This is a genomic window from Vulcanisaeta distributa JCM 11217 (genome assembly GCF_001316005.1).
Classification (GTDB): domain Archaea; phylum Thermoproteota; class Thermoprotei; order Thermoproteales; family Thermocladiaceae; genus Vulcanisaeta; species Vulcanisaeta distributa_B.
Genome location: NZ_BBBJ01000008.1, coordinates 1 through 53,402 on the forward strand (window position 1 = coordinate 1; position 53,402 = coordinate 53,402).

The 53,402-nt window shown below is 45.4% G+C and carries 67 protein-coding genes, 3 tRNA genes and 14 pseudogenes (1 of these 84 running past the window's edge); 40 read left to right on the forward strand and 44 right to left on the reverse strand.

Annotated elements, in window-relative coordinates; all coding sequences use genetic code 11:
• The first annotated feature begins 15 nt into the window (after window positions 1-15).
• The 3 genes from JCM11217_RS08945 to JCM11217_RS08955 are packed head-to-tail and all read left to right on the forward strand — an operon-like array spanning window position 16 to window position 1,059.
• Complete coding sequence (locus JCM11217_RS08945) at window positions 16-423, forward strand: ATP-binding protein (RefSeq protein WP_054842728.1); 408 nt, start codon at window positions 16-18, stop codon at window positions 421-423.
• The gene (locus JCM11217_RS08950) at window positions 420-803 is read left to right on the forward strand and encodes a hypothetical protein (protein ID WP_243678968.1); all 384 of its coding nucleotides are present in this window, start codon (window positions 420-422) and stop codon (window positions 801-803) included. The genes JCM11217_RS08945 and JCM11217_RS08950 overlap by 4 nt, the downstream gene beginning before the upstream one ends.
• Window positions 804-828: 25 nt before the next feature.
• Window positions 829-1,059: a hypothetical protein gene (locus tag JCM11217_RS08955; RefSeq protein ID WP_054842730.1), complete on the forward strand. Its 231-nt coding sequence runs from the start codon at window positions 829-831 to the stop codon at window positions 1,057-1,059.
• On the opposite strand, the gene JCM11217_RS15630 is transcribed toward JCM11217_RS08955, so the two are convergent.
• Together JCM11217_RS15630 and JCM11217_RS08960 are read right to left on the reverse strand one after the other, a co-directional pair.
• Entirely contained in the window at window positions 1,056-1,226 is a 171-nt protein-coding gene (locus tag JCM11217_RS15630) for a hypothetical protein (protein ID WP_243678970.1), read from the reverse strand. The two genes, JCM11217_RS08955 and JCM11217_RS15630, sit on opposite strands and share 4 nt — an antisense overlap.
• 8 nt (window positions 1,227-1,234) lie before the next feature.
• Complete coding sequence (locus JCM11217_RS08960) at window positions 1,235-2,239, reverse strand: glycosyltransferase (RefSeq protein WP_243678972.1); 1,005 nt, start codon at window positions 2,237-2,239, stop codon at window positions 1,235-1,237.
• A 137-nt stretch (window positions 2,240-2,376) separates the two neighbouring features.
• On the opposite strand from JCM11217_RS08960, the gene JCM11217_RS15635 reads away from it, so the two are divergent.
• From JCM11217_RS15635 to JCM11217_RS15645, 3 genes are read left to right on the forward strand one after another with little or no spacing between them, the layout of a single operon-like run.
• Window positions 2,377-2,580 (forward strand): hypothetical protein, encoded by a 204-nt coding sequence (locus tag JCM11217_RS15635; RefSeq protein ID WP_243678974.1) that lies wholly within the window; start codon window positions 2,377-2,379, stop codon window positions 2,578-2,580.
• A 40-nt stretch (window positions 2,581-2,620) separates the two neighbouring features.
• Window positions 2,621-3,235 carry a hypothetical protein gene (locus tag JCM11217_RS15640; RefSeq protein WP_243678975.1) on the forward strand — a complete coding sequence of 205 codons (615 nt, stop codon included), beginning with the start codon at window positions 2,621-2,623 and terminating at the stop codon, window positions 3,233-3,235.
• Window positions 3,235-3,450 carry a hypothetical protein gene (locus JCM11217_RS15645; RefSeq protein WP_243678976.1) on the forward strand — a complete coding sequence of 72 codons (216 nt, stop codon included), beginning with the start codon at window positions 3,235-3,237 and terminating at the stop codon, window positions 3,448-3,450. Before JCM11217_RS15640 ends, JCM11217_RS15645 begins: the two co-directional genes overlap by 1 nt.
• A 10-nt stretch (window positions 3,451-3,460) precedes the next feature.
• Here the strand turns inward: JCM11217_RS15645 and JCM11217_RS08970 are convergent, their stop codons facing one another.
• Window positions 3,461-3,934, reverse strand: coding sequence for a GNAT family N-acetyltransferase (locus JCM11217_RS08970; protein ID WP_054842731.1), 474 nt, complete (start codon window positions 3,932-3,934; stop codon window positions 3,461-3,463).
• Window positions 3,935-4,017: 83 nt separating this feature from the next.
• On the opposite strand from JCM11217_RS08970, the gene rrp41 reads away from it, so the two are divergent.
• From rrp41 to JCM11217_RS08995, 6 genes and pseudogenes are all read left to right on the forward strand, one after another.
• On the forward strand, window positions 4,018-4,740 hold the full coding sequence (gene rrp41 / locus JCM11217_RS08975) for an exosome complex exonuclease Rrp41 (protein ID WP_054842732.1): 723 nt from the start codon (window positions 4,018-4,020) through the stop codon (window positions 4,738-4,740).
• Window positions 4,741-4,950: 210 nt separating this feature from the next.
• Window positions 4,951-5,264: pseudogene (locus JCM11217_RS15650) on the forward strand (exonuclease); the annotation flags it as partial.
• Window positions 5,265-5,306: 42 nt separating this feature from the next.
• Window positions 5,307-5,720, forward strand: a complete 414-nt coding sequence (locus JCM11217_RS15655) for a hypothetical protein (protein WP_243679102.1) — start codon at window positions 5,307-5,309, stop codon at window positions 5,718-5,720.
• Between the two features lie 44 nt (window positions 5,721-5,764).
• Complete coding sequence (locus JCM11217_RS08985) at window positions 5,765-6,283, forward strand: restriction endonuclease (protein ID WP_243678977.1); 519 nt, start codon at window positions 5,765-5,767, stop codon at window positions 6,281-6,283.
• A gap of 170 nt (window positions 6,284-6,453) precedes the next feature.
• Window positions 6,454-7,920 (forward strand): carboxypeptidase M32, encoded by a 1,467-nt coding sequence (locus tag JCM11217_RS08990; protein ID WP_054842733.1) that lies wholly within the window; start codon window positions 6,454-6,456, stop codon window positions 7,918-7,920.
• Between the two features lie 47 nt (window positions 7,921-7,967).
• Window positions 7,968-9,075 (forward strand): annotated as a pseudogene (locus JCM11217_RS08995) (S-methyl-5-thioribose-1-phosphate isomerase).
• Here the strand turns inward: JCM11217_RS08995 and JCM11217_RS09000 are convergent.
• From JCM11217_RS09000 to JCM11217_RS09025, 6 genes and pseudogenes are all read right to left on the reverse strand, one after another.
• Window positions 9,061-10,446 (reverse strand): annotated as a pseudogene (locus JCM11217_RS09000) (NAD(P)/FAD-dependent oxidoreductase). The pseudogenes JCM11217_RS08995 and JCM11217_RS09000 overlap by 15 nt on opposite strands.
• Before the next feature lie 55 nt (window positions 10,447-10,501).
• Window positions 10,502-11,195: pseudogene (locus JCM11217_RS09005) on the reverse strand (metal-dependent hydrolase).
• A gap of 42 nt (window positions 11,196-11,237) precedes the next feature.
• The gene (locus tag JCM11217_RS09010) at window positions 11,238-11,516 is read right to left on the reverse strand and encodes a hypothetical protein (RefSeq protein WP_054842734.1); all 279 of its coding nucleotides are present in this window, start codon (window positions 11,514-11,516) and stop codon (window positions 11,238-11,240) included.
• 118 nt (window positions 11,517-11,634) lie between these two features.
• On the reverse strand, window positions 11,635-11,982 hold the full coding sequence (locus JCM11217_RS09015; RefSeq protein ID WP_243678979.1) for a Holliday junction resolvase: 348 nt from the start codon (window positions 11,980-11,982) through the stop codon (window positions 11,635-11,637).
• A gap of 2 nt (window positions 11,983-11,984) precedes the next feature.
• Entirely contained in the window at window positions 11,985-12,704 is a 720-nt protein-coding gene (locus JCM11217_RS09020) for a hypothetical protein (RefSeq protein ID WP_243678980.1), read from the reverse strand.
• Window positions 12,704-13,286, reverse strand: a pseudogene (locus JCM11217_RS09025) (TATA-box-binding protein). Before JCM11217_RS09025 ends, JCM11217_RS09020 begins: the two are co-directional and overlap by 1 nt.
• A gap of 123 nt (window positions 13,287-13,409) precedes the next feature.
• On the opposite strand from JCM11217_RS09025, the gene JCM11217_RS09030 reads away from it, so the two are divergent.
• Window positions 13,410-13,763, forward strand: a complete 354-nt coding sequence (locus tag JCM11217_RS09030) for a 30S ribosomal protein S25e (RefSeq protein ID WP_054842735.1) — start codon at window positions 13,410-13,412, stop codon at window positions 13,761-13,763.
• Here the strand turns inward: JCM11217_RS09030 and JCM11217_RS15660 are convergent, their stop codons facing one another.
• Together JCM11217_RS15660 and JCM11217_RS15665 are read right to left on the reverse strand one after the other, a co-directional pair.
• Complete coding sequence (locus tag JCM11217_RS15660) at window positions 13,764-14,306, reverse strand: hypothetical protein (protein WP_243678982.1); 543 nt, start codon at window positions 14,304-14,306, stop codon at window positions 13,764-13,766. It abuts the gene before it with no gap.
• Window positions 14,225-14,671, reverse strand: a complete 447-nt coding sequence (locus JCM11217_RS15665; protein ID WP_243678984.1) for a hypothetical protein — start codon at window positions 14,669-14,671, stop codon at window positions 14,225-14,227. Before JCM11217_RS15665 ends, JCM11217_RS15660 begins: the two co-directional genes overlap by 82 nt.
• Window positions 14,672-14,724: 53 nt before the next feature.
• Between JCM11217_RS15665 and JCM11217_RS09040 the strand changes: the two genes are divergently transcribed.
• Window positions 14,725-15,546: an ArsR family transcriptional regulator gene (locus JCM11217_RS09040; protein ID WP_054842736.1), complete on the forward strand. Its 822-nt coding sequence runs from the start codon at window positions 14,725-14,727 to the stop codon at window positions 15,544-15,546.
• Between the two features lie 3 nt (window positions 15,547-15,549).
• Window positions 15,550-16,155: a methyltransferase gene (locus JCM11217_RS09045; RefSeq protein ID WP_054842737.1), complete on the forward strand. Its 606-nt coding sequence runs from the start codon at window positions 15,550-15,552 to the stop codon at window positions 16,153-16,155.
• A gap of 11 nt (window positions 16,156-16,166) precedes the next feature.
• Here the strand turns inward: JCM11217_RS09045 and JCM11217_RS09050 are convergent, their stop codons facing one another.
• The 7 genes from JCM11217_RS09050 to JCM11217_RS09070 all read right to left on the reverse strand — a co-directional run bounded on the left by JCM11217_RS09050 (window position 16,167) and on the right by JCM11217_RS09070 (window position 21,164).
• Window positions 16,167-17,222 carry a phosphate uptake regulator PhoU gene (locus JCM11217_RS09050; protein ID WP_054842738.1) on the reverse strand — a complete coding sequence of 352 codons (1,056 nt, stop codon included), beginning with the start codon at window positions 17,220-17,222 and terminating at the stop codon, window positions 16,167-16,169.
• Between the two features lie 105 nt (window positions 17,223-17,327).
• Window positions 17,328-17,762: an Hsp20/alpha crystallin family protein gene (locus JCM11217_RS09055; protein WP_054842739.1), complete on the reverse strand. Its 435-nt coding sequence runs from the start codon at window positions 17,760-17,762 to the stop codon at window positions 17,328-17,330.
• A 119-nt stretch (window positions 17,763-17,881) separates the two neighbouring features.
• Complete coding sequence (locus JCM11217_RS15670; RefSeq protein ID WP_243678986.1) at window positions 17,882-18,571, reverse strand: FAD-binding oxidoreductase; 690 nt, start codon at window positions 18,569-18,571, stop codon at window positions 17,882-17,884.
• The gene (locus tag JCM11217_RS15675; RefSeq protein WP_243679103.1) at window positions 18,496-19,056 is read right to left on the reverse strand and encodes an FAD-binding oxidoreductase; all 561 of its coding nucleotides are present in this window, start codon (window positions 19,054-19,056) and stop codon (window positions 18,496-18,498) included. The genes JCM11217_RS15670 and JCM11217_RS15675 overlap by 76 nt, the downstream gene beginning before the upstream one ends.
• Window positions 19,056-20,249, reverse strand: coding sequence for a hypothetical protein (locus tag JCM11217_RS09065; protein WP_243678987.1), 1,194 nt, complete (start codon window positions 20,247-20,249; stop codon window positions 19,056-19,058). Before JCM11217_RS09065 ends, JCM11217_RS15675 begins: the two co-directional genes overlap by 1 nt.
• Entirely contained in the window at window positions 20,222-20,881 is a 660-nt protein-coding gene (locus tag JCM11217_RS15680) for an FAD-binding protein (RefSeq protein WP_243678989.1), read from the reverse strand. Before JCM11217_RS15680 ends, JCM11217_RS09065 begins: the two co-directional genes overlap by 28 nt.
• A 40-nt stretch (window positions 20,882-20,921) precedes the next feature.
• Window positions 20,922-21,164, reverse strand: a complete 243-nt coding sequence (locus tag JCM11217_RS09070) for a hypothetical protein (protein WP_054842740.1) — start codon at window positions 21,162-21,164, stop codon at window positions 20,922-20,924.
• A gap of 93 nt (window positions 21,165-21,257) precedes the next feature.
• Between JCM11217_RS09070 and JCM11217_RS09075 the strand changes: the two genes are divergently transcribed.
• The 4 genes and pseudogenes from JCM11217_RS09075 (at window position 21,258) to JCM11217_RS09090 (ending at window position 23,439) form a co-directional block, all read left to right on the forward strand.
• Window positions 21,258-21,821: a cobalamin adenosyltransferase gene (locus JCM11217_RS09075; protein WP_054842741.1), complete on the forward strand. Its 564-nt coding sequence runs from the start codon at window positions 21,258-21,260 to the stop codon at window positions 21,819-21,821.
• Window positions 21,822-21,872: 51 nt separating this feature from the next.
• The gene (locus tag JCM11217_RS09080) at window positions 21,873-22,106 is read left to right on the forward strand and encodes a hypothetical protein (RefSeq protein ID WP_054842802.1); all 234 of its coding nucleotides are present in this window, start codon (window positions 21,873-21,875) and stop codon (window positions 22,104-22,106) included.
• Window positions 22,084-22,760, forward strand: a pseudogene (locus JCM11217_RS09085) (TIGR00296 family protein). Before JCM11217_RS09080 ends, JCM11217_RS09085 begins: the two are co-directional and overlap by 23 nt.
• Window positions 22,750-23,439, forward strand: coding sequence for a PHP domain-containing protein (locus JCM11217_RS09090; protein ID WP_054842803.1), 690 nt, complete (start codon window positions 22,750-22,752; stop codon window positions 23,437-23,439). Before JCM11217_RS09085 ends, JCM11217_RS09090 begins: the two are co-directional and overlap by 11 nt.
• Here JCM11217_RS09090 and JCM11217_RS15685 read toward each other — a convergent pair.
• The 8 genes and pseudogenes from JCM11217_RS15685 to JCM11217_RS15700 form a co-directional block, all read right to left on the reverse strand.
• The gene (locus JCM11217_RS15685) at window positions 23,423-23,869 is read right to left on the reverse strand and encodes a hypothetical protein (RefSeq protein WP_243678990.1); all 447 of its coding nucleotides are present in this window, start codon (window positions 23,867-23,869) and stop codon (window positions 23,423-23,425) included. The genes JCM11217_RS09090 and JCM11217_RS15685 overlap by 17 nt on opposite strands.
• On the reverse strand, window positions 23,800-24,231 hold the full coding sequence (locus tag JCM11217_RS15690) for a hypothetical protein (RefSeq protein ID WP_243678991.1): 432 nt from the start codon (window positions 24,229-24,231) through the stop codon (window positions 23,800-23,802). Before JCM11217_RS15690 ends, JCM11217_RS15685 begins: the two co-directional genes overlap by 70 nt.
• A gap of 31 nt (window positions 24,232-24,262) precedes the next feature.
• Window positions 24,263-24,945 (reverse strand): annotated as a pseudogene (locus tag JCM11217_RS09100) (HAD family phosphatase).
• A gap of 46 nt (window positions 24,946-24,991) precedes the next feature.
• Window positions 24,992-25,725 (reverse strand): annotated as a pseudogene (locus JCM11217_RS09105) (DUF1614 domain-containing protein).
• 38 nt (window positions 25,726-25,763) lie between these two features.
• Window positions 25,764-26,036, reverse strand: a complete 273-nt coding sequence (locus tag JCM11217_RS15695) for an NfeD family protein (protein WP_243678993.1) — start codon at window positions 26,034-26,036, stop codon at window positions 25,764-25,766.
• 41 nt (window positions 26,037-26,077) lie between these two features.
• Window positions 26,078-27,130 (reverse strand): ATP-dependent Clp protease proteolytic subunit, encoded by a 1,053-nt coding sequence (locus JCM11217_RS09110; RefSeq protein ID WP_243678994.1) that lies wholly within the window; start codon window positions 27,128-27,130, stop codon window positions 26,078-26,080.
• Between the two features lie 9 nt (window positions 27,131-27,139).
• On the reverse strand, window positions 27,140-27,982 hold the full coding sequence (locus JCM11217_RS09115; protein WP_054842804.1) for a slipin family protein: 843 nt from the start codon (window positions 27,980-27,982) through the stop codon (window positions 27,140-27,142).
• A gap of 73 nt (window positions 27,983-28,055) precedes the next feature.
• Window positions 28,056-28,214 (reverse strand): hypothetical protein, encoded by a 159-nt coding sequence (locus JCM11217_RS15700; protein WP_243678996.1) that lies wholly within the window; start codon window positions 28,212-28,214, stop codon window positions 28,056-28,058.
• 487 nt (window positions 28,215-28,701) lie between these two features.
• Here JCM11217_RS15700 and JCM11217_RS09125 point away from each other — a divergent pair, with 487 nt between their 5' ends.
• Complete coding sequence (locus tag JCM11217_RS09125; protein WP_054842805.1) at window positions 28,702-29,247, forward strand: phosphoribosyltransferase family protein; 546 nt, start codon at window positions 28,702-28,704, stop codon at window positions 29,245-29,247.
• Window positions 29,248-29,249: 2 nt separating this feature from the next.
• Here the strand turns inward: JCM11217_RS09125 and JCM11217_RS09130 are convergent.
• Window positions 29,250-30,886, reverse strand: a pseudogene (locus tag JCM11217_RS09130) (B12-binding domain-containing radical SAM protein).
• 116 nt (window positions 30,887-31,002) lie between these two features.
• Here JCM11217_RS09130 and JCM11217_RS09135 point away from each other — a divergent pair.
• The gene (locus tag JCM11217_RS09135) at window positions 31,003-31,722 is read left to right on the forward strand and encodes a hypothetical protein (RefSeq protein WP_054842742.1); all 720 of its coding nucleotides are present in this window, start codon (window positions 31,003-31,005) and stop codon (window positions 31,720-31,722) included.
• On the opposite strand, the gene JCM11217_RS09140 is transcribed toward JCM11217_RS09135, so the two are convergent.
• The 4 genes from JCM11217_RS09140 to JCM11217_RS15705 form a co-directional block, all read right to left on the reverse strand.
• On the reverse strand, window positions 31,717-32,427 hold the full coding sequence (locus tag JCM11217_RS09140; protein WP_054842743.1) for a phosphoglycolate phosphatase: 711 nt from the start codon (window positions 32,425-32,427) through the stop codon (window positions 31,717-31,719). The two genes, JCM11217_RS09135 and JCM11217_RS09140, sit on opposite strands and share 6 nt — an antisense overlap.
• Before the next feature lie 34 nt (window positions 32,428-32,461).
• Entirely contained in the window at window positions 32,462-32,986 is a 525-nt protein-coding gene (locus JCM11217_RS09145) for a hypothetical protein (RefSeq protein WP_243678997.1), read from the reverse strand.
• Window positions 32,987-33,285: 299 nt separating this feature from the next.
• On the reverse strand, window positions 33,286-33,918 hold the full coding sequence (locus JCM11217_RS09150; protein WP_243678999.1) for a methyltransferase domain-containing protein: 633 nt from the start codon (window positions 33,916-33,918) through the stop codon (window positions 33,286-33,288).
• Window positions 33,912-34,076 carry a hypothetical protein gene (locus JCM11217_RS15705; protein WP_243679001.1) on the reverse strand — a complete coding sequence of 55 codons (165 nt, stop codon included), beginning with the start codon at window positions 34,074-34,076 and terminating at the stop codon, window positions 33,912-33,914. The genes JCM11217_RS09150 and JCM11217_RS15705 overlap by 7 nt, the downstream gene beginning before the upstream one ends.
• Window positions 34,077-34,195: 119 nt before the next feature.
• On the opposite strand from JCM11217_RS15705, the pseudogene psmA reads away from it, so the two are divergent.
• The 4 genes and pseudogenes from psmA (at window position 34,196) to JCM11217_RS09165 (ending at window position 36,400) form a co-directional block, all read left to right on the forward strand.
• Window positions 34,196-34,938, forward strand: a pseudogene (gene psmA, locus JCM11217_RS09155) (archaeal proteasome endopeptidase complex subunit alpha).
• A gap of 32 nt (window positions 34,939-34,970) precedes the next feature.
• Window positions 34,971-35,579 (forward strand): YkgJ family cysteine cluster protein, encoded by a 609-nt coding sequence (locus JCM11217_RS09160; protein ID WP_054842744.1) that lies wholly within the window; start codon window positions 34,971-34,973, stop codon window positions 35,577-35,579.
• Between the two features lie 27 nt (window positions 35,580-35,606).
• The gene (locus tag JCM11217_RS15710; protein WP_243679003.1) at window positions 35,607-35,789 is read left to right on the forward strand and encodes a hypothetical protein; all 183 of its coding nucleotides are present in this window, start codon (window positions 35,607-35,609) and stop codon (window positions 35,787-35,789) included.
• Entirely contained in the window at window positions 35,783-36,400 is a 618-nt protein-coding gene (locus JCM11217_RS09165) for a tRNA (adenine-N1)-methyltransferase (RefSeq protein WP_243679005.1), read from the forward strand. The genes JCM11217_RS15710 and JCM11217_RS09165 overlap by 7 nt, the downstream gene beginning before the upstream one ends.
• On the opposite strand, the gene JCM11217_RS09170 is transcribed toward JCM11217_RS09165, so the two are convergent.
• Window positions 36,353-37,033 (reverse strand): phosphatase PAP2 family protein, encoded by a 681-nt coding sequence (locus tag JCM11217_RS09170; RefSeq protein ID WP_243679007.1) that lies wholly within the window; start codon window positions 37,031-37,033, stop codon window positions 36,353-36,355. The two genes, JCM11217_RS09165 and JCM11217_RS09170, sit on opposite strands and share 48 nt — an antisense overlap.
• 101 nt (window positions 37,034-37,134) lie before the next feature.
• Here JCM11217_RS09170 and JCM11217_RS09175 point away from each other — a divergent pair.
• Window positions 37,135-38,981 (forward strand): annotated as a pseudogene (locus JCM11217_RS09175) (ribosome biogenesis/translation initiation ATPase RLI).
• 88 nt (window positions 38,982-39,069) lie between these two features.
• Complete coding sequence (locus JCM11217_RS09180) at window positions 39,070-39,393, forward strand: hypothetical protein (protein ID WP_243679009.1); 324 nt, start codon at window positions 39,070-39,072, stop codon at window positions 39,391-39,393.
• A gap of 135 nt (window positions 39,394-39,528) precedes the next feature.
• Here JCM11217_RS09180 and JCM11217_RS09185 read toward each other — a convergent pair.
• A pseudogene (locus JCM11217_RS09185) lies at window positions 39,529-39,847 on the reverse strand (AbrB/MazE/SpoVT family DNA-binding domain-containing protein).
• A gap of 183 nt (window positions 39,848-40,030) precedes the next feature.
• Here JCM11217_RS09185 and JCM11217_RS09190 point away from each other — a divergent pair.
• Together JCM11217_RS09190 and JCM11217_RS09195 are read left to right on the forward strand one after the other, a co-directional pair.
• Window positions 40,031-40,123: transfer RNA gene (locus tag JCM11217_RS09190), tRNA-Val, on the forward strand.
• A gap of 135 nt (window positions 40,124-40,258) precedes the next feature.
• Window positions 40,259-40,624 (forward strand): hypothetical protein, encoded by a 366-nt coding sequence (locus JCM11217_RS09195; RefSeq protein ID WP_054842806.1) that lies wholly within the window; start codon window positions 40,259-40,261, stop codon window positions 40,622-40,624.
• Window positions 40,625-40,677: 53 nt separating this feature from the next.
• Here JCM11217_RS09195 and JCM11217_RS09200 read toward each other — a convergent pair whose 3' ends face one another.
• The 3 genes from JCM11217_RS09200 to JCM11217_RS09210 are packed head-to-tail and all read right to left on the reverse strand — an operon-like array spanning window position 40,678 to window position 42,031.
• On the reverse strand, window positions 40,678-41,160 hold the full coding sequence (locus JCM11217_RS09200) for a hypothetical protein (protein WP_054842746.1): 483 nt from the start codon (window positions 41,158-41,160) through the stop codon (window positions 40,678-40,680).
• A 21-nt stretch (window positions 41,161-41,181) separates the two neighbouring features.
• Window positions 41,182-41,535, reverse strand: a complete 354-nt coding sequence (locus JCM11217_RS09205) for a Gfo/Idh/MocA family oxidoreductase (RefSeq protein WP_054842747.1) — start codon at window positions 41,533-41,535, stop codon at window positions 41,182-41,184.
• A gap of 37 nt (window positions 41,536-41,572) precedes the next feature.
• On the reverse strand, window positions 41,573-42,031 hold the full coding sequence (locus JCM11217_RS09210; RefSeq protein ID WP_054842748.1) for a hypothetical protein: 459 nt from the start codon (window positions 42,029-42,031) through the stop codon (window positions 41,573-41,575).
• An 88-nt stretch (window positions 42,032-42,119) separates the two neighbouring features.
• Here JCM11217_RS09210 and JCM11217_RS15715 point away from each other — a divergent pair, with 88 nt between their 5' ends.
• The 4 genes from JCM11217_RS15715 (at window position 42,120) to JCM11217_RS15725 (ending at window position 42,964) form a co-directional block, all read left to right on the forward strand.
• Entirely contained in the window at window positions 42,120-42,299 is a 180-nt protein-coding gene (locus JCM11217_RS15715; RefSeq protein ID WP_243679011.1) for a hypothetical protein, read from the forward strand.
• Window positions 42,239-42,469, forward strand: a complete 231-nt coding sequence (locus JCM11217_RS09215) for a hypothetical protein (protein ID WP_054842749.1) — start codon at window positions 42,239-42,241, stop codon at window positions 42,467-42,469. The genes JCM11217_RS15715 and JCM11217_RS09215 overlap by 61 nt, the downstream gene beginning before the upstream one ends.
• The gene (locus tag JCM11217_RS15720) at window positions 42,466-42,660 is read left to right on the forward strand and encodes a hypothetical protein (protein ID WP_243679013.1); all 195 of its coding nucleotides are present in this window, start codon (window positions 42,466-42,468) and stop codon (window positions 42,658-42,660) included. Before JCM11217_RS09215 ends, JCM11217_RS15720 begins: the two co-directional genes overlap by 4 nt.
• Window positions 42,661-42,721: 61 nt before the next feature.
• The gene (locus JCM11217_RS15725; RefSeq protein WP_243679014.1) at window positions 42,722-42,964 is read left to right on the forward strand and encodes a hypothetical protein; all 243 of its coding nucleotides are present in this window, start codon (window positions 42,722-42,724) and stop codon (window positions 42,962-42,964) included.
• 55 nt (window positions 42,965-43,019) lie between these two features.
• Here JCM11217_RS15725 and JCM11217_RS15730 read toward each other — a convergent pair whose 3' ends face one another.
• Together JCM11217_RS15730 and JCM11217_RS15735 are read right to left on the reverse strand one after the other, a co-directional pair.
• A complete protein-coding gene (locus tag JCM11217_RS15730; protein ID WP_243679016.1) occupies window positions 43,020-43,757 on the reverse strand; it encodes a hypothetical protein in 738 nt (245 codons plus the stop codon).
• A complete protein-coding gene (locus tag JCM11217_RS15735) occupies window positions 43,697-45,040 on the reverse strand; it encodes a hypothetical protein (RefSeq protein WP_243679017.1) in 1,344 nt (447 codons plus the stop codon). The genes JCM11217_RS15730 and JCM11217_RS15735 overlap by 61 nt, the downstream gene beginning before the upstream one ends.
• A gap of 271 nt (window positions 45,041-45,311) precedes the next feature.
• Between JCM11217_RS15735 and iorA the strand changes: the two are divergent.
• Both iorA and JCM11217_RS09235 read left to right on the forward strand, forming a co-directional pair.
• Window positions 45,312-47,167 (forward strand): annotated as a pseudogene (iorA, locus tag JCM11217_RS09230) (indolepyruvate ferredoxin oxidoreductase subunit alpha).
• Between the two features lie 10 nt (window positions 47,168-47,177).
• A pseudogene (locus tag JCM11217_RS09235) lies at window positions 47,178-47,779 on the forward strand (indolepyruvate oxidoreductase subunit beta).
• 26 nt (window positions 47,780-47,805) lie between these two features.
• Here JCM11217_RS09235 and JCM11217_RS09240 read toward each other — a convergent pair.
• The 3 genes from JCM11217_RS09240 to JCM11217_RS09245 all read right to left on the reverse strand — a co-directional run bounded on the left by JCM11217_RS09240 (window position 47,806) and on the right by JCM11217_RS09245 (window position 49,464).
• Window positions 47,806-48,693, reverse strand: a complete 888-nt coding sequence (locus tag JCM11217_RS09240; protein WP_243679018.1) for an MFS transporter — start codon at window positions 48,691-48,693, stop codon at window positions 47,806-47,808.
• Window positions 48,633-49,169, reverse strand: a complete 537-nt coding sequence (locus JCM11217_RS15740) for an MFS transporter (protein ID WP_243679019.1) — start codon at window positions 49,167-49,169, stop codon at window positions 48,633-48,635. Before JCM11217_RS15740 ends, JCM11217_RS09240 begins: the two co-directional genes overlap by 61 nt.
• A gap of 220 nt (window positions 49,170-49,389) precedes the next feature.
• A tRNA-Gln gene (locus JCM11217_RS09245) sits at window positions 49,390-49,464 on the reverse strand.
• Between the two features lie 154 nt (window positions 49,465-49,618).
• Here JCM11217_RS09245 and JCM11217_RS09250 point away from each other — a divergent pair.
• Window positions 49,619-49,810: a chromatin protein Cren7 gene (locus JCM11217_RS09250; RefSeq protein WP_054842750.1), complete on the forward strand. Its 192-nt coding sequence runs from the start codon at window positions 49,619-49,621 to the stop codon at window positions 49,808-49,810.
• A gap of 128 nt (window positions 49,811-49,938) precedes the next feature.
• Entirely contained in the window at window positions 49,939-51,228 is a 1,290-nt protein-coding gene (locus tag JCM11217_RS09255) for a hypothetical protein (RefSeq protein ID WP_243679020.1), read from the forward strand.
• Window positions 51,229-51,452: 224 nt separating this feature from the next.
• Here the strand turns inward: JCM11217_RS09255 and JCM11217_RS09265 are convergent.
• Window positions 51,453-51,593, reverse strand: a tRNA-Tyr gene (locus tag JCM11217_RS09265).
• A gap of 115 nt (window positions 51,594-51,708) precedes the next feature.
• On the opposite strand from JCM11217_RS09265, the gene JCM11217_RS15745 reads away from it, so the two are divergent.
• Genes JCM11217_RS15745 through JCM11217_RS15755 form a run of 3 tightly spaced genes read left to right on the forward strand, consistent with a single transcriptional unit; the run spans window position 51,709 to window position 52,804 of the window.
• Window positions 51,709-52,365 (forward strand): ATP-binding protein, encoded by a 657-nt coding sequence (locus JCM11217_RS15745; protein WP_243679021.1) that lies wholly within the window; start codon window positions 51,709-51,711, stop codon window positions 52,363-52,365.
• On the forward strand, window positions 52,362-52,658 hold the full coding sequence (locus JCM11217_RS15750; protein ID WP_243679023.1) for a hypothetical protein: 297 nt from the start codon (window positions 52,362-52,364) through the stop codon (window positions 52,656-52,658). Before JCM11217_RS15745 ends, JCM11217_RS15750 begins: the two co-directional genes overlap by 4 nt.
• A complete protein-coding gene (locus tag JCM11217_RS15755; protein ID WP_243679025.1) occupies window positions 52,652-52,804 on the forward strand; it encodes a hypothetical protein in 153 nt (50 codons plus the stop codon). Before JCM11217_RS15750 ends, JCM11217_RS15755 begins: the two co-directional genes overlap by 7 nt.
• 22 nt (window positions 52,805-52,826) lie before the next feature.
• Here JCM11217_RS15755 and JCM11217_RS09275 read toward each other — a convergent pair whose 3' ends face one another.
• Together JCM11217_RS09275 and JCM11217_RS09280 are read right to left on the reverse strand one after the other, a co-directional pair.
• Window positions 52,827-53,258, reverse strand: a complete 432-nt coding sequence (locus tag JCM11217_RS09275; protein WP_243679026.1) for a hypothetical protein — start codon at window positions 53,256-53,258, stop codon at window positions 52,827-52,829.
• Between the two features lie 82 nt (window positions 53,259-53,340).
• Window positions 53,341-53,402, reverse strand: the final stretch of a protein-coding gene (locus tag JCM11217_RS09280; protein WP_054842753.1) for a hypothetical protein. Its footprint extends 241 nt past the window's final position; 62 of the gene's 303 nt are visible here — the last part of the coding sequence; its start codon lies off the right edge, out of view; the stop codon is at window positions 53,341-53,343.

Sequence of the window (53,402 nt, forward strand, 5' to 3'; positions counted from 1 at the left end):
TAGAGGTCAGGTGGTATGGATGAGTTAGGCGTGGTAGGGTTGGCGGTTGACCTTGATGGTAATACGGTAATTGTTGGACGTAGTGGGTCGGGTAAGACAAGCTTAATGGAAGCCTTAGCCCTACTAATGCAGAGTAGGGGTGAGGAGTGGCTTGTCCTTGAGGGAAACCTGTTAATTATTCACGAGCCTGAGGACCTAGCCTATGGCTTAGACCCTGGTGAGGCTATAACGATTGGTGTTTATTACGAGGTTGATGAGGATGGGGAGAGCCTTGGGCGTAGCACAGGCCTTGAGTTAAGTAGGGGGTCCGTCATTGGTTATCACTATAGTTTTAGGCTTAAGGATTACTGGGTTCGCCAAGAACTGTACCTAGACAATGAGTTGGTGGCTGTTGTTGAGAAGGTTGGTAATGAGGGTTCATGAGGTATCCAGTAAATGCTAAACTCTGTGTTGCACCGACTCACGTAATGCATGAGGATGCGTTCATCACCTGTGGCGGTGACGAATCAAGGAGGGCCTACTCACTGGCGTTTATCCTAAGGAATATGCTCAAGAATAAGTTTTACTACCTTGGTGAGGGCAGGGTCTGTTGGTGGAAGAGGGATTATGAAACCACCGTGGATTTACCGAGCAATTCCGTGGGGTCTGATGGGCAGTATACTGTGCATCAGCTCTCCGTGATACAGACAAGGCCTGAATATGAGGATATCTACAACGAATTAATGGGGCTAGCGAAGGAGCTTGGTATAGAGGGTATTAAGGCAGGCTTCACGGCTCCAAAGAGGGTTTCGGGGGTATATTAAGGTTAATGGTAAGTGGGTCCCCCCCATGTTCCACTCTGGCCTTAAGATGAAGGCCTTATTGCCAATTCTCGTTCAGTTAATACTCACGCCGCCAGGTTCGGTATTACTCATTGACAGTGTTGACTTAGGCCTTACATATGATGAGTTGAATACTGTGGTTGACGTAATCAATAAAATAGCTGGGAAGGTTGGGTATCAAGTGGTGATGAGTAGTAAGGTGGCGCCAACCGTTAATGTGAGGGTTATGAGTATTTAACGTGTTGTCTTCAACCAATTATTAACTGGCATTAGTGGTGATGTTATTGTTACCGTACCAAGCAACAACCAATAGGCGGGCAATAGGATTAATGCCTTCCTCATGTCCATACTCTCGTTTATGAAATCACGCATTAGGTATAGGACCACGACCTCCGAGATTGCCATAGCAAGTACTAATTGATATAGTGATTCCAATGTGAATACCCTGCTATCACGGCCATGTACACTACGGCGACGAAACCAATAATGGAAATTAGCAATAATGCTGAGGGTAGTGCTATTAATACGTATAATGCCAATACCCTAAGCGCGTAATTAAATTGAACACCCTGCCTAAGTATTAAAACGAAGTTCTGAGCATAACCCTTATTCCACCTAATCCTCTGCCTTATGAAGCTGATTATGTTCACAGGCGCTAACTCATATACGTAGGAGTCGAGAAGGCCCACTGAGTATCCACGACTAATTAGCTTTAGTGATAGTAATGCATCCTCAGCCATGCTCTGCGGTATTGAGTCAACAACGTCCCTCCTTATGAAGAGTCCCTCACCAGACAGAGGCGTTATCTTAATTGCAGATCTGAGGAATGGTATTATTGCGTTGTACCAAACTATTGATTCCAGGTACATCAAGCCACCAAGCACATTACTCCTAAACCTATACACCCTAGTGCCCACGGCCGCGTAATTCCTCTCCATCATTAGCAGAACCGCATTGAGGACTTGATCGCTTGGGAATACGTCGTCAGCGTCATAAAAGCCAATTATTAGGCCCCCTGCATGTTTCATTGCAGTATTCATGGCTATGGCCTTGAGCCTACGCCCAGCATTCTCGTTAATCACCATCTTAACATTGAGTGAGCCTAGGAATCTCTCTGCAGCCTTTAATGCCTCATTGAGGGTCTGCCTATCATCCTTGTCAACGACTATCAAAACTTCAAGGAGATTCTTCGGGTAGTTCTGAGATGATATGCTGTCAAGTGTCTTCTCAATGCTTTGCCTCCTCTCCTTATAGACGGGTAGTACTATTGAGACCTTTGGTAGATTCTCAACCTGGGCATTCTTTAATGAGGGCTTCTCGTATGCGTGGACCCTCCTTGAAACCATGTATTGTATTGCCCATAATAATGTACCTATTATTATTAGTATTTCTAATACCATGACCGCATCAACTGTCATACTACGAATATCTAAATTCAGGCATTAAAAGCATTTTTACTCACAGGAATGGGTGCTACGGCATACTGATATGATAGCGGATATTACAGCTATGGTTAGAATGAGTGCTTTAAATAGTGACAGGGCATTGGTAGGCTGTGGATTTAAGCATTAGGATTATTCAGGAGAGTGATGAGTATCAGGTAATCATTGAAGGTGACGGAGTGACACGTGTTCTTAAGGCGAGGTCTATTAATGAACTCATTAATTCATTAAGTACTGAGGTCAGGGACTTGCTAACGATTAAGGAGAACGATGATGCCCTTAAATCAAGCCCATGCACTCTAAGGTTGGTACATTAGGCTACCAGTCGCTAAACTACTCGACATAGTAGCGTTCCTGGTGAGGAATAGGCAGGGTGATGACATGGAGGGGTTAATGAAGTACCTGGATTCCCACGGGCTTAGTAGGTCGAATTATAGAGTTATTATACCAACACTGTCGGCATTGGGTCTTTGGAAGCAGGGTAAATTGACGAGGGAGGCTGAGGAATTGGGTAAGGCAGTAATTAATGGTGGTCAGGAACTACCTAATTTACTTTATAGGATAGTCACTAGGAATTGCGTATTGAGAGAGGTCATTGAGAAGTTGGCTGAGGGATTACCGATGAACGAGGCGGTAAAGCTCCTGGGTCTTACGAGGAGGGATGAGGTTAATTACACGAGCAATTTACTGGAGATTGTAATGAGCAGTGACGAGTTTAAGTGCCTTCAATACTCAAAGGCATTAAGTAATTACTTGAGGAATGGCGGTTGCTTTACGGCCATTGACCTACCCAAAGGCTGCGTGTTGAATCAGGTAATCACGGTATTTAACTACTTAGTGAGTAATAAGGGCTTTCACCTAATGAGCCTTCTCAGCGATGTTGATGTTACGATAAACCTAAGCCTAATAAGCATTCAGCCAAGCAATGATTATGCGCTGATAATCCAGGGCGGTAAGCGATTGGCGCGTTAATGGGTGATGTTATAACCACCAATAGCAATTACGCACCTAGGGCTAGGGAGACTGTGGATAGGCTTGAACCTGCGGCTACAAAGGTTATTAAGTCTAATAACCTGTCGTTTAGTATGATCATTGTGCCCATCGTTATAGCCGATGAGTGCCCTAGGATTAAGGTTTACGTAATGGTTGGTAATAAAATGGGGGGATTGGATTGCGAGGGTTTTTGACCTACCCTGACTAAGTCTCCCTCGCGTAGATACTAACGAGTGATCTAAACCCCCCCATCTTGTTGTAGAAGTTTATGGCTATCTGATTCTGAGTTGGGAATTCCGCCGTTATTAACTGAGCACCCCTCTCACGGAGCATTGTTATGGCCCTCTCAAGCATCATCCTACCCAACCCCTTACGCCTGTACTCAGGCATTACGTAGAAGTCCACAATGGCACCCTCAATGCTTGGCGAATAAAACAATCGCTCCCTAATATCCGCCTTCAACACACCAACTATCTTCCCCCCCATATCCTCAGCAACGAGTATTAAGTGATTCTTGTTATCACGTATTGCATTCATTAAGTACTCCCTGGCGCGTTCCGCGCAATCATTCCTTGCACTAAATAGTGGGTCGAACTCACTATTAAGCCTTTTTAACCTGACGACCAGGTCTACCATGGCATCCACATCGCTCTCCCGAGCCTCCCTAATCGTGACCATACAAATAACTAAAGAAGTCCACCCTTAAAAATGCTTTTATACCAAGAGTTAATAATCGATTCAATGGGTAAGCAACCCCCCCGGTGCCATTACTTGTTAATGGTAAGAGGAGTGATGGTAGGTTACCAAACGAGCACAGACCCGTTAGGATGGAGGTCGGTGTGATAAACAATGCTGAGGGTAGTGCGTTGGTTGCCTATGGTAATACCGTAATACTAGCCGCGGTTTATGGACCGAGGGAAGTACCGCAAAAGCACCTTGAGTTACCTGACAAGGCAATACTCAGGGTTAGGTATCACATGGCTCCATTCAGTACATCTGAAGGTAGAAAGAGCCCAACACCATCTAGGAGGGAGATAGAGATTTCTAAGGTGATTAGGACGGCGCTGGAGCCTGTGATAATTCTCGAGAGGTTCCCAAGGACTACAATCGATGTTTACATCGAGGTTTTACAGGCCGATGGTAGTACGAGGGTCACAGGCATAACGGCGGCATCGCTTGCATTGGCTGATGCTGGGATACCAATGAGGGATTTACTGGTCGGCGTTTCCATAGGCAAGGTCTCTGGAACTATAGTCGTTGATCTTAACCAACTTGAGGATCAGTATGGTGAGGGTGACATGCCCTTAGCCATAATGTATGGCCGTGGATTGATAACGTTAATGCAGGCTGATGGTGAGTGGACGCCGGCTGAGGTTAACCAGGCACTTGACTTAGCCTTTAAGGCTGCTGAGCAGATATATAGGTTGGAGAAGGAGACACTTAAGAGCAAGTACGTTGAGCCATCAATGTCATTGGTTATTTAACCTTAAAAGCCACCTTGATCTAACCGTGACGAATAAAGTTAAAAGGGCTTAATTAATAGTCCCCCCCCTAAATGCTAAGCGTAACCCAGGAGAGAGGTATTATTCCGAAGCTTAAGCAGGATGTCATGAGGAAGATGATTGAGCAGGGTGTTAGGATTGATAATAGGGGGATTGAATGATTATAGAGAATTGAGTATTAGGGTCAATGTTGTGAAGACGGCCGATGGAAGTTCCCTGGTATCCCTCGGCAATACCAAGGTAATGGCTGGCGTTAAGGTTGAGGTGGGCAAGCCCTTTGAGGACACACCAGATGAAGCGCATTAATCGTGAACCTAGAGATAGCGCCAACGGCATCGCCAGACATAGAGCCTGGACCACCTGATGAGAATGCAATTGAGATAGCCAGGGTTGTGGATAGGGCGATAAGGCATAGCGGCTTTCTCGACTTTAAGTCGTTATCAATAGTTACGGGAAAACACGCGTGGTTTTTATGGGTCGACATATACGTGCTCAACCACGATGGCAACCTAATGGATGCATCGACAATAGCCGCGGTGGCTGCACTAATGAATACCGCATTACCTAAGGTGGAGCTTGACCCTGCAGGTAATATATTGAAGATAGATAGAAGCGTTAAGTCACCCCTTAAGCTCAATACCGAGAAATTACCACTAACAATAACCCACGTCAAGATAGGAAACTTCCTACTCGTTGATCCAACCCGTGAGGAGGAGGACCTATCTGATGGCGTTTATATAACCGGCATCGCCGGTGGTAACGTTGTGGCTATTCAAAAGGTTACGGGCGCCTTCACGAAGGATGAGGTAAGTAACATAATTAATAACTCGGTTAATCAATACGTAAAGCTTAGGGGCATTATCATGAATGCATGGCAAATCCACAGACGGACCTTAAATTGTGAAGTCAGTCCTCAGCGGTTTCTTCATTATTCAGGGCTGCAAACCATCATCACTGGGTAATAAATATCAAAATTAATTAAAGGGTTTGCGCATTGTTTATTGCAGTGGCCAATGTAGGTGTTAGGTTTGAGGATTATGTGGCTGAATTATTGAGTAGGCTTGGGCTTAGGGTCCTTGGTAGGAGGGTTAAGGTCACCGTTAATGGGGGGGTTGAGGTTGGCGAGGTCGACATAGTGGCTGAGGATAGTTCTGGCAACAAATACGCCATTGAGGTTAAGTCGGGTAAGGTTGACGTGAGCGCCATTAGGCAGGCATATGTTAATGCTAAGGTACTGAATGCAAAACCACTTATTGTGGCTAGAGGTTTTAGTAATGACTCGAGTAAGGCCTTAGCTGATGAGTTGGGGGGGGTTTCTGTTATAAATCTTGAGGAGGCTGTTGTATTAACGATTGATGAGTTAAGGACTGTCATCGAGAACGTGATTTACGAGGCAGTTGGCGATTTAATAAATACCGTGTTCACATTGGCCATGAAATCATGTGATGGTAAGGTTAGGGATATTATGAACGCTGTGATGAACTGCAATGACTGGAGCTGCGTGTGCGAGAGGTTGGGGGGTTAACGCGGATAATTGTGGTTCATTAATAGGCGATGTTAGGAGGGAGTTAGGCCTTGGTAATTTATCGCTCGGTAAGTTGAAGACGGCAATTCGATTATACAACCTTATCTCCCTATTAATTAACTCATGCAATAGAGGAAATGCTTAATTAGGATGTTACGGTTACCACGTTAATGAAGATTGACGACTTACTCAGGGAGTACAAATTCGTGTGGGCCATTGACCACGCAAACTCACTGCTTGGGTGGGACCTTGAGGTTAATATGCCCGTTGAGGCTGCATCGGCACGTGGTGAGGCGTTGGCTTACCTAGCGCTCATACGTAGGGAGTACCTACTTAGGCTTAGGGATTTGGTCGGTAAGTATGAGGATGCTAAGGACTTAACCGACTTCGAGAGGGGGGGAGTCATTAGGGTCTTGAAGAGGGAGTTGAAGTACTACACGTCGGTTCCTCCTGAAATTATTGAGGAATTAAATAGGGTCACTACGAAGGCTGCCGTGGTTTGGAGGGAGGCGAGGAGGGAATCAAACTTCGAGAAGTTTAAGCCATACCTGTCAAAGATCGTGGAGCTGGAGAGGGTTATTGCTGATAAGCTTGGTTATGAGGGACACCCATACAATGCGCTGCTGGATTTGTATGAGGAGGGCTTTACCGTTAATGATGCCGATAACGTATTTAACACATTACTCCCTAACCTAAAGTCAATACTTGAGAAGGTGTTGAGTGAGGGTAGGTATCCAAGTAAGCATCCACTTGAGGATGTGCCTTACGATGTTAATGTCATGAAATCAATCAATGAGGAGTTACTTAAGATACTCGATATGCCCGTGGGCACGAGGTTCCGTATGGATGTGTCTGCACACCCATTCACAACGAGCATGTCCATAAACGATGTTAGGATAACCACTAGGTATGAGGGTAAGGACTTTAGATCAACGATGTTCTCCGTAATTCATGAGAGCGGTCACGCAATGTATGAGTTAATGATCGACCATCTGGAAATGACGCCAGTTGGCCGAGGAGTCTCCATGGGCGTTCACGAGAGTCAGTCGAGGTTTTGGGAGAATGTTGTTGGTAGGAGTAGGGAGTTCGTGCACTTAATATACCCATTACTCAGGGAGAGGCTGCCATTCCTTAAGGACTATAGCGAGGAGGACATTTACAAGTACTTTAACATTGTTAGGCCGAGCCTCATTAGGGTTGATGCTGATGAGGTCACTTATAACTTCCATATAGCCCTTCGCTATGAGATTGAGAAGGGGGGGTTGATAGCTGGTAAGCTTAATGTGTCTGACCTACCATCGCTTTGGGAGGACTTCATGGATAAGTACCTGGGTGTTAGGCCTAGGAATGATGCTGAGGGTGTTCTCCAGGACATTCATTGGTCCCAAGGTTCCTTTGGCTACTTCCCAACCTACACGCTGGGTAATGTCATTGCTGGAATGATCTACGCGAAACTCCCTGGGCTTAAGGATAAGATCGCGGACAGGAGGTTTAATGAGATTAAGGAGTTCCTTAGGGATAGGATTTGTAAGTACGGTGCCATATACCCACCTAAGGAGTTGCTCAGTAGGTCATTCAATGACACGTATAACCCAACGTACCTACTGAATTACCTGCGTGAGAAGTACCTGGGCTAGGAAATCACTAAAAAGACTTAAAAGTTATTGATTGTTAGCAATTAGGTATGAAGGTCGATATTGAGGAGTTGAAAAGTAAAATAAAGCCTAAGCTTAAACCAATAATTTGGCGTGATGAGGATAATACTCTCATACTGCTTGACCAGAGGAAGCTACCCTTTGAGGAGACTTACGTTGAGTTGAGGGACCCTGTGGCGACGGCTGATGCTATTAAGCAGATGATCGTGCGTGGAGCACCGGCGATAGGCATAACGGCAGCCTATGGAATGGTCCTAGCCATAGCACATAGCAATGCATCAACACTTGATGAGGCCCTTAAGGAGCTGTCCAGGGCTAGGGAGGTCCTTAATGCTGCGAGACCAACAGCTCAAAACCTGTTCTGGGCTACGGAGAGGATGTATAATAGGCTAGGGACGCCGTGAATAATGGTGAGGCTAAGAGCGTGAGGGAATTAGTCGAGGTCTTGAGAAGGGAGGCCAAGGCCATTTTTGATGAGGAATTTAATGCGGAGTTAATGATGGGGGGATTTATGGACTTGAGAAGATAAATAATGGAGATACAATATTAACACAGTGCAATGCCGGTGGGTTGGCAACGGGCACTGGCATTGGGACTGCCACAGCACCCGTAAGGGTCGCCCATGCATTGGGCATTAAAGTGTCAGTTATTGCACCGGAGACTAGGCCGTGGCTTCAGGGTGCTAGGTTAACGGTTTATGAGTTGATGGCTGATGGAATACCTGTCACGTTAATAACGGATACGGCAGTCGGTTACGTAATGTATAAGGGCATGGTTAATAGCGTGATGGTTGGCGCAGATAGGATACTTAGGGATGGCCATGTGTATAATAAGATTGGGACGTTTAAAGAGGCCGTGATCGCCCATGAGCTTGGCATACCGTTTTACGCAATAGCGCCGTCATCAACCTTCGACATGAAGAGCAAGGTTGAGGATGTGAAGATTGAGGAGAGGGATCCTGATGAGGTTAGGAAGATTAGGGGCGTGCCAATAGCCCCCTGAGAATGTCCCCCCGTGTTTAACCCCCCCGTATTCGATGTTACACCTCCTAAATACGTGACTGCATTAATAACTGAGAAGGGTATTATCTACCCACCCTTCGATAAGAACATACCCAGGGTATTAGGTGTTACCTAACCATTTCAAAGTTATGCCAAGCTTACCCGCGTAATCACGATAAATACTCACCAATCTCCTGTACCAACTCGCTAAGCCATCAGGACTTTCCGGATACGTCTCGTATAAATTCTTGACCTCACCCATATACCTCAACGCAAGCCTTAGCTTAGACGCCACGTCAGGCACCTTCATTAGTCGTAGGCCAATCTTTAACTTATCAATGAGTGATAATTCCAGTGAGCCCTTCTCGGAGATCTCAAGCACCTCATCCTCAGTGAGCAGCCTAGCCTTCAACCCCCCCTATTTAATTGGTCATTAGTGAGTGTTTGAAGCATGAGCCTAAACACATCAAGCATTGCCTGCTTTATCCCATAAGCCCTTAGATACTCAATATTATACCTCCATAACCCCCCCTCTCGGTGAAGTCACCCTTTTCAAAGGCCTCCAACACCGTCTTAGAAGCCAACTCGGCTGAGAGCAAGGCAGGGCCTATACCACCACCATGTACTGGATTAACCGTGACCGCCGCATCGCCAGCAGCTAAGAAGCCATTGGCTACTAATGACGGTAATGGCCTGCGCGTTGGCACTATACCTCCACCCACGTGTATTATCTTCCTGCCCCTAGTATACTGGCTATTGGCGAGGTATTTATCATAATTATGCCTAGGGTTCAATCCCTGCTCCTCACTCAACTTACCCCATAGGCCAAGCCCAATATTCATTATGTTTCGACCCTTTGGAAACAACCACCAATAACCACCCGGCGCTATGTTAGTGTCCAGGTATATCTTTATGAATTCGGGTTTCTCAATATCATAATCAACCTGGATAATCTCCCTATAGGCATTCGAGACATCCTCAGGTAATAACGGCTCAGAAACCCACCACTCACGTGGTAACCTACTCCTAACGACAGCACCAACGCCACTGGCATCAATGACAACCTTAGCTCTAAACTCCTCCGTGGATCCACCAGGCATTAGCACCCTAACCCCCCCTGAAACCGCGCCATTCTCTATTATTGGGCCTTGGACCTTATGACCATCAAAAATATGCGCACCAGCCTCTCAGCCTCGCTCATTAACCATTGGGCCCACTTAGCCATGTCTAGCCCAAAGCCCTTACCAAGCACTACGTACTTAATTGATAGGTCCGGACTAAATAATTCAGCACCTTCATACTTAATCATGTATACATCACTCGGCGGTTTAATAGCCATTCGCTCGATGTGGTGAATACCAATGGCATCACCGGTGGTCTTAAAGACCTTATCCCTCCTCTTCATCTCTATTAAGGCCACATTAAGCCCCCCCGCCTTAGCGAGTAGGTATGATGCGTATGAACCCGCCGTACCCGCGCCAACAACAACTACGTCGAAATTAACCATACAAACAACGACTTGTTTGAGGGATTTTAAATATTAAGGGCTTAATAATAATTAATTATTTAATTGGTAATTGTAAAACCTCACCAGGCTTGAGAATAAACACCTTAACGTCGGGTAACATGGACTCCGCAAGCTCCTTAAATTGCTGTGGATCCTGCTTGATGTCTGGGAATGTATTGTAATGCATGGGTATGGCAGCCCTAGGCCTTAGCATTGTCAGTGCGTAGGCAGCCTGCCTCGGGTCCATCGTGAACAAACTACCTATCGGCAGCATGGCCACATCAATCTTAAACAACCTACCTAGCAAATCCATCTCACTAAATAACCCGGTATCTCCCGCGTGGTATATCGTTGCCTCAGGGGCCTTTATTATGTAGCCCACGGGCACGCCCCCCCTGCTCGAGCTATGCAGCGCGGGGGGTTACGTAAACCTCGATCTCGCTAGTCAACTTTACGGAACCACCGACATTCATGCCTATGGTATTCTTAACACCCTGCTCACTAAGGTAGTTAACGAGTTCGAAGACGCCGACGACCGTGGCGTTCGTCTTCTTAGCTATGTCCACGGTCTCGCCCAGGTGATCGAAGTGATCGTGTGTCACGAGTATGTAGTCGACACTCGTTATTTCATTGAGTGTTACGGGTGATAATGGATTGGAGATCCAGGGATCAATTAGGATTTTCTTACCGCTTAGCATTATTTCGAAGGCTGCGTGACCAAGCCATTTAATGTATGATTGCGTGCTCATTAGTCACTGAATAATCCTGAAATAAATAAACTTTACCGCAATTCACCTCTTAATAATGAAGGAGAGCCTAATGGCTCTTGAGTGGGGTGAATATATCATTACATCGTTCAGGGCAACACCATACTTATTGGCAATAGTCCTCATTAGCTCATAAATACTGTTAAGCCGCATTGGATGCTCGAGGTATATCTTTATGCTTACCTCAAGGCCCTTATCAGAACCTTTAACGCTGACTCGCGTAAACCTCAGGGACTTGGTCTCAGAGGCCTTGAGCACTCCATCAACGAGCAGCTTTATTTCCCGCTGTATATTCGACGACATTAATTACCCAGAACCTGCAAAATTATTAAGGGTTACTTCAGGTACTCGGTTAAGGACTTACTCATGTACTTATTGATTAATTGCTCAAGCGTATAGGCATTGCCTAAGTCATCAGGCTTTACGACAATGTCCCCCCCCTATCAGTTATTGGCAGGAAGCGCCAATCATCGCCCTTATACTTCACGGCGACGTACGCATCACCCCCCCTAGCCCTATGCGCAAACTCCAGTAGCTTCTCCACCTTCTCGCCCTCAATCCTTATAGAACTCCTTTCAGACCTATACTTAGCCTCAATTACCAACACAAACCCAGGGCCTATGGCAACGATGTCAGGCACAAACCTCTTCCTAACACCACCGCCTGAGGAACAGCCCCCCCTAAGGACGGCAAGCCCCCCCATGCTCCATAGCTTATTTGCCAAGGCCCTTTCATGAGCCGACCCCCCCTTCCTCTTCGCTAAGCTCATAATTACTCAACCCCCCCAATCTCCTTAACCAAATCCACGTTAGGGCATATCAACAAGCATAGTGGGTTTGGGAAATTACCGCAGAAGTCGCACCTAGCCTTGACACTAATCGAGGTGCCACCTACAGCGCCTCCTTTAATAATGCTGTTGTATAGCTCGGCGAGTTTGACGTCGTAGATGAAAATAAGTCGTGAGTTCATAAGTAGGTCAATGTTGTTAATGGAATCGCCACGCGTTAATACGTATAGATCGCCCCCTGAGTCTACGTAATCCATTAACCAATCAATGACAGCCTTAGGTAAAGCCTTAGGTGGTACTGCTGCGTCACCGCTACTAATTATTGGGTCTATGAATAATTCACTGGGTATATTAAGTAGGCTTGGCCTTACCTTTACGAACCTCATCAGTGAATCGAGCGTGAATCCAATTATAGTATTCGTGAGACTCATTACGTACTTAATCCATGACTCACCAACCCCCCCAGGTCCTAGGATTATGATTGCCTTATCGAATTTACTCAATGAATCTGGAAGCTTAGCGTTGAATTCCTCGTTAATTCTAACAATGCCCATGACCTCCTTACCTAACGATGTTAGTCTCCTCAATACTCCTGGGTTTATGCTATCCCTTAATTCCACCGCTAATTTATTGGTGAACACCAGGTTTGGCATATGCTTAATTCCCTGGTCAACAATGGGTACTGCCTCCGGGAACATGGCCATCAAAGCTCCTCTTCCTCTTTACCTCCCTCCTCCTCGTACAAAGCCCCCCTATGTCCTTAAGGATATCGTGTATCTTAAATACCGCATCCCTCACCTGCTGCTCCTTCTTAGCTCCCGTGCACACGATCTTACCCGAACTAAATATTAAGAGGACAACCTTTGGGTCGTCCATCCTATAGATTAGGCCGGGGAATTGTTCAGGCTCGTACATCGAGTTCTCAAGCATTAAGGCTGACCTCTCAATATCGACCTCGGCATGTAAGTTACCGGAGGCTACTATGTTCTGCACCTGTATCTCTGGCGTGAGTGGTACATCAGCCCATGCTCATTAAGTAATCTCACCAATTCTTTAACGGCCCTCTTAAGCTCATTCTCACTCTTAGCACCTGTACACACCATTTTGCCGGTTCTGAAGATTAAAGCCGATATTTTCGGTCTCTGCAACCTCAGAATCAAACCAGGGAATTGCTCCGGGTTATACTCAGCCGCTGGAAGTCTCTCCGCAAGTTTGTCTAGGTCTAAATCAATGCCGAGGTTTACCGTGGCGACAATATTCTCAATACGATAAGTGGGATTTGGCATTATTCATGATTTAAAAAAGCACTTAAAAAACCTTTCCGACACAATCATAGGCATAATACCTGTTCCGTCTTATACCGCGAGGAATAGTTTATAAAGGGAAGAGGCATTGAGATATTGACCTATATGGGTGGTAAGAAGAAACCAACATTATCGCAATTGGCGAAGAGACAGGAGAAGCAGCAACAGCAGGCCCAAGCCAAACCAGCAGCGAAGGGTAGGAGGGCGACCACCGAGGAGAAGCCGACAGCCAAGGCATCACTTATTGATCAGAGACTCCTCAGTGATGTTGAGAAGGAGGTGGTTAAATGGGAGTATGTGACGCCGTACCTAGTAGCCACGAGGTTTAATACAAAAATGAGCGTTGCCTATCAAATACTTAGGGCTCTCGCAAGTAAGGGTACGCTGGTGCTTGTCTCAAAGGGTCACAGGACTGAGGTATACACAACACCCGAGAGACTTAAGCAGGTGGCCGCCTAATCATGTAAATAATGAGTCAAGCCTAACCTTAATAAAGTCCTTGGGTAGTTCCTTAACCCTATTAACAACGCCGGGCTCCACAACCTCCACAATGCCGAGTTTTCTAAGGGCCCTCAAAGCGCCGTCCTCAATCCTCATAATACCCTCATTAACGCCACCGAACTGCTTAGCAATGTCGAGCTTAAGCCTTAACTCACCAACACTCCAATACCTCTGTAAATAACTCAGCATTGCCAGGGCAACCTTATAACCCTCCTCCCTATTCTGTGGTAATTCCTCCTCAACGGCCCTCCTAAGCATTGCGGTGAATTCCTCCATAGCCACTGTAGAGTAGTCAGTGGGGGGGATAGTCGGATTTTTAGTACTAACGGTCGCACTTAGCGCCTCCCCCCCTTCTTCCTTGATGCTTGCCTCAACCTTATCGCCCTCATGTTCACCAGCTTCCCTATGCTCCACGACCTTCAACTCCTGTTTTTGCCGCTCCTCTTCCTGCCTAGTCTCCAGAGCCCTAGTCTCTCTCCTCTCGCCTTCATTACCCTCCACCGTGGTTTGCTTAACCTCTGCCTTCTTTTCCTCATTAAACACCTCCAGGATGCTTGAGCTCTTGACACGTCTTTGTTTAATCTGGCGTTTAGCCTGCATTGATGCTTAATGCCCTCACCAGGTACCTCTATATACATCGGTATTGATAGCTTAACCTCGCTATTACCCACCCTAATACTACCAATTACATACTCCCCAGACACCTTAAACCTCTTCTCACGAGTTAATTCCCTAATTAGTAGGTATAGTAGGGCATTACCAACCTTGTTACTTGACGACCACTTCAGCAGGTCCTGGTAAGTAACCCGCTTATTCCTCATTATGTACGTGCTCAACGAAACCTTCAAATCATCAAAACTAACCACAGAATACTCCCAAGAAAGAACTCTTTTATACTTACTCTATAAGTATTGCTGTAATGAGTAGGGATATTGACGATATAAGCAATATTGTCCTTAAGCCAAGGAGGGTACAGATACTGAAGCTATTGCTTAGCCAGGGTACGATGAGGATATCAGACCTAAGGAAGGCACTGAATGCACCAGCATCATCTGTTTACTACGATGTCGAGATTCTAAGGGCCAATGGCTTAATCATTAGGGATGGACCATACGTGAAGATAACAAGTAAGGGGGGGAGGATGATTATCGAGAAGATTGAGGGCTTAGTTAGTTCGAACCAGGAAACCGAGGATTCCGTTAAGAAAACCGAGGAGATAACCAATGTATTACTGATGAGGCCATTAACAATAAATATGTATAGGCTAGGACCAAACACATTACTTATTTACTCAATGGTTATTATAGTGCTTGGTCTAATCACGGCCTTCACTCAGAACTATGAATTGCTGTTGTTGGTGTTCGTGGAGGGCATGAACGTAATGCCGATTGGGATAACGATAATTTCAATACTCGCATACATGGGCATCGCGTTGTTCATCTATAAGTACCTACTTGGTAGTGAGATCGTGGATCTCAAGTTATTGAGTGGTATTTTAACGTCGTTAATACCATTGTCACTATACCCAACGATAATGGCATTATTAACGCTGTGGTTACCGCCATACCCACTCTCAATAATTGATGCCTTACTCAAGGCGTTACTACCACTTGTTAGCCTGGTGATCCTTGCCACGGTATTATCCATAAGCTCAGGAAAGCCCATGGAATACTCACTACTCTTTGAGACCTTACTCCTATTGATACCCTCTGTAATAATATACATAGTATTGTTTAAGTGAGCCATGAAGATTAAGGTATTAGGCAATGTCTATCCCCCCCCTGCGGAGGATTCCTGGCAAACCGCCGAACTCCTTCGTTGGGTTCTGAGGAATCGCATTGGTAAGGGGGGGGCATTACGCATCGTTGATGTGGGTTCAGGGACTGGCGTATTAACGCTAACGGCGTTAGAGGAGGCGGTAAGTATGGGCGGGATTGTGTGGGCCTTGTCTATAGACCTTGATAACAATGCATCGGTAAATACGAGGATAAATCTAATCGATAATGGCCTTTATCAGCATGCCGATGTCATAACCGCGAACCTCCTGGACGCGGTTAAGGCTGGATTCCGTATTGACATCATCGTTAGTAATCCCCCATACTTACCAGGTAGTTGGGAGGAGGATTGGAGGATATTCGGTGGGCCACGTGGCAATGAGGTAATAAAGCAATTACTAAGATGGGCGTGTTTGGGCAGGATTTCTACCATTATTCTTACCCAATCATCATTCTCTAACTGGGAGGAATCAGTTAATTACCTGGGTAAATGCAGCTTTAAGCTTGTAATGATTAAGGTAACCCATTATTTCTTTGAGGATATAATAACTATGGTTTTTGAAAGAAAGACCTAGCTCCCATTTTATCATCCAAACTGCTCAATTGCAAGGTTAAGCAGTGCCTCACCAACATCTGACGCGTACTCGGCTATCCTATAAATACTATCTAGTATTAACCTAGCCGATGCGGCTGCCTGCGTGGTTAGGTTGTAATTTGCTAGTGATGAGTCCAGTGAATCCACCGCTGAACGTATCTCGTACTTAACAGTGTCGATTATATAATTGACCTCCCTCATGTCTATCTTCTCCGTCATTGCCTTACCAACATTGTTCATAATCATTGAGTCCTTACTGAGGAGCTCACTGAATCTCTGTCTAAGCTCCTGCGGCATTAGGAGGACGTACTTATCACCGAGATTCGCAATCTCACGAGCAATCTTAACTGCATGGTCGGCTGCTCTCTCAAGCGACTTATTAATTATTGCGTATTCAATAATGCTCCTTGGGTCCTGAATACCGGATAGGCTTAGAGCATGCTTACTGACGAGGACCCTCTTCAACTGCCTATTTAGGAGCCAGTAGAACTTGTCGACCTCATTATCCCTCTCAATAATGTCAGTCGCTATTGCCTTATCACCATTCTCTATTGGTGTTCTTAAGTCATCAATCATGCCGACAACAGTCTTACCAAGCTTCACTATTATGTCCTTAATGTTTATGTCAGGCACATTAACGAGGTTCTGAATAACGAGTGTGCTCCTACCCTCCTCGATAATCTCAACGCCCGTCAGCTTCCTCCGGACTATATCCTTAACCTGCTTCTTGAGGTTTAGGGTTGACACATCGAAATTCAGCCTAAATATGTCATAACCAGATAGGTAATGCGCAAGTAATACTCTCTCGAGGTGGTCTATGTTTGATAGGTCCTGGGTAACGTTTATTGATGACTCAAGGAGCGGCGCCTTAACCATCTTCTTAGGCACAACAAGTAGTGAGAGATCTGGCTGTGGTATTACGAGGACTTCATCGCCAGGCTTAAGATCCACCTGCCTAGTCCACTCCTTCGGCAGTGAAACTATTAGGGTTGCGCCTCCCGTTAATTGAACTCTCCTGGTTTCCGGCTCAAATTTCACTATAGACATCACGACCTAATAATTAGACCCCCCCTATAAATACCTTATCCTAATAAATCAATAATTATTAATAACGTGATTTTTAGAGATGAAATATCTATTTCTTTCCCATAACTATTCTATTAAAACCTCCGTCTCTGCTATACTACCTAATTTAGGTATAATTATCTGTAGAACACCATCCCTATACATAGCCTTGGCACCATCAACCTTAAACCTCACCCCCCCAAGCTCCACCTTCCTATAAATCCTGAAATTACTCAGTCTTTCCACCCTAGCTACCTTACCAACAGTTGGCAGTGGCTGTGGCTCGGCCATTATCTCGACATAGTTACTACCAACCCTAACCTTAATACTCTCCTTCTTAACACCAGGTAAGTCAGCCAGTATTACTATTGAGTCGCCATTATCGAAGATATCCACGGGTGGTTCCCTAGTCACTAGCCTTGGATCAACAACCGTGGCCAACTTACTTATTAACTCATTCACGCCAGCCTCCACCTTATTCACGCTCATTGCTATGTCCGTGGTGTTTTGCTCCATTGTCATGATTAATAATTGGTTACGATTAATAATTACCCAAACACATTAATTAAATGATACTCCATAAATCACACATGAATAAATACGGAACTAATCAATAAATCCACGTTAATGACCCTGGTTATTTAAATGACTAATAACTCCTTGATTAGGTTCCCTGTAACAAACCTATCGGGTAAGAATGGCTTCATGACTGGGTCAACTACGCCATTAGCTATGTAGTTGGCCAGTAGCTCAGCTGCGTATGGGCCGAACATAAATCCATGGCCCGAGAAGCCAGAGAGTACATAAACACCCTCAGGCCATGCACTTAACCTACCCATTACATGGCTATGGTCAGGCGTCATCTCGTAATAACCAGACCACACCCTCATGATCCTTACCCTCCCGAGACTTGGCACCAATTTCACGGCCTCCCTGGCCCAGGCGGTTAACCAGGTTAGTGTATTTCCATAGGGTAGGAAACCCTCACCACCCTCAAGCTCTATGCTGCCCAGGATCTCACCCCCCCTCATTGTTTGGCCAAGGTATAGGTTTGTCTCGGTATCTATTATGTAGGTATTGATTATAGGCCTCACAGGCTCCGTAATCCCAATCTCCCTCCTAACGGGTTTAATTGGGACCTCAATATTTAGGGTCTTCCTCATGACCTCGCCGGTCCATGCGCCAGCCGCGAATACCACGTTCTTTGTTCTCACAAAGACGTCGCTGCTTGACACGCTCGTGACCCTACCACCCTCTACACCCACGTTTTTAACCTCGGAATACTCATAAACCCTAACGCCAAGATCGAGCGCCCTCTCGTAATAACCCAACACCAGGTAATCGTGGTGGAAGGCCCCATCCTGGGGGGGCCATAGACCGCGCCCACTATGTTCTGGGTATTTATGTATGAGAATCTATCCCTTAATTCCTCCACTGTGAGTATCTGAACGGGCACGCCTAGTGGTTTCCATAACTCCTCATTAAGTCTTTCGTAATTCTCAAGAACCTCCTTACGCCTAACGAGCCATAAGTAGCCCTGTCTCTCAAAGACCCCATTCCAACCAAGTTCGCCGCTAAGCGACTCCAGTTTCTTAATGGCTCTTATTGCGAACTCCGTATTCTCCCTATTCCCAAAGTGAACCCTATACCTACCCGCATTCCTCGTTGAGCTTCCCGAACCGACGTAATCCTTCTCTAGGACAACTACGGAGAACCCCCTACGAGCTAGGTAATAAGCTGCTGCTAAGCCAACAATACCGGCGCCGATTACCACGGCATCCGCAGTTAGTGATATTAATCCACGACCCTCACTCATCACTCACCACCCGCAAGCGTGGCCATTGGTATTGACGCCTCAGGAAACCTAATCCTAGGTAGGCCAAACTCGTTGGGCTTCTTTTGATAAATGAAGCTAAGTATTAAGTTCGTACTAATTAGGCAGAACTTGCCCTGGCAAGGACCAGTGCCAAGACCAACAACCCTCTTTATCCTCTCCATGCTTGGTAACCTCAATGACTTATATTCCTCCTCCTCACCATGAAGGACCCTAACCCTAATCTCCCTACCATGCATCAACACCCTAACGGCTCCCAATACATCGCCTAAAGTGATATCCTCACAGAAACATAGGTACTGCCTATTGGCGCTTCTTAGGGCATTCTCCACATCCTCAATAGACCCGGCGGCAGCCCACATTGGTGCATGAGCCACGTTGGGCTCGGCATAATAACCACTGCCCTGAAGCCCCCCCTGCTCAAACCTGAGGATTACGTTATAATACGAGGAATTCACAGTGACTAAATCCCTCTTGAACTCCGCTAATTCCTTATCGAGCACATCACCCGCAACTAAGCCCTCCTTAACGCCTATATTCAATGCGGTTATCCTAGCCTGCTTAACGATTAAGGTCTCCGGAAGTAATCCACCGGCGTCACCAACAACGTAAACATTGCCAAGCCCAAGATCCCCCCCCATAAAGCCCCCCCTCCTGGGCACGAGACCACCGACTTCAGGCGCGTAAACAATGGGTACACCTAACTGTGCTGGCAAGTCAATAACAGGCAGTCTAACCGCACTCACCAAAACATCCACGACCACCTCCTCCCTCCTCTGAGCCTTAGCTTTTCTGCCCCCCCTTATATTCTCGAGAGTTAGTTTCAACCCATCACTCGAATCCTCGGCATCAACAATGTTCATGCCAATGAAGGTCTTAATACCAAGTGCGTCTATCTTATCCCTATATAGATCGCTCCTTACAACGACTGAGTTATCGCCAAGGTACGTATCAACACCTAATTGGGCTAGATTCATAGCCACCCTAACACCCCCCCAATCATCACTGCCCCCCCAAACCAGGACCCTCCTCGGCTTAAAGCCCCCCCACCACTTAATTAGCTTGAGCATTGTTAATCCAGTAATCATGCGTGGCGTGCCATTACCAGGGAAAACAAGTGGTACCTCTCTAAAGCCCTGGGCGAGTACTAGGTACTTATAATTGAAGATATACAACTTTGAATAATCCCTAGAGTGACCAATCGCTGCATCCTCAAGAAATCCATCAAAAATAGTCCCAGTAAGTACCGTGTTGAATCACTCACCTCCTTACTCAGCTTACCAACGAATTCACTGCCCCTTCCCAAATCCTTGATCTCGGTATCGTCAACGACTAAGTGCCCGCCCGGGTAATGCTCACCTTCAACAACCACAACCCTTAATCCAAGCTTACCAAGCTCTTTAGCCACCGAGAGACCTGCCAAACCACCACCAATGACGAGGACGTCAGCATTAATATTAATTCTCGAAGCCCTTTCAGGAACGCTCGGCAATTCATTAATTGAGGATCTATTTAGGGAGTTCCGCACGGTGTTTCGTATCAACGGCCATAATGATATTAATAACCTGCTCCTTGGGAATGATGATGGGCTCGCAAGTCCCTTAAGTATTGATGGAATACTGCCGAGCCTACTGGGTATTGTTGGTTTCTCACTACATAAATTGTAATAGCCTGAGGATGCCCAGTAACCCTCGCACCACCACTCACAGCATATGAAACCCCCCCTCACCTCGCCAAACCTCGAACTACGCATAACGCCATAATTACCGCGATTAAGCTCCTCGACAATCCATGGCCGTTTGCTCATTCACGACCTATAGACCTAGTATAATTATAAATTTTGCCTTTTACTGTACTGAACCACTACTCCTCAGCGAGGATTTAATGTACTCATCACACTTACTACGGTATAGGCAGTAATTACATGATTGCGGTAACTCACCCGCTAACCTCCTTCTCACTAATGGGCAATGCTTCACGTAGTAATCCGGGTAGCACCTCTTACATATCACAAGTGAGTTCCCTATGTAGGCCACTTCCCAAAACGATACACGCCTCCCGCATATGCTGCATGTAAAGCTCACTTTCACTCACCCCCCCAGCTGAACCGTTGTTAATTATTTTGTTATTAAATTAAGTACTACCTATATTAATTTCCTCAATAATGAATTACATGTTTTGTTATGACCAACGTGTTTGTTGATTGCCTGAGGATTGATGGCTCAATAAGGTGCCCAGGAGACGGCGGATTCAGTGAGGTAATAGTGTTCGGTAGGCACGTTAAGCTTAGGAAGGATCACCCAGCCATCGAGCTCATGGGCAGGCTCGACGAACTCGAGGCATTGGCCGAGTGGGGGGGTATTCAGGAAATTGGTGATGATGAGTTCAGGGTCATTGCTGCAATGACAGCAGCATTAAACACGTACCTAGCCACCGGCGATGAGCGCTGGCTTAGGCCCGTTAAAGAGATTATTAATAAGGCATGTGAATTGGATAGTAAGGAGTTGGGTTGGTTCATACCTGGTGATAAAGCCACGGCATTGCTGAACCTGCTCAGGGTTAAGGCTAGGGAGGCCGAGAGGACCGCGGTTAAGCTTCTTGATGATGACTTACCCACTAGCAAGGTTAACGAACTTATAGGCATGCTTAATCAATTGAATAAATACATAGCCCATTTAATATTCCTAAACAATGTGCATGTATTTAAGAACGTTAATGATAAGATAAGGACGTTATTAGGTACGTAGTTCCCCATAGGTAGTAACCTTTATATTTTAATTACCATGACTTGGGAACTAATGAGGTACACCGTCATACTGGCCACCGTATTATTCATAGTGACCGTCGTGATACTCATTTATTACGCGGTATTCATGGACAAGGGTCAATTCCTAATTGGCAATACGAACAGGGCATTGGATGCCCTAATGCTTTCCCTCGTCATTATTTCAGGAATTATCACGGGCATAGTGTATTTATTTAACTCCAAAGTAGAGAAGAGTGGTGGTGATGTTCAGACCGTACAATATTGAGGAGGGAAAATTCCTAGTTAAACTGGCTAGGATGGCCGTGGAGGAATACCTACGTAGTGGCAAGATAATCCAGCCGCCGCCAGATACACCATCGAGACTGCTTAAGGATAAGTATGGCGTATTTACAACAATAGAGGTTTCATGGGTAAGGATAGGAGGGGTGAACTTAGGGGTTGCATTGGTTTTCCGCAGGCGGTTTATAACACGGTGAATGGTGTAATTAGGAGCGCCATAGCCGCCGCTGTTGAGGATCCAAGGTTTGAGCCCATGAGGATTGAGGAACTGAGTAAGGTGACCTTTGAAGTATCAATATTGAGCCCACTCGAATTGCTTGAGCCCGGTAATCCAAGGAGTTACCCAGAGAAGATTGTGGTTGGTAGGCATGGTATTGTGATTCAGAAGGGTTACTACTCGGGGCTTCTCCTGCCCCCCCAAGTCCCCCCCGTTGAGTATTGCTGGGACTCCATGACATTCCTCAATGAGGGTTGCATGAAGGCATTTCTACCACCTGATTGCTGGCTTGATGAGGATACGTCAGTGCTTATTTACGAGGCTCAGATATTCAAGGAGGTTGAACCCAACGGTGAGGTTGTTGAGAGGGATTTAATGGAGGAATTAAAAGGGTGTAAAAATGCCAATAAAAATGAGAGCTGACCTACACACGCACACCATATACAGTGATGGTAAGGGAACGCCTGAGGAGGTGATAATAAACGCCCTAAACAGGGGGGGCATAGGGATATTATCAATAACTGATCATGATACGTTCAGAGGCTCGCTGAAGGCCCTGGATTTCATAAAGAGTAATGATTTGTTCCGTAAAAACGATTTCATATTTATAATAGGTAATGAGGTTAGAACCGTTGATGGTGATGTGCTGGTGTTGTGTATGGAGTATCCAGGTACTGACTTGGTGCCGAAGTCAATACCTGAATTGATTGATTGGGCCTCCATGAATAATTGCGTTACGGCACCTGCTCACCCATACGATGTATTGAGGCATGGCATTGGTGATAAGGTGAGGAAATATAGGTGGCATGCGGTGGAGGTGTTTAATGCAGGTGCGTTGCCAATATTTAATTGGAGAGCTGCCAAGGTGGCGCGCGAGCTTGGATTGCCAGGTCTTGCGAACAGCGATGCGCACGTGCCCGATCTCGTTGGCGTTGCTTATACCGTGTTTGATGTTGATGAATTAACGGTAGAGTCGGTGTTTAAGGCTTTACTTAATAATTACGTCAAGGCCGTCGCGCACTACCCAGGCCCTGAATTAATCATTAAGAGACTTTCCTGGTCTATAAACCGTAGATTGAGGAGGATTAACCCTGCGGTTTGAGTACCTCATCGATGAACCTCCTAAACAATAACCTAATCAAACCACTGCTAACGGAGTCCAGGTACTCCTCCGTTGATAAAACAAGGGAGTAATCATTATGCTTCACTAAATATATGTACTTATTACCGCTATAAATCACCATGAAATCCGTATTATAATTGATGGCAGACCTCACAAGCTCCTCATTAACTCCCAACTCCCCCCCGGTATACTCAATTATATCGCTACCCTTCATAAGACCCACGAAAGATGCCCTAAATAATTCCTTAAACTCTGAAAGGCTTGATGGGACATAGCCCATTTGAATGAATGGTGGATTCTGAACCAGGCATTGTCTCTCTAATTGATTAATGTAATCCTTCAACTCGTTAATCTTCGAAATAATAACATCCACGGTATCTGCAGAAGTCTGCCTAAGCGCCTGGACCAACTCATTCTCAATACCCCCCCTAATGAGCCTCTCAATCCTCTCAATATCAACTGGTCTCTCAGGGCTTTGTAAAGGCCTAATCTCAACCGGCCTACTCTCAACGAGTAATGCCTACTACCCTGCCCAGCAGTCACTTCCTGCGTCGGTAATGTTGGGCCCTGCCTTTGACGCTGTTGAGTTTGTTGGGGCTTCTGCTCTGGCTTGTATTGCGGAATTACCTGCTCAAGCGTCTCACCCTGTCCCTTTTCTCCACGCCGACCCCCCCCAAGATAGCCTAACCTATACAGTAGGGCGAGAATTACCGCAATCACGACTATCGCGATTACTGTAATTGTCACCGCATTAACCTGTAGGGTTAACATTACGATAGAGACTAAGGGAAAATTAATAAAATTAATGCTTAATTGGGAATTGATCGAAATACCGGGTAATATCCAACAAGCCCTTAATGCTTATTACCCGAGGATCGTTGTAATAGCCCAGGAAAAACACGGTCCTAACCCCGGCATTCAACGCCATTTCAACGTCATACTTTGAATCACCAACAACTATAACCTCATCCACACTAAGCCCCAGTAAATTAAGTATTTTCAGTAATGGTTCAGGGTTCGGCTTACCCCTGCTAACATCATCGCCAGCGATAAGGGCATCAACATACCTGTAAAGACCCGTCACCTCAAGAACCTTAGTGGCAACTCTTCGGGAGCTTGATGTAACGACGCCAACTATTAAACCCCTATCCTTAAGGAACCTTAATAACTCGGGCGCGCCATTAATTGTCTTAGCATTACCTAGCAATGATAGGTATATGTCATTCTTAATTTCGAGGGCTTTCTCGGCGATTTTCTCACCGCATAATTTCCTGGCTATGTCTAGGGCCCTTAATCCATTAGTGTGCCCACGTACTCCATGGTCGGTGCAGGAAGTCCGAGGCGCTTACATGTTTCTATCCATGATAGAGCATGCAGTGGTACGGTATCCACCAGGGTACCGTCCAGGTCAAATATCACGGCCCTTACTCCTCTGGCATCAGTTAGCAAGGCATCGTCATTGCCATCGGTAGACCTGTAACTCATCACAACTAATTATTGATTCAGGAGGGATTAAAAACTTGCCCATAACTCAAAGGAGGACCCTATAAAGCGATGCCAGTATTAATGACATAAGCCCGGTTATGTATATGCCGTCAAAAACGCCCGCACCTCCAATTGATACATAACCCCCCTCATTAACCTTATCACCTTCTTAATATTGAGTATGTCAGCACCGAGTAGTGTCGATAATGAGCCAAGGCTATACGAGAAGGCCAGGGGATTTGCGTGGAGTACTGCCGTGGATATTAACGTAAACATCAGCGTCAGGAGGACTGGTAATGCCGTTGGCAATGCAATACCAATGCTAGGTATTAATCGGGCGCTCTGCCATATTATTAATGATGATGCTATTAGCGATACTATGAAAGAGATTAATATTAATACATTGTGAATTAAGTACTCACTTATTAGGTATATTGATATTATTGTTGGTATCACCGCACCGCCAATATTCACTTCAAGAAATAATTTATCAACTCTCTGTATAATGATAGGCATTGGGAATAATTTCATTAAGTCCATGAATGGGTTAAATGGTACGTAATAAGTAACCTCAGCCACAACCACGTTAATGTAACTCGCCAGTAAGGAACCCAGTGTTAGTGTTAATGCGAGTAATGGCTGGATGCCTATGGTGACTAAGACAAGGAATAGAAATAAGAGTAAAGGCGATATTACAAGAAATCCTATGAAAATTATTATATTTACAGGTAATGAAAATCTAATACCAAGCCTCGGCCTTACGTCGTATTTCACCGCCATTACCCTGTGATGATTATCGCTAAGCTTAATAAACGTAACTAACCAGTGGGCTTTACAAGCAGTGTATCGCCATCAACACCAACAACGATCACCTCGGAACCCCCCCTCTTAACGCTCTCGAGGGCTTTAGCCCTCCAGTACTCTCCCCCCCTAACCTTTACGTAACCAATATCACCCTTATTAATATCATCAACTGCAATCCCAACATCGTTAACGGGCCAATAAAGCCTCTCCGAGAGCGGTCTGGCCCTTATTATGCCTATTACCTTAGCCGCTATGAAACCGCCAAACCCACCCACGAAGGCAATCAATGCGTATAAGACTATCCTCGCCTCAACCTGGCTCGTAGCTATCAGCCAGGATTGAGCGTGTAGGTTGGTTGGAGGAGTATTATGCCTAACGCCGTGAGTATTATACCCGCTATGAACAATGCTGCATGGGTTGTAAAGCCTGCATGCACGTCAATCGCTATCGCGGCTAAACCAATAATTAGTAATGCTAAGCCAAGCCAATTAATTGATAGCCCCCCCGTAAGCATGGGTATGATCATCAATATTACGCCAACCCCCCCAGCCAGGTAGTAATGCCTTATGGCAAAGCCAATTATTGCGAGAAGAAGCCCCCCCAACCCAGCCAGTAGGTCCTGTATCGTGGGGGGGTTAATGAGCGCCTCATAGACCTGGTAACCAATGCCCGGTTGGTAATAGGTAATGGTGGGGGGGTTAATCACGTAGTACGTGACCCCCCCATTTATCGTACTACCATTTATCTCATTAAGTAGTGAGTCTACGTCTGTGGCTATGAAGTTTATAACGCCATACCTAAGCGCCTCCTTAGGCCCTAGGTTTGTGTTGTAGAACACACAGTCATGGGCAAAGGTTGCATTCCTACCCCCCCTGAACTCGGCAACCTCCACGAAGTACTGACTAATCGCATTGAGTATCTTGCTCTCATTTATGAATATCTCCTGGCCGGTTATTGGGTTTATCTCGACGGGCTGGCATGAGCCTATTACCGTGCCAGGCGCCATTGCGGCTATGGTGGTAGACATAAGGACCAGCGTACCTGCAGACCACGCATACGAGCCCGTGGGGGGGTACACAAAGCCTATCACCGGTATTTTTGCATTTTCAATACTTGATACTATGTTTAACGCGGCATCCAACTCACCACCTGGCGTCTTCAGGATTATTAGCAACGCCGAGTTTGGGGGGGTTGACTCTGCAAGCCGTAATGCGTTTTGTAATTCCTCATATGTTAGGTCGGTTATTTCACCATTGAGGTTGAACACGTATATTTCATGAACCACGTATGTGCTAGAACCGGCGATTAACACGTGTGTTAATACCGCCATTAATAACGTGGTAATAATTATTAGGGTTGATAATCCACGCCCAGGCTGCATAATTACTCCCTACTGCGTGGCGCTTGAACCCTCCTGTTGCTTCTTCAATGCCGCCGCAGCCAATGTCGACAATGTGGTTACCTCAAGAGAGCTTGGTACAACCAATATTAGGTTGTGTTCCTTAGCAACCTCAAGCAGTGTATCAAGCTGTCTAAGCGTCAGTGATATTGGGTTTTTGTTGTAGGTCTCGGCGGCTTTCAGATACATCTGCGAGGCTTCATAATCCGCCTGAGCCAGGATAACCTTGGCCCTCCTCATCCTCTCAGCCTCTGCCTGGGCTGCCATGGCCCTAACTAATGTGTCGGGCAGCTTTATGTCCTTTATCGCAACTGCCGTTACCTTAACGCCCCCCCATGGACTAACATGCTCATCGATTATAGAGGCTATCTTCTTGGCAACCTCCTCCCTCTGCGTGAGTAATGTGTCCAGGTCAACCATACCAATGACATCCCTCAGAACAGCCGCGCCAAGCGTAGCCGTGGCACTCCTATAATCGGTCACCGAGAGCACGGCCTTGGCCGCGTCAATGATCCTCATGTAAACCGCGGCGTCTATCGTAACCTCAACATTATCCTTAGTCAGGGCTCTTTGGCTTGATAAATCAATTGAGAGTACCCTTAGGTCCATCGTTATTGGCCTATCAATGAATGGTATTATGAAGACGATGCCAGGCCCATAAATGCCCTTATACTTACCAAGCCTAAGCTTAACAATTCTCTGGTACTCAGGAACTATCCTAATCGAGTAAGCGAGAATCGCTATAATGATTATTAATAGTATTATCGCCAATATGGCCGCCACTATTATTGTGCCTACCTGAAGCAATACCTGAAGTGGTAATTGCATATACATTAAGTAGGTTAAGGTAAGGTTATTAATAAACCTATTTACCAACGCGAATACTTCAGCCTTCGACTATGAATTATCAATAACGTGAAATACGACGCACATACTTATCCCTTAAGTAATCACCCAACGCAATTAATGCAAAACCCATTATTATAAGTGCTGTACCAACGCCAAATAAGTATGGCGCCAATGCGTACTGCCCAATGAATACATTAACCACGTAATTACTACCCACATACGCGCAGTGGATCTACCGAAAATCTCGATATTTCCGGAGACCATGGGCATTATTGCCACGCCACTCGCTCCAATCGGTACGTAATAGCCGTAGGTCATGCTGGTGCCATTAGTATACTCTATATTTACCTCAATCGAAATAAGCAACGACTGACTCATAGACCTTATAACCTCCCCCCCTATCCTACCGCTAGTTAATGATCCATTAATAATGCTATTGAGGACTCTTATACATGTTGTTGCATTAATATGATTATACGAAATACTTGATTCCTGGTGTGAGTAGTAGATTGGTATTGATGAAATTACTATTAATAATGCTCCCAGAATCATTATTGCTTGGTACCTATTAATCATCTAGTCCTCATTACTTATCCCGCGCTAACGCAATAAATACTTTAGGTATCCTGATTTCGTGGTTACGGTATTTATTTAAGTACGTAAAACGATTGGTTTATAAACCACCCCCCCTACCACAAGTCATAATGGCGGATTATCACCGGTATAAGTGGGAAGATATTGAGAGAGGTGTTATGAAATTGGTCCAGGACATTATTAAAAGTGGCTATCAACCAGACGTGTTAATAGGCATCTCCAAGGGTGGCGTTGTGATGGCGTCATTAATGGCAGACATGCTTGGAATACCCACGGACCTCATGCAATTGGCGCACTGGGGGGGCTTTGGTAAGGCTAGGGATGACGTAGTCATTAAGTATAGGCCAAGTATCGACATTAGAGACCTTAGAGTGCTATTGATAGATGATGTTAGTGACACTGGGTTAACACTTAGTACGGCCAAAGAGGTGTTGATTAGGCTTGGCGCTAGGGATGTTAAGACGGCCGTCCTGGATTATAAGGCGATATCGAGTAAGTACATACCTGATTACTACGCCTATAAGTGGGTTAGGTGGGTCTACATTATATATCCATGGGAGAGCTTCGAGACCTTCAAGAATGTTAGTATTAATGATGCCAGGATAATATTCACAAGCCACGAATTAGTTAAAATGCAGGAATTAATGAGGACCTAACCTTAATCCTCCTCCTCACTAGATGATGTGTATAACTCCATGAGCTTAGGAGCTTCTACCTTTGAAACTAGCTTTCTATTCTTAATCTCAGCGGCGATTTGGTCAAGCCTATCGTATAAGGCCCTAACCCTCTTCTCCACGTAATTCATGAAGTAATTAACGGCAACCCTAACCGGCCAGTACTGCGGTCCCTTTAGGTAGAAGTGGTTCACAATGTCCTTAGCCCAGTATATACTGTGCTCGAACATCTTCTTCATTAACTCAATGTGCTCAGGCATTAGGTTGTACTTGATTATCCAGCCGTCCTTCTCAGCCTTATGTGTTCATGGCACATAGAACATGGGCACCACTAAGCTCCTATAAGGCCTTATTCTATCAAGTAATTCTATCGTCTCCATAACGTCGTCCTCCGTCTCCCCCAGGTAATCCTATAATCACCGTTAGCAGGTATGAGCTTAATATCATGCATCACGCCCAATGCCTCCTCAACAACGTCCCACCAATCCTCAATCTTGAACGGCGCAGCCTTACCCGGCATTATGGCCTTGGCCAACCTCCTCGAACCCGTCTCAAGACCTACCTGCGCACCCCCCCACCACTCCTGGTGCTCATCCTCGATTATCTCAGCGATCTTCGTAGCCAATTTATTATACTTTTTCTCTGCCGTCAGTACTGATGCCAGTGTTGTGTGGCTCCAAGCCATTGTTAGGTAGTATCTCTTAACGAGCTGGTGTAGCTTAATTAGTTTGTCGGGATTTAACTCAACACCTGTTGAACCATATAGTGGCACATCCTCAGCATGTATCAAGCCATGCACGACTCCGTACTTAATATGCAGCTTCAACTCCTCCTCAATCTTCTCAAGTGGGTACCACCTAAGCGGCCTTATTGTAACCGGGCAGAAGGCACAGCCCCTTGGACATCCCCCCCTGCCTATCTCAACAAAACCATTAACGGCTGGGTACTTTATTATTGGTATTTCGTCAATACTTGGTGCATCATTCACGCCGACATATACGTACCGAGGCACAGGCTCATTATTAAGAATCCTCTTAACAAAGTCAACAACTAATTTCTCACCCTCGCCATCGAATACGGTGTCGATCCCAAAAAAGTCCATTAGCTCCGGCAGGTATAACCACTGCCATGCTGCTGGACCACCAACCACCACCTTAAGGCCATTCCTGCTCTTAGCATCCATTATGTATGGCCTAATCCTCATCATGAACCTCCTAAACGAGTATGCATTAAGTGGTTCCCTACCCACGATTGCTGACCAAGTCGATGATGGTGGGTTAAGCCCAAAGTAATCATGGTGGCTAAGCATGAGTATCCTGGCGTTAGGTATGTACTTATGCACATGGTCTGGGTCTATTATTGCCGCGTTAATACCAGCGTCAAGTAGTGCAGCCTCTATTTTCCTCATGCCATAGGGCGCTTGGTAAGGCCTACCATACTTATCAACCTTCATCTTAGGCATTGCTATGTACTCGTGAATCCACTCACCAAGCTTCTTAAATGGACCCACCGTTATGAATAATGGTCCCGTCGTCACGAACCCTAGGAACTCCTTGCCATGATAATTACTCATCATTGAACGATCTGTGGTCAATACAACATCGTACTTTGGTAATACCATTAGTGAAAGCAGGGGGGGTACAATTCCTTTAAAAACTTTTACCACTGTTTAAGATTCTCACTTGTATCTCTGCCCTGCTAATTAAGGAATATTAACCTCAATGAAGTACGCATGACGTGGATATAATTCAACTAACAGAGGTCCCAGCCAACGATCTAAGTAATGTCAGGAACATCATTGAATGGGCATTTGAAGAACTTAATGTACCGAGTAATGATGTTATTATTTACATAACGGATGACCATAATAAGGTAAGGGAGGCCCTAGGCATTGAGGCCGTGACCCATGAGGAGCAGCCCCCCCTAAAGTACATTGATGCAGGAGGGCAAGCCGTAATATCCGTAATACCCAGCAAACTACTTCGGCTAAGGGAGGGTGAGGTCAGGGTCATGGCATTACGTGAAGTCGCCCTCATAAAGATTATGAGCGATCCTGAATTAATTAGTATGTGGGCTGTGCCGCAGAACATGAGTGATAATGTGGTACATAGGGTTTCATTAGCCATGCTCAGAAGGACCATTGACTTCGTAATAGCAAAGTACCAAGCGCTAATTCAATACCTAGTAAACGCATTTAATAGGGATGAATTGAAGAACTTATTAACCACCTGCCAACCAACCATTGACTGCGCAATAACGACATTGGCACTCGACATACCGCTTAGCATCGAACTGGCAGGTAATGTGGGCTTGGGTAAATCCCTATGGAATGATGTTGTAAGGGGGTTAAATAATGACTTTATTAGGAGGTATGATGACTTCAGGGATTTCGTCAGGAATAACTTCAGCGTTGAGAACGCCTATAACTACCTATTGATGATGTTTAGGAAATCATAACCTGGGTAGGTAATTTCTCAGGAAGTCGGCTACACCCTTACCACTGGGTTTGCTAAGCACTATCTTAGCCCTCCTCTTAAGCTCATCCGTTGCATTTGAAACGGCAACTCCGTAACCAACCACACCCATTACATCTACGTCAGTGTCACTATCGCCTATATAAACAACCTCATTACAGGATATACCCATTATATCACATAGGTATTTAACAGCCACCGCCTTACTTGAATTAATCGGCTGTAGATGCAGGGCATAGCCACTATGGGAAACCCTTACCTTGCCATCCAAGTTCATCCTCCTTAACTCCTCACTAACGATATTCACCAACTCGTAAGGATCCCTAGGCGCCCATAGTGTTATATCAAATTTCCTATAATTAAATTGATATGTTGGTCTCAAGCCAGGTATTAACTTCATAAGCCTTAAGGCAACCTCCTTTAAATTCAAATCCTCACACAATTCACGCACATCACCCTTGTAATCCACGATACACCCATTCTCAGCAATGAGGGGCGACCCCCCCCTGGGTAAACCTATGTATCGTGAGAGGGCTTGAGTAACTATTAAGGCGTTACCAGTTACGAGACCAACAACGTAGTTATTCACGATTTCCTGGATAGCAGCTATGGCGTCTGGATCAAGGGCCTCCGTATTCCTATCCCTTGTTAGTGTACCATCGATATCAAGCAGTATAAGCTTAACCATCGAGCACCTTAATTACAGAGCCCTTTTTACCCTTTTACGCTGCAGAGACTTCCCTAGGGATAAGGGATTCTCTCCACTTAATGCTCATTAATGCATTCTCATCATGGTAATACGTCCAATCCTTAACCCATTCACCAGTTATCATGTATATTACTAATGCTGTGGCCACTAATTCATGCTCATTCAATGCCTTTATTAATATAGCCATTACCGACGTCATAACCGTAGATAACATAATGACTATGTATAGCAGGAAATCATGTAATATTTCATTGAATGGTATTGCCAACGCTATGATTAGCATTAGTGGTATGGTTATGAGGATAAGAGGTTCAACTCTTCTTGGCGCCAATTTAAATAACGGTGATGGGGGTCTTTGATAAAGCACGTGGTGAAATACCTCGTGTATTAATACCCTGCCGAGCAACGGCTTAGGCTTGTTCATGAGCTCCGTCGATACGTACATGATGGGTATCGGCTTACGTGGAACATACACGGCATATGCCCCCCCAAAGAAGCTTGTCATTAAATCAGATATTAAGACCTTGATGGGGGTCATACCCGCAATTAATCAATGCCTTATTTACTTCATTAATGAAGGATTGAAAATTAAGGTCTCCATTCTCGAATTCATACAGGACAAGCCTTAATCTATCAATGATGTCCCTATATCGAGAGAGCCAATTAGGCTCAGGATTCATAACTCATCATTATCTAACTATTGATGCCTATATTTAAACCGTAGTAAAATATATCCAGCCTGCACCTCAGCTTACCTTTTTAAGAACGAGCATGTAATGATAGGGAGAAACCTCGGCATAACCCTCCCTAACAAATCCCTCCTTACTAAAGTACTGCTCAACCTCCTCGGGGGCTTAGCTTAAATGGCGGACCAAACACTACGTCTTTCCTAAACTCAATAATTAATAACCGACCACCAGGCTTCAAAATCCTATTAACCTCCTTAGCGGCTGCTTCCTTGTCCTCAATATCGTGAAACACGTTGGACATGAAGGCCAAGTCAACACTACCACTTGGTATTGATGTATTGGTGGCATCTTCATTAAGTATGGTCACGTTGCTATAGCCACCGAATCTCCTGCGAACCTCCTCAATCGCGATCTCATCAACATCAACGCAGTAAAGCCTCGATGCGTAGTCCTTAAAGAAATTGCAGTAATAACCCTCACCACAGCCTAGGTCTGCAATAACCATACCACTACTCACGTAGGGCTTAAGAAAGTCGTATTCCCCAAGACCCTCGATATGCCTATGGTGTCCATGGTGACCGTGATGCCCATGATGCTCACCATGTGTTGGTCCCTGTGCCTCAGTTAACTTGCCATCGATAAATGCCCTAATCGCATCCTCAACTCGCCCCTCAAATATGTAAATCCTAACACCCCTCTCAACGGCCCATCTATAACCTGGAGGCCCAATTTCAGATAGTATTACTGTGTCAACTCCACGTTCGAGCACACTCCTTAGCATGAATACCCCCCCCTAACCTGTTGAGCATACTTAGCTGGGTTTTCGTAACGCTCAACTACATCGTAGGTTCCGTCATCCCTAACCTCGATAATCCACACCTCATCGCCCTCGCCAGGTCCTGAAACAAAGCCATTACTCACCGATATTGCTATTCTCATATTCGATATCGGACCCGATTACTAATTTAAAAAGCTTACGCGTCAAATCATAACCATAAAATAAACAATTAAGTAGGTTTGATTTAAAAAGCCCACTTGATAAGGCATTAACGAAGGGTATGTTCTCACCACAGGTTTACGGGTATGATAGGGCCATAACGATATTCAGCCCGGAGGGTGAGCTATATCAAGTTAGGTATGCTGGTGAGGCTGTTAAGAGAGGTTGGGCGACAGTCGGTATTAAATGCGTTGATGGCGTTGTGCTCGCTGCCGAGAAGAGGAAGGTTAGTGCGTTAATTGACTTGAATAGTATTGAGAAGGTGTACATGATTGATGACCACATTGGAATCGCCGCGTCAGGCCTGTTATCGGATGCCAGGGTACTCATCGAGTACGCAAGGCAGGAGGCACAGACACATAAGTTGCTCTATGATGAACCCATAGACGTCGAGCTACTAACTAAGAGAATTAGCGATCTGAAACAGATGCATACGCAGTATGGTGGCGTGAGACCATTCGGCGCCGCTTGATTGTCGGCGGTGTTGATAAGCATGGACCAAGGCTATTCCAGACAGACCCAGGCGGTATTTACTTCGGCTTCTACGCGGTCGCCATGGGTGCCGAGTCATCTAGAATAACGGAGTTCCTTGAGAAGGAGTATAAGTATGACATGAACCTTGATGAGTGCATAAAGCTTGCCATTAGGGCTTTGAGCCTCGTGCTCGAGGCACCCGAACCCGATAGGCTTGAGATAGGGATTGTCGATGTTAAGACGAAGCTATTTAGGAAGTTAACCACGGATGAGATAAATAAGTACCTTCAGGAGGTTAAGGGATCCTCACCTCAAACGCAGTCCTCGTAGTAAACCACCTAAAATTTCTTGTTAAATCAATTATGAGCACCATAGTAAGAGCTGAATTTCCAAGGGTTAGATTCACCTGTGTATTGTGTGGCGAGTGCTGTAGGCGTTACTGGATACCGGTGACGCATAGAGATGTCATTAGGATTGCCAGGTATACGGGGGGGATGAGACCTCGAGAATTCCTCGCCCTATTCCCAAAGGACATGGCCGCTGATTGGGATGAGCCCGTGATAAGGCTTAGGGATGGTGAGTACTACCTTGTGCTTAAGAAGAGGCTTGATGGCACGTGCATATTTAATAAGTGGGTTGGCGATAAGCTGATTTGCTCGGTACACCCTGTCAAGCCCAATGTATGTAGGTACTACCCATTCATTTACTGGCTTAATAATGGCGTGGTTAAGTTCGAGGTTTATGATAAGGCCCTTGGGTATTGCCCAGGAATTGGCAGGGGGGGAGGCTACGCTAATTTCAGGGTGGAAATATCATCGATTGAGGACTCGGTTAAGGCGAAGGCCGAGTTTAGGGAAGTTATTGAAAAGTGGAATGAACAATTTAAGAGGAGGTTAGTTAAGGGTACTATTGAGGAATTCATGAACTACATTGAGGCGGTTGTTGATGAGTATTCCCGTAAAAATCCATAAATAATCCCTACATACTCATTGATTAATATGCCCATTAAGGATGGGGATTACGTACTGATTGTTGGTGATGGCGTTAGGTCAGTGATTAAGGTTGTTAAGGGTTTGAGGATAAGTACGATAAGGGGGGGTATCGTGAATGCTGATGATATTATTGACCATGAATACGGCACCTTAATAAGGACAAACCTGGCTATGACCTCGCGGTGCTAAGGCCGTTAATTACGGATATCCTACTCGAGAGAGCTGATAGGGTTACCCAGGTTATTTACCCAAAGGATGCAGCCCAAATAATAATCAATGCAGGGATTGGCCCAGGCAGTAGGGTTGCAGAGGCTGGTGTTGGGAGTGGGTTTATGACCGCCATGCTCGCTTACTACGTGAGACCCAACGGTAGAGTTTATGGTTATGATAAGAGGGAGGATGCCATAAACATTGCTAGGAAGAACCTCGAAATGCTTGGACTTCTTGACTGGGTTGAGTTGAAGCTAAGGGACGTAATCACCGACGGATTTGCCGAGAGGGACTTGGATGCGGTGATACTGGATATGGGTGATCCCTGGAACGCGATACCCAAGGCAACGGAAGCGCTGAGGTCTGATGGGATTCTCGTGGTTTACGTACCCACGGTGAACCAGGTAATTAGGGTACTCGCGGCAATGCGCGATTATGGCTATGTTGATGTCCGGATGTTTGACGTCATGGTTAGGGAGTGGAAGACCGAGCCAAATGAAGTTAGGCCTCAGACCTGGGTTAATGCCCATACTGGCTATGTATTAATTGGGCGAAGAACCCTCACGTCTATAGGTAAGCCAGCCAAGTAACCTTCTCATTATTGCATAAACGAGGTCGTAATACCAGGGTAGTGCAATCACGAGTTCAACATTGGCTATTCCCAACAACCAACCTGCGATAACGTCTAATGGCCAGTGAACACCAACGTAAACCCTACCGTAGGAAACAAGTAGTGCCTCCACCGTTAAGGGTAATGATATATACCAGGGCAATGCCATTATTGCTGAGTACGCCCCGGTGCTCACAATCAATGCATGGCCTGATGGGTATGAGGAGTCCGGCTGCTCGTGAATTAATGGCACTATATGCAGTACTAGGAATGGCCTTGGCTCGTATAACACGTGCTTCATTAGCTCACCAAGTACTAGACTTACCACGAAGGCTGAAACCATGAGAACGCTAGCCCTCCTATACCTACCGCCGAGGTACCAGAGTATCAGGGCTACGGGTATCCAGAAAAACGCCCTTCCGTAATCATCGACACTGATTACCGTGAGTAGAGGCGACAACTGGGGGCAGTTTATTGTTGAAAATTGCGAAGATAGGTAGGTATTTAGTGGGGTGTCTTCTCCTTTCGTAACTACGTAGATCGTTAATAGGGTATAGAGAAGATACAGCGTTAGTGCTATGTAGAGGTGTTTACGCTCAACCCTAAAATTCATTAATCATGCCGTAACGCCAAATTTTATTAGTATTACTCTCAGCGTAATTCACCCAGGGCATAAGGTTTAATTTTACTTAATCCCTCCATAAACCGTCGATAATGCCCGTCAGGGTTGCAGTCGTTGATAAGGATCTATGCCAACCAAGGAAGTGTGGCCAGGAGTGCATTAGGTTTTGCCCAATTGTGAGGGGGGGCGGTAAGAGGGCAATATACATGGATGAGCAGTTGGGCCATCCAGTCATAACAGACCTATGCACCGCCTGCGGTATATGCGTTAGGAAGTGCCCCTTCGAGGCGATAACCATTGTTAATCTACCAAGCGAGTTGGGCGAGGACTGCGTTCATCAGTACGGACCAAGCGGCTTCAAACTGTTTAGGTTACCCATGCCCAAGCTTGGCCGGGTTCTTGGAATAATCGGTCAAAACGCAATGGGTAAGACAACGATTGCTAAAATACTCGCCGGTGAATTAAGGCCTAATTTATGCACAAATTCACAGGTGAGTACGGAGGATATAATAAGGTTCTTTAGGGGTACGGAGTTACAGCCATACCTAACGAGGCTTTACAGGGGTGAGGTTAAGGTTGTTCATAAACCTCAATACATCGAGTTAATACCCATGTACGTTAAAGGGACGGTTAAGGATGTGCTAATGAAGATAAGCGATAATGAGGAGAAGGTCACTAAAATCGCGGAGAAACTAAACCTCACACACCTACTCAATAGAGATGTCGATAAATTAAGTGGCGGTGAGCTTCAGAGACTCGCCATCGCAGCGGCGCTCCTCAGGGACGCCGATACCTACATATTTGATGAACCAACGACGCATCTCGACATTGTCGAGAGGTTGAGGGTTGCTGAGGCCATTAAGGATATCGCCAGTGGTGATAAGTACGTGATTGTTATCGACCACGACCTAGCCGTATTAGACTACCTGGCTGACCAGGTGGTTATACTCTATGGGAAACCTGGCGCTTATGGCATTGTATCCCACATGAGGGGGGGCGCTAGAGAGGGGGGGATCAATGAGTATCTTAATGGCTATCTAACCAGCGAGAACATGCTGATTAGGAAGGAACCAATTAAGTTCAGGGTTAAACCAGCTCCAAGGCCTATACAGAAGGAGAAGGTACTCCTTGAGTGGACTGACTTAACGAAGAGGCTTGGGGACTTCGAGCTAGAGGTTAAGGCTGGAGTCATACATAGGGGTGAGGTTATCGGCGTCCTTGGCCCCCAACGGAATTGGCAAGACAACCTTTGCCAGGCTCCTCGTCAATGAGTTGGAGCCTGATTCGGGGGTTGTTATACCGCATGGTGAGGTAAGGATTAGCTATAAGCCTCAGTATGTCAGAGACTTGGCCGTTAAGCACAGCGATAAGACCGTCAGGGAATACCTAGCTATGGCCGTAGGTAATGACTTTATGTCGAAGATCATATGGCCTGACTTAGCAAATGGTTTGTCATTAACGCCCCCCCTGATGGACAGGGAGTTGTCAAGCCTTAGTGGCGGTGAGCTTCAGAGGGTTGTTGTTGCTGGGTCGTTGCTTAAGGATGCCGAGGTTTACCTGCTCGATGAGCCGATGGCTTACCTGGACATTGAGCAGAGGGTTAGGGTTGCATCCGTGATTAGGAGGATAATTGAGGAGCGGGATGTGGTCGCCCTGGTTATTGAGCATGACATAACAATGATTGATTATCTAAGCACGTCAGTTATGGTATTCCTGGGCGAGCCAGGTAGGCACGGTATTGCAGAGCCACCAACCGACCTAAGGACTGGCATGAATGAGTTCCTTAAGAACCAGGACGTGACGTTTAGAAGGGAGCCCCCAGGTGGGTAGGCCAAGGATTAATAAGAGGGATTCATACCTGGACAGGCTTCAGAGGAGTATTGGTGAGTATTACTACTACATAAGTGCTGAGGAGGGAGAAGAGGCAGGTAGTCATTAAATAGGGAAATAGAACTTAGCAGGAGGGAGAGCAATATTGATAGGGCAGCAAGGTTAATAAGGGTATTCATTTTCCCAGATAATTGAAAATGGTTAATTGGGCTAAATTAACAATACCGCCATTAATGACCGGCATAGGCTATGCGATGATTGAAGCCATGATATTACCTGAGCTCGTATACGCATTTCACCATGACCCAACCAATTCCTGGTACCTAGCCCTGGTTCACTACCACCCATGGCTTGGCATGTGGCTTTACAGGATTGGCGTTGCCATAGTACTTGCAATACCCTGGATAGCCTTTGGCGACTTCTGGCAGTGGTTATTCGCAGCCGATGTTGCCGTGTGGAGTGAGGATGCCATGTTCTGGCTATTTAGCGGCCATATACCGCATTCCTGGGGGCTACATTAAGAGCCTGCACATCTTCACTTACCCAACAATACCAATACATGGAGGGTTGCCACTATACTACATACCGGCCGCAGCAATACTTTACATAAGTGCTGTGAAGATTATGGAGAGGGAGGGACGAACTGCCCTAAGAACTTAGTACAGCATTCCTCCTATTACTAATGCTTCGGCCGGTTCTATACTTACTATCTCAATCTCATCAAGAGGCTTAATGCCGTAGGTCTCCCTAACCTCCCTGGGGGATTGTGAACTGCCTAGAGGTTGCACGCCTATTATGAAGAAGCTTAACACCATTAATGCTGATTACCCTACCCTCATGCCTAATAACCACATTGGCGAAAAGGCTCCTCTCAATACCAAGAAGCTTAACCAACTCAGACGGTATTAGAACTTGATTATTAATATAAACACGGGTTCTATAGGGAAGCCCATCAATATGAATTCTCCTATTCATAACAACCAGTCAAAAATAATTTCAAATATAAGACATTCCATCTAGTTAACATAACCTGCAAAACCAAGTAATAATTAAGGGACTAGGCATACGAATGCAGAATTAGCAACACAACAACCAATTCAAGCGCTAAGTAAGCCATGAGGAAAAATACTTTAAAAATAACATAATTAAGGAATCAACGGGCCCGTAGTCTAGCGGTTAGGATGCCCGCCTCACGCGCGGGAGACGTAATTCGCGCCCGAAATCCCGGGTTCGAATCCCGCGGGCCCACCACGTTCGATTTCTTAATTAACGAAGGTTGTCTTTCATCGCATCGCACTAAAGCCATGCATATAAGATTAGATTTTTCATAGACTTTAGTTATTAAGAGTGTTACCTTTATCTGCCATTGGCTATGCTCCTCATTTGATGGCGAATATTTACATGGGGGGGCGTAGTAGTTGCTATGCGACTAACGAGGGTATTTACGTGGCGCCTGGGCCTATGGATCTGGGTAGAGTCGCGGCGCATCTTCTTCTTCATTTGAGGGATTTGAGGAGGGGGGGTTGGACTTACGATCATGAGTGTAATAGGATTAGCATGGATAGGGATTTGTTTGAGGCTAGGAGCAGGTACTTGGTTAAGATTTGTAGGGATCAGGGATTGAGTGATTGCGATGATGCGGAGACCCTAATTAATGAGGTAGTTGTGACATTAAAATTGCCGAAATGGGTTGAGGATTTGGCGAGTAAGTACATTGTTAGGGTTAAGTCGATAATTGACTTTTCACGTTAGTAGTTTTCCCAGGTCTATGGTTGGGCTATTCATGAGTATGCCGTTAATTACGGCTAATGCCTAATGCCGTCAGTTATGTCTATGATTGGCTTCTCAACACCCCCCCTCAGTACATTCATTACGTGAACCAACTCCTGCCTTAGCTGGTCAGGGCCCTCAACCACGTGCCTAACCCCATCACGAACTAACACCCTATTCAGCAGGTCAGCCTCGTAATACCTATTCCTCAAAGCCACGTGAATCTTCCTAACCTTAACCTCGTAATCCCAGGATGCATGGAGTACATACACCGTATCGCCGATGCTCAGTAAAGCCCATGCTGTTGTTACGGGGTTACCCCCCCTGAGTACTGTACCCAGTACTCTCACCCTATCCTCATTAACTATGTCCAGTACCAGGTCTATGTCGTGAATGCCGAGATCAAGAAGTACATTACCGTATGACCGCGGATCACCCCCCCTAAGCTTACTTATTCTCACTGATTCAATATAGATGGGCTTCTCATTACCAAGGTCATTAATCAAGGCCTTATACACAGTTGAACCTCTCAATGTGACCTACGAAGATTTGCTTACCGAGGGCCTCGATTTATGGTACAGGTCAAGGGCCTCCTCAAGTCTCTCCGTGATCGGCTTCTCTATCAATAGGTCCATGTGATTTATTAGCTCACCTGCAATTTGATAATGAAGTGTCGTTGGGACTGCTATTATGCCCAGGTCTGGCCTGTGCTTTATGGCATCATGGTAGTCAGTGAATACTAAGTCAGCACCCTGGGCCCTGGCCATCTCAAGCCTCTGCTTATCAACGTCCGCAGCGTAAACCTCAGAAACTAAGCCCTCCCTCTTCAACTGCGTTAGTACCTTAACGTGGTTCAAGCCCATTGAACCAATACCAATAACAAGAACCTTCACGTAATTTTAACAGGTATACCCTTAATTAAAAGGTTAATCACTTTGGAATAATCTTCTTGACGAACTCGCTCTTTGATGCTATTAATAGTGTGGATACTGACTTGGGTACGTAGACTGTGTTAACATTGACTATCCTGGCAACCTTATTCCTTATTACGTCATTATTAACATCCTCGGCGAAAATAAGCTCGTCCATGTCCTTGAAAATCACGGGCTTATCTAACGCCTCGAGGTCAGCCCTTGTCACGGTTAATGAGGATACACCGCTAATAACAACCACGTCACCAGCCCTAATCATGTTATCAATAGTCTTAGATATGTTCTCCAGGGTCGCTATGTACCTCTTAAGTGCCTCATTGACTATCTCGCCTATCGTGGTTCCCGTCTCCCTCGCGAGCCTGCTTACTCTGTCGTAAATGTCAGTGCTTAATCCCCCCCTAATAGTCACAGTCTTTCTCTCACTACTCTCCTCACCACTGCTTGAATTGCTAGACATGTTAATCAAGTATTTCAAGTATTACTTAGTATTTAAGTCTTTCTTTGAGTTAAAGTAATAAACCAAGGAATTAAGGAGATGTTGAATCATGAGGTGCGAGAGTATTGATGTGATTGATAAGGGAGAAATTAGGGAGTATACGTGCGGTAATACTTCATTGGCGCGGCTCATAGGCCTCGATAATGAGGAGAAGTTCTCAGCATTGACGTGGTTGCTCCGTGGAATTTACCAATTGATCAATCGCTCAGGGTTGGTGATGTGCAGTTGATTTACCGTAGGGACGTAATTAATGGCCTTGAGTGGGAGTTTGTGGGTTACGACGATGGTTCACGTAGGGAGTTAATATCCGTGAGGATATCATTGAGGGGTGATGTTGGTGATTCATTCATTAAAGAATTAATAACTAATGTCTTAAGTACATACGTGAAGGATCCATGAGACAGTTCGTTTTGGTATTAACGTATGTGAGTAGTGATGAAGTGCAGGAATTAGTGAATAGGCATTTAGCTGGTTCAGGATTGTTAATACTGCCTAATGTTATCATTTCATGGCTACCCAGGCAGGATTTGGAGAGGAGGTTAATGGGGGGGATTAAGGAGGAGTTGATTGATATAATGGAGAGGGTTTGAGGGTGAGTTTGCGTATGCCATTATTGAGTTAACGGATGAGCAGTTTAAGGCCATTAGGCCTATGATAGTTAGGAAGTTGGAGAATGATAGTCGGAAGTTAATTTCATGGGGGGGTGAGACCCTACTTAAGAGAATTAAATCGCAAAGAATTGAGAGGGCTAAGAAGGAATTCCTGAGGTTTGATAGGGAGTATAGGCGATTAGTCTCTATGCATGAGGTTTTTGATGTTAAGCATGAGCTGTTGAATAAGGTAATGGAGCTCGCCAGGGAGTTAAGGATTGAGTATGAGAGAAGGAATCAGTGATGGATTTTTAATAAAAGAAATTGAATTTTGAACCCGTACAATTTTAATAGGGGGCTTACATTGTTACAACCTCGTAATCCTTACCACCCTTCCTACCGGCGAAGGCAAAGGCTATGGCGGCGGCGCCACCAAGCCCAAGCGTGCCTATTAATGCCTCTATCGTGGTTATTGGGAATCCATCAATTATTGCCAGTATGTCAGACTTAATCGTTACTACGTCATTGCCATTAATCGTCACCAACTCACTGTACTTTAGATTACCGTACTGGGCAGTGACTAGGTATGTTCCGCCAAGGACGTTAACGAATCCCGTCGTTCCAGTGTTACCGGTTGTTCCGTTATAGATTGGGCCAGTGCCAACCCTGTACAGCGTTATCTTGGCATTGGATATTGCCTGGTTCCTTGCACCAACAAATAGCACAGTCACGTTGTATAGGCCTATAGTCACGCCTATTGGCTGGTTAATTAGTGAGTTCACGTTGACGTAGTATATGGGTACATTGTCGTAATACACGATTGCCGTGAATGGGGGGGTTGGCTCCTTAATGTTTATGTACGCATTACCATTTGCATCACTAACGCTGCTTGTTATTAACGACCCATTTATGTACGCCTCAACCTTAACACCACTTATTGGTGCGTTCAACGTATTCGTGAAGTGCATAGTTATTGGTGTCCAATTAACGTAAACCGTGTACGTACCAGTCTCACTAACGCCTAGCGTTGAAACTGCTATGTATGCCTGAGACCCATCAGGCTTATTGAGACAAGCCTCTCGGCTGAGCCCCCCCACGGTATTTCTGAATTCACTAGGCCTGTGTATACCGTACCGCTTGGCGTGACGATCTTGTATATATGGGCTATTTCGGGTAGTTGAACGACAAGGGCGGTCCATAGGCCGCCGGAGACGTCTGCGTCACTCACGGTAGCCTCTAGATTACCGTTAACCCACTGCCCAACTGGCTTGTAGATTATTGGCATGAATGTCACGACGAGAGGCACGTTCAGGTTGTCGACGATCTCGAAGTACCTGTCATACACTATGTAAATTCCTATCATTGGTGCGAACCTTATGAACGGCGGTAGTAAGTAGCTAATACCGCTGACCTGTATTAAGTCACTGTATAGGTAGGCTGGGGGGGAGACCATGTTGGCTATTATCTCGAAGTGGCCAGGCTGCTCGCCAACTACGAGTGGCTGCACTGTATAGACGGCGACTATGTAACCCAGTAGGTTCCAGCCGGGTGGAACGCCGAATTCCGAGCCAGTTATTTCCAGGGTCTGGCCTGGATTAACTGTGTAGTTTAGGAACTCCGTACCTTTAATCAGCATTGCACTTGGCATTACGTACTCACTACCATAATTAATCGTTACCTGGTACTGACCAGGTGGTAACTCATTAGCTATTAACTCCACGTACTTAGGCTCAACCTTTATGTAATTAGCCAATGGGCTCCAGGCAGAGACTAGCTGTGACAGTGTTGTACCATTTGGTAGGGCCACTCCAGCTATTTCAAAGGGCATGTAATTCGGTATTGATAGCTCAACCACCTGTTGTGTCACGTACTGTATTGTGCTATCTGGAATTGAAATGCTTAATGTAAACGATGATGCTGAGGTGTTCAGTGGAATATACTCCTCATTAACAAATACGTAAGTCACCGATATAGTCTCATTCAGTGGCTGATCACCTGAATTAGCTATCGTTAGACTATTACCCGTTGTATATGCACTAACTATCGCACCAACCTCATTCTTACTATACATCACATTGTTACCACTGATTAGTATAGCCGGTGATGGTGGGTTAACACTAACCTTCACATAGTCAAGTACATAACCCGGGCCGGGAGGTAACGGCGCCTGAATCGTAACTGATTGGCCAGGTGCGAGGGTCACGGCTCTCGTAGTGTTTATGTAATCAATATACTCAAGTATTGCGTAATACGGCTGATTTATCGTTGACGGTGAATTCACATTTGGTGATACTTGATACTGGGCAGCCAGGGCTACCACTGAGATTGTTATTGCCAGTACAGTCAGGAGTATTGCCAGGTTTCTCCTCATACTGTTCACGAAATCGACTATGAACCAGGTAATATTAAATAAGCAATTAAAATAACTAATGCAATACATAGAAACGCGCGATTCCTGCTTGAACGAATTAAATATATAAACTAGTATTACTAGTAAAACATCCGTGATGAACCCTAGACATGCGGATGTGTGACGAAATCGTTCTAGGCTGAATATAAACTATATATTCATTTAAAAATAAATATATCACTAATTAATTTATCAAGTTCTAGGAGAAAGGCTTTAAATTAAATATGCCTAGGTAATGCTGATGAGCAACTGCACGATTAGGCTAATGCTTGGTAACCACGCAATTGCCCATGGAGCGCTAGAGGCTGGTATAGCCGTTGCGGCTGGTTACCCAGGTACACCATCAAGCGAAATCATTGAGTACCTTATTGATTACGGTAAGGAATTTGGTGTCTACGCTGAGTGGAGTAGTAATGAGAAGGTCGCCTTTGAGGTGGCTTATGGAGCAGCCCTCACTGGCGCTAGGTCAATGGTTACGATGAAGCACGTAGGGCTTAACGTGGCCATGGACCCACTAATGTCAAGCGCTTATACGGGCGTAAGGGGAGGCTTCGTCATTGTCACGGCTGACGACCCAAACATGTGGAGCAGCCAGAATGAGCAGGACAATAGGTGGGTTGGGCTTCACGCCTATATCCCCGTCCTTGAGCCCTACGATCCACAGAGCGCTAAGGACTTCGCGAAGATTGCCTTCGAATTTAGTGAGAGATATGGACATCCAGTGATGCTGAGGACCGTCACCAGGGTATCCCACGTTAGAGGGCCCGTAACTATATGCTCACCGGGAATCCCTAAGTATTCGAAGGAGTACGTTAAGGATCCAAGAAGGCATGCGTTAATACCCGCTAATGCGCGGGCGCTTAAGGAGGATTTATTAAGGAGGTGGGACAGCATCAGTAAGGGTGTTGAGGAGTTACCGCATACTTACATTGATGGTGATAAAAACCTCATAATAACCAGTGGCGTGGCCTTCACATACGCATTAGAGGCCGTTAAGGGCTATGGCGTTAAGGCAAGTATACTTAATGTGGCAACGCCAGTACCATTACCTAAGAAGGTTATTATGGATGCGGTTACCAGGGCTGATAAGGTAATCGTTATTGAGGAGGGCGATCCAGTACTCGAGTATCAATTAAAGGCCCTGCTTTATGACGAGGGCGTTAGGGTACCTGTACTTGGTAAGGCTGAGAACATCTTCAATAGGTTGGTGAATTAACTATTAATTCCGTAATGGATGGATTATCAAAGGCTCTCGATATTGTAAATCCACTCGCATCATTAAGAGCGGTTAAGGTCGACTACACGCCACCGCCAAGGCCACCCGTCTTCTGCCCGGGTTGTCCACATACCGCCTCATTCTATGAATTAAAGGTTGCCACAGCTAAATCCGGTGTTAAGCCCGTATTTAGTGGCGACATTGGTTGTTACAGCCTAGGTATTAACAACCCATTTAACGAACAAGACTTGCTTACTGACATGGGCAGTTCCCTGGGCCTGGGCATGGGTCTTTACCATGGCACTAATGGCAGGACAATGGTAATATCAATAATTGGAGACTCAACATTCTTCCACGCGGGCCTACCCGCACTGGTTAATGCTGTTTATAACAAGACTCCAATGTTGATATTGATTCTCGATAACAGGGTTACGGCAATGACCGGCGGACAACCAAACCCAACAAGCATGATTAATATCGAGGATATAGCCAAGGCCGTTGGTGTTGATTACGTAAGGACAATAGACCCATTCGACGTAAAGAACGCTCAGGAGACCATGATTGAGGCAATGAACGTAGTTAGGAAAGGCGGAGTCGCAGTCGTAGTCATGAAGAGGGGGGGCTGCGCGCTGGAGGCCACTAGGTTGTTTAGGGGGGGCTACGTGACGCGTTACTACGTCGACCCAGATGCATGTAAGGCCTGCGGAATATGCTACAACCTAGTTGCATGCCCAGCAATAGTGCCCCTCGAGAATAGGAAGGCCTGGATAGACCCTAACATGTGCGTTGGATGCTCCGTCTGTGCACAGGTATGCCCATACAATGCAATCAAGCCGGAGGGCAATGTTAGGGATTGGCTAAAGAAGTGGGCTGAGATGTAGGGTGATAATCATGAGACTCAACATATACCTAGCCGGCGTTGGTGGTCAGGGACTTGTCACATTCGCCACAGTACTCGGTGATGCAGCCATAAGGGCCGGTTATAAAGTCCTGGTTGCCGAGACCCACGGATTAAGCCAGAGGGGGGGTGGCTCTATCGATGTTCATGTCAGGATTGGAGACGTTGATGCACCATTAATACCCAGGGGGGGCGGCGCTGACGTTATCGTGGCCTTCGAAATACTTGAGGCGTTTAGGGCCATTGGCTATGCCAATGAGAATACGGTATTCATAGTTAATAGAAGGTTAATAAGCCGCCGGCCACGAAGCAAAGAATACCGAGTATTAACGAGTTAGAGAATGCATTAAGGAGTAGCATTAAGAGTATTTACATGGTGAATGCCTATGATGATGCCATTAAATTGGGTAACGTGATTTATGAAAACATGGTCATACTCGGCGCACTCTACTCAATAATGGGGCTAAACCAGTACATACCACAAAACATAGTTGAGGAATCGATAAAGTCTAACATTAGGAGGGACGTGGATAAGAATCTAAAGGCGTTCACGATGGGTCTAAGGTATGGTAATAAGAGAGAAATTGAAATTTAAATTTAATTACCGAGCTAAGGGGGCTATCACCTCTCCTTAACAATCCTTAGGTCAATGCCTATTGTCTCAGGCCCTATCGCAGCCGCAATTCCATAAACAACACCGGCGAGAATAAGCCAGAAGGCTGCCGTGAACCATATGTTGGCACCCTCAATAGCCGCGAAGGCGCCGTAGAGTGGTATTGAGTATAGAGGCATCCAGGCGCTGATGAATATTCCTGAGCTATAACCAAAACCAACGCCAGAACCCCCCCTCCTCTGCGTTGCGAAGCGCTCTGACAGATAAACGGGGACCAGCCCCCAGGGCCACTGCGATAACCAACCCATCAGGAACGCGCCAAGTACCAGTAACGGTACGCTCCTAATAACGGCACTGTAATAAACAAGATAATATGCAGGTACTGCAAGTACTGCCGAGACTATGGCCGAAATTATCAATGCACGTCTCCTACCGAGGAAGTCACTGGCGAATCCCCCCCATACCGTCGCCATTATCGCTGCGAATATCCCCCCCATAATACCATAATAGAAACTAGCCAATCCCTCGGGTAAGCCAGCCCTTGTGTAAATACCAACTGCGAAGTCAAACATTGAGTACGCACTGAAAAAGAGACCTGTCATGAACGCCAAGACCTGTAGGAAGGTCCAGAGGGCTGGAGGCTTAAAGATGCTGAAGAACGGTATTCTCTCAAGCTGACCCTTCTCCTTAGCCTCCTGGAAAATCGGTGTGTCGGGCATTGTGTACCTGATTATGAAGGCCACAGCGGCCGGTATGAGGCCCGTCAAAAACACGTAACGCCAGGCATAGGCATACATTGCCTTAACACCAAACACTGCCGTGAATGCCGAGACCACTAAACCGCCCAGGGCGACACCCCCCCAGGAGAAGCCACCCTGAATAATGCCACTGACCAAGCCCCCCCTCCACCTAGGGCTGAGTACTCCATGGCGAATGGGTGGCCAGCCGCGTACTCACCACCAACGAACACGCCGAGTATGAATCTAATCAATGCATATACCCAAAAGGCTGCCCAACCAACCTGGGCGTAGGTCGGTATCGCCGCAGTAACGGCACTCATTATTCCATAACCAAGTATCGTGATCATCAAGGTATCCCTCCTACCAATCCTATCAGCAAAATTACCAAAAATGGCACTCCCCACTGGCCTAGCGATCATCGTAAAGGCATAACCAAGCAATGTTAGGTAATACCCAACAACGGACTTGGATAACGTGGTGGGTAGTAAGACAGCTGCTAGGATTGGCGTCATTGCGGTAACGAAGGTCAGATCATAAGCATCGAGCATAAAACCAATGAATTGCGACGCAATTGCGCTACCCGACCTGGGAGGCCACTTATAGTGCTCAGGTGACCACTGAACCCTAACCATACTACTAGCTTAATTATAGACTTATTTAAAAGGATTTCCTAATAGTTAATATTAAAATTAGTATTTAATTATTTCACAATATAGCCTAAAATATTTTGATTCCACATTTAAAGCATAATCAGCAATAATTCAGACCATAAGAACTAAGCACAAAATAAGTATCAACCTAAGCAAATATACTCATTGCAAGCCCCTTAATAACAACAGCATGAATAATGATTGGTAGCCGGGCGGATTCGAACCGGGGGTCAACGGGTCCAGAGCCCGCCATCCTTGGCCGCTAGACGACCCGGCTAATAACAAAGGCAAGGAACCAGTTTAAAAGCGCTACGCATCGCGAGTCATCACGGCATTACGCGAAACTGAAACAACGAAGACCCTAATAAGGCAATCACATAAAATAACCAATTACCATATTAAACCAAGAAACCACGAAAACAACGACCAATATGGTTACACTGGAGGATCTGGCGAAGAAGGAATATGATGTGGAGGGTAGGAAGCTTAAGCCTACGAAGGTTTGGAAGGTTCAGCCTAAGGGTAGGAAGGGCTTTGTGATGGCGTTGTTCAAGACACCAGACGGAAAGACAGTGAGGAAAGTAATAGCCAAAGTAGACGAACAAGGAAACATAATAACCTAACAAAACAACAAACAAAAATCAAAATCAAAACCAACCTCTCTTTTTTCTCTCCACGCCAAAACTTTCACAAAACCTAACTAAACAGGAATAACCACGAAAAATAATAAACACAAAGCAACAGACAAAACATGCTAAACGAAGAAACAGACCAAGCAATTAACTCATTGCCTACCTACACAAACATTAACGCAGTCTGGGCTAAATGTAGAAGGAGACGTGGTTGCTTAGCAATAAGTGAAATAACTAACGATCATATTAAGAAGGACATATTTAACGCATTAATTGAGGTCCATGAACGCATTAATAATTACAATATAAGTGAGGTAGCTGATAATGTAGCAAATCAGCTTAGAGATTTTGTTAAAAGTTTGAATGAATTAATAGATATTGATGATAATACTCAGAATGCGATTTCATATGACGCTGAGAAGTTAATACATATGATCAATGAAATTAAAGAGAAATGGCTAAAGACATACATCAATGATGCTGATAATACCGTTAAAGATGCACTCACAGGTAGAAGGAAAGTATACGTAGTCAAGAGTAAGTACGGTAGCCTATTCCTTAAGATACGTGGCAGGTTAGTATCAATAGAGATTGAAATTAAGAACAATAGGAAATCAATAACCGCCCAAGTATACCTAAAGGGCCTAGGCACAGAAACGCTAGAGATACCAGACATACTGAACTTAAGTGATGGTGAGTTACGTGATTTAAGGCTTGGCTTTAGGGCAGGTGATGGTACAATATATAAAGAAAAACCTGCAATGAAAACCAGACAGATATGGCAATTAATACTCTGGGCATTACTTTATCCTGGAGAGGATAAGACAGCAATAAGAAGTCTAGGATTTACAAGGAAAGGTATTAGCATTACGTGGTTTATATATTCTAACTCTCATAGAGAAACTATTAAAAGTAAGTATGAGGCATTTAAAGAGTTAGAAAAGAATCCCACACCATTAAGCCTACTCACATTAATACTTAGTGATGGTAGTATAGACTTAAAGAGAAAAGGCATTAAAATAAGCGCAGGGTTAGGTAGCTATAAAGAATTGAATAACGCCTTAACACGATTAATGACACTGCTAAGAATAAATAATAGAATATCCGTAAAGGACGACGGAGCAGGAATAATGTATTGGAATAGTAATGCTGTGATTCTGGCTAGGTACATAGTTTATAACCTCCCAAATAAATTAAGGCTCATCCTCGACTTACTTGAGAGGAAATTAAGCCTTGATAAGTGGAATAGACTGAAGACATTAGCTAGTATGAGCACTGGGCGTAGGCATGGTTCATCTCAAATAGAGATTTACGGGATAAGGTTTAGTGTATTATTAACGGATAAGACAATACAATTAAGGGCATGGTGCGGAAAGAAATGCAATATTAATGAATTAATAATACATTGAGCAAGTACGGCATAGAATTCAAGCAACGAAACAATAATGGTATACCGGAAATATACATACCCTGGACCGTGATTAAGAAATATGATTATATACTTAGTAAAGTAATTGAATGGCTAAAACAAACCATGAACAATCCCGAAAAAAGCGAGAGAATGAGATCATTGGCAAGGATATGGTTAGATAGGCTGAATATTAAATAGCATGAGAAATTGAACGAGATGGTCCCCCCCGGCCGGGAGTTTCGCCGTGGCATAGCCACGGCTTCGAACCCGGGGGCCTGCCGGTGTCTGTTTGCCGTGGGCTTTTCCGCTGTCGCCCACGGGGCTGGCTACAGCCGGCCGCTCTAACCGCTGAGCTACCGGGGGCGTGGTTGTTTTTGTTTTGTTGGTTTTTAAGGTTTTCTTCGTGGTTGTTTGGGTTTTGTGTTGTTGGGTTAGGTTTTTACGCTTCCGCTGTGGAAGTTGCTTTCGGTGTGGAAGCGTGTTATTTGATACGAGGCCTAAGGTGCGTAGGGCGGATTTGTTTGATTTTGAGGAGGAGTTTGGTAGGCTTTCGGGTTTTGTTGGTGATTCTTTGACGCGGCTTATTGTTGTTAGGGGGGGTTTGAGGAGGACTGGTAAGACTTCTTTGATATTGACTACGCTTAATGAGTTGGGTGTGCCTTATGTATTTGTTGATGTTAGGGAGGTCATTAGGTCCAGGAGGGGGGGGTTGTATGAGGTTTTGTCTAGGGCGCTAAGTGAGTTCCTTAGGAGGTACTCTCCGTATAAGGCTTTACTTAGCAGTTTCATTAAGATGTTAAGTGGTGTTAGGGGGGGTGTTAGGGTGCATGGTTTTGAGGTCTCGCTTAATTGGGGGGGTAAGGATAGGCCATTGCTCACTGAGTTGTTTAGGGAGTTTGATGAGGTCTCCGCAGGCGTGGGTGTTAGGCTTGTTATTGTTATTGATGAGGCGCAGAGGCTTGGTGGATCGTTGGGAGTTGAGGTTTGGAGTGCCGTGGCCCATGCCTATGACTTTCTCGGGAACATTAAGTTCATAATATCTGGCTCAGAAATGGGTGTCTTGAACTCCATATTTAGTAATCCTGAGTCTCCATTGTTTGGTAGGGCTTATGCGAGGTTGTTACCGAGAGGTTGAGTCGTGAGGAGTCCCTGGAATTTCTTAGACGTGGTTTCTCTGAGGTTAGTGTTAGAGTTAGTGAGGATGAGCTTAGGGAGGTTGTGGATAGGCTTGATGGCGTTATTGGATGGTTGACGTACTATGGTTATTCGAGGAGTGTTGGTGGTAGGGATCTGGAGTCAATAATTAGTGATGCTGTTAACCTGGCTAGGCAAGAGCTCGATAACTTCCTCAGCCTTAGGGTTAGTAGGAGGTATAGGGTGGTACTTAGGTTGCTTGCCTCTGGGGGGGTTAAGGAGTGGGGTTGTTGAAGAGGGGTCTTGAGGATTATGAGGGTTCACCGATTAGTGATAGGGTTCTTCATGATATATTAACGACGTTGAAGAGGTACTCGATAATCAATGAGAACCTGGAGTTTACGGACCCAATAGTTAAGGAGGCGGCGCGGGGGTTGTAATGCCTTTGATGCATAATGTGATTTACTGACGTGCCTGGCATTCGCTTATGTCTATTCCGTGGCTTTTCAGTACTTGCTTTAGTGATCCGTAGTCCTCGGGCTTTAGGTATGGTATTTGGTACGTAGTGCCTTGGTAATTGATGAAGACGTTATACGCATATGGTCTAAAGTCCCTTCCTGTTATGGTCTTGTGGCATATGGTTATTTCGTTAAGTTTTGCCGTGTATGTGCCATTGATTGTATCGAGAACAATAAAGCCGCCCCTAATCTCCACCTTCCTAAGGTTTGCTATGGCTCTTCTTATTGATTTAATACGTGTATGGGAATATACCGATAATGATATAAGTGTGGCTACCACTATTGATGCGACTATTGACAATTCAATGAGTTGGTTACCCTCCGCATATGGTGAAAGAGCGATTATAATTACCACGTATAGTACTAGAAAAAGCATGCTAATTACCATGCCTGTTGAATATCTATTGATTGCTCATTCGGCATCGTTGCCTTCCCAGGACCACTCGCTCATGGGTTAATTAATGTAATTCCTGCCTTGTTATTATGTATTTTGCGTTTCCTTCCCTTTCTATTTTTAGTT

Bases quoted from the DNA above. Each gene is read 5' to 3' on its own strand.
- JCM11217_RS15680 (WP_243678989.1), bottom strand. From the start codon at position 20,881: ATGAGCAAACGGCCATGGATTGTCGAGGAGCTTAATCGCGGTAATTAT.
- JCM11217_RS09045 (WP_054842737.1), top strand. From the start codon at position 15,550: ATGAAGATTAAGGTATTAGGCAATGTCTATCCCCCCCCTGCGGAGGAT.
- JCM11217_RS09145 (WP_243678997.1), bottom strand. From the start codon at position 32,986: ATGACCCCCATCAAGGTCTTAATATCTGATTTAATGACAAGCTTCTTT.
- JCM11217_RS09075 (WP_054842741.1), top strand. From the start codon at position 21,258: ATGACCAACGTGTTTGTTGATTGCCTGAGGATTGATGGCTCAATAAGG.
- JCM11217_RS08960 (WP_243678972.1), bottom strand. From the start codon at position 2,239: ATGACAGTTGATGCGGTCATGGTATTAGAAATACTAATAATAATAGGT.
- JCM11217_RS09250 (WP_054842750.1), top strand. From the start codon at position 49,619: ATGGTTACACTGGAGGATCTGGCGAAGAAGGAATATGATGTGGAGGGT.
- JCM11217_RS15645 (WP_243678976.1), top strand. From the start codon at position 3,235: ATGGGTGATGTTATAACCACCAATAGCAATTACGCACCTAGGGCTAGG.
- JCM11217_RS09150 (WP_243678999.1), bottom strand. From the start codon at position 33,918: ATGCTAAGGAGTGTGCTCGAACGTGGAGTTGACACAGTAATACTATCT.
- JCM11217_RS09275 (WP_243679026.1), bottom strand. From the start codon at position 53,258: ATGCTTTTTCTAGTACTATACGTGGTAATTATAATCGCTCTTTCACCA.
- JCM11217_RS08990 (WP_054842733.1), top strand. From the start codon at position 6,454: ATGAAGATTGACGACTTACTCAGGGAGTACAAATTCGTGTGGGCCATT.
- JCM11217_RS09090 (WP_054842803.1), top strand. From the start codon at position 22,750: ATGAGAGCTGACCTACACACGCACACCATATACAGTGATGGTAAGGGA.
- JCM11217_RS09055 (WP_054842739.1), bottom strand. From the start codon at position 17,762: ATGACAATGGAGCAAAACACCACGGACATAGCAATGAGCGTGAATAAG.
- JCM11217_RS15740 (WP_243679019.1), bottom strand. From the start codon at position 49,169: ATGGTTAGGGTTCAGTGGTCACCTGAGCACTATAAGTGGCCTCCCAGG.
- JCM11217_RS15725 (WP_243679014.1), top strand. From the start codon at position 42,722: ATGATAGTTAGGAAGTTGGAGAATGATAGTCGGAAGTTAATTTCATGG.
- JCM11217_RS15710 (WP_243679003.1), top strand. From the start codon at position 35,607: ATGCCCATTAAGGATGGGGATTACGTACTGATTGTTGGTGATGGCGTT.
- JCM11217_RS09020 (WP_243678980.1), bottom strand. From the start codon at position 12,704: ATGGCCATGTTCCCGGAGGCAGTACCCATTGTTGACCAGGGAATTAAG.
- JCM11217_RS09010 (WP_054842734.1), bottom strand. From the start codon at position 11,516: ATGTCGTCGAATATACAGCGGGAAATAAAGCTGCTCGTTGATGGAGTG.
- JCM11217_RS15630 (WP_243678970.1), bottom strand. From the start codon at position 1,226: ATGGCAATCTCGGAGGTCGTGGTCCTATACCTAATGCGTGATTTCATA.
- JCM11217_RS15655 (WP_243679102.1), top strand. From the start codon at position 5,307: ATGAATACCGCATTACCTAAGGTGGAGCTTGACCCTGCAGGTAATATA.
- JCM11217_RS08945 (WP_054842728.1), top strand. From the start codon at position 16: ATGGATGAGTTAGGCGTGGTAGGGTTGGCGGTTGACCTTGATGGTAAT.
- JCM11217_RS15675 (WP_243679103.1), bottom strand. From the start codon at position 19,056: ATGAGTGAGGGTCGTGGATTAATATCACTAACTGCGGATGCCGTGGTA.
- JCM11217_RS09125 (WP_054842805.1), top strand. From the start codon at position 28,702: ATGGCGGATTATCACCGGTATAAGTGGGAAGATATTGAGAGAGGTGTT.
- JCM11217_RS08955 (WP_054842730.1), top strand. From the start codon at position 829: ATGTTCCACTCTGGCCTTAAGATGAAGGCCTTATTGCCAATTCTCGTT.
- JCM11217_RS09210 (WP_054842748.1), bottom strand. From the start codon at position 42,031: ATGTCTAGCAATTCAAGCAGTGGTGAGGAGAGTAGTGAGAGAAAGACT.
- JCM11217_RS09030 (WP_054842735.1), top strand. From the start codon at position 13,410: ATGGGTGGTAAGAAGAAACCAACATTATCGCAATTGGCGAAGAGACAG.
- JCM11217_RS09050 (WP_054842738.1), bottom strand. From the start codon at position 17,222: ATGTCTATAGTGAAATTTGAGCCGGAAACCAGGAGAGTTCAATTAACG.
- JCM11217_RS09140 (WP_054842743.1), bottom strand. From the start codon at position 32,427: ATGGTTAAGCTTATACTGCTTGATATCGATGGTACACTAACAAGGGAT.
- JCM11217_RS09015 (WP_243678979.1), bottom strand. From the start codon at position 11,982: ATGAGCTTAGCGAAGAGGAAGGGGGGGTCGGCTCATGAAAGGGCCTTG.
- JCM11217_RS09040 (WP_054842736.1), top strand. From the start codon at position 14,725: ATGAGTAGGGATATTGACGATATAAGCAATATTGTCCTTAAGCCAAGG.
- JCM11217_RS09110 (WP_243678994.1), bottom strand. From the start codon at position 27,130: ATGCAGCCTGGGCGTGGATTATCAACCCTAATAATTATTACCACGTTA.
- JCM11217_RS15705 (WP_243679001.1), bottom strand. From the start codon at position 34,076: ATGAGAATAGCAATATCGGTGAGTAATGGCTTTGTTTCAGGACCTGGC.
- JCM11217_RS09160 (WP_054842744.1), top strand. From the start codon at position 34,971: ATGAGCACCATAGTAAGAGCTGAATTTCCAAGGGTTAGATTCACCTGT.
- JCM11217_RS08970 (WP_054842731.1), bottom strand. From the start codon at position 3,934: ATGGTCACGATTAGGGAGGCTCGGGAGAGCGATGTGGATGCCATGGTA.
- JCM11217_RS09170 (WP_243679007.1), bottom strand. From the start codon at position 37,033: ATGAATTTTAGGGTTGAGCGTAAACACCTCTACATAGCACTAACGCTG.
- JCM11217_RS09080 (WP_054842802.1), top strand. From the start codon at position 21,873: ATGAGGTACACCGTCATACTGGCCACCGTATTATTCATAGTGACCGTC.
- JCM11217_RS09180 (WP_243679009.1), top strand. From the start codon at position 39,070: ATGGTTAATTGGGCTAAATTAACAATACCGCCATTAATGACCGGCATA.
- JCM11217_RS09255 (WP_243679020.1), top strand. From the start codon at position 49,939: ATGCTAAACGAAGAAACAGACCAAGCAATTAACTCATTGCCTACCTAC.
- JCM11217_RS15715 (WP_243679011.1), top strand. From the start codon at position 42,120: ATGAGGTGCGAGAGTATTGATGTGATTGATAAGGGAGAAATTAGGGAG.
- JCM11217_RS09195 (WP_054842806.1), top strand. From the start codon at position 40,259: ATGGCGAATATTTACATGGGGGGGCGTAGTAGTTGCTATGCGACTAAC.
- JCM11217_RS09115 (WP_054842804.1), bottom strand. From the start codon at position 27,982: ATGTATATGCAATTACCACTTCAGGTATTGCTTCAGGTAGGCACAATA.
- JCM11217_RS15720 (WP_243679013.1), top strand. From the start codon at position 42,466: ATGAGACAGTTCGTTTTGGTATTAACGTATGTGAGTAGTGATGAAGTG.
- JCM11217_RS15690 (WP_243678991.1), bottom strand. From the start codon at position 24,231: ATGTTAACCCTACAGGTTAATGCGGTGACAATTACAGTAATCGCGATA.
- JCM11217_RS08950 (WP_243678968.1), top strand. From the start codon at position 420: ATGAGGTATCCAGTAAATGCTAAACTCTGTGTTGCACCGACTCACGTA.